Annotated in this window: 50 protein-coding genes and 2 pseudogenes (1 of these 52 only partly in view); 25 read left to right on the top strand and 27 right to left on the bottom strand. The window is 70.1% G+C overall.

Annotated elements, in window-relative coordinates; genetic code table 11:
* The 5 genes from ABZY13_RS00260 to ABZY13_RS00240 all read right to left on the bottom strand — a co-directional run.
* Positions 1 to 349, bottom strand: partial view of an ABC transporter permease gene (locus ABZY13_RS00260; protein WP_356626365.1) — the beginning only. 632 nt of this gene lie to the left of the window's left edge; the window shows 349 of its 981 coding nt (coding positions 1-349); its start codon is at positions 347 to 349; its stop codon lies off the left edge, out of view.
* Between the two features lie 96 nt (positions 350 to 445).
* Complete coding sequence (locus ABZY13_RS00255; RefSeq protein WP_356626363.1) at positions 446 to 2,254, bottom strand: ABC transporter substrate-binding protein; 1,809 nt, start codon at positions 2,252 to 2,254, stop codon at positions 446 to 448.
* Positions 2,255 to 2,367: 113 nt separating this feature from the next.
* A complete protein-coding gene (locus ABZY13_RS00250) occupies positions 2,368 to 3,405 on the bottom strand; it encodes an ABC transporter permease (RefSeq protein WP_356626361.1) in 1,038 nt (345 codons plus the stop codon).
* A gap of 465 nt (positions 3,406 to 3,870) precedes the next feature.
* Positions 3,871 to 5,787: a translational GTPase TypA gene (typA, locus tag ABZY13_RS00245; RefSeq protein ID WP_356626359.1), complete on the bottom strand. Its 1,917-nt coding sequence runs from the start codon at positions 5,785 to 5,787 to the stop codon at positions 3,871 to 3,873.
* Between the two features lie 133 nt (positions 5,788 to 5,920).
* Positions 5,921 to 8,218 carry an ABC transporter family substrate-binding protein gene (locus tag ABZY13_RS00240; protein WP_356626357.1) on the bottom strand — a complete coding sequence of 766 codons (2,298 nt, stop codon included), beginning with the start codon at positions 8,216 to 8,218 and terminating at the stop codon, positions 5,921 to 5,923.
* A 305-nt stretch (positions 8,219 to 8,523) separates the two neighbouring features.
* On the opposite strand from ABZY13_RS00240, the gene ABZY13_RS00235 reads away from it, so the two are divergent.
* The 5 genes from ABZY13_RS00235 to ABZY13_RS00215 are packed head-to-tail and all read left to right on the top strand — an operon-like array spanning position 8,524 to position 14,045.
* The gene (locus tag ABZY13_RS00235; protein ID WP_356626356.1) at positions 8,524 to 8,811 is read left to right on the top strand and encodes a hypothetical protein; all 288 of its coding nucleotides are present in this window, start codon (positions 8,524 to 8,526) and stop codon (positions 8,809 to 8,811) included.
* Between the two features lie 58 nt (positions 8,812 to 8,869).
* Entirely contained in the window at positions 8,870 to 9,706 is an 837-nt protein-coding gene (locus ABZY13_RS00230; protein ID WP_356626355.1) for a hypothetical protein, read from the top strand.
* A gap of 16 nt (positions 9,707 to 9,722) precedes the next feature.
* On the top strand, positions 9,723 to 11,690 hold the full coding sequence (locus ABZY13_RS00225; RefSeq protein WP_356626354.1) for a fumarate reductase/succinate dehydrogenase flavoprotein subunit: 1,968 nt from the start codon (positions 9,723 to 9,725) through the stop codon (positions 11,688 to 11,690).
* Entirely contained in the window at positions 11,687 to 12,457 is a 771-nt protein-coding gene (locus ABZY13_RS00220; RefSeq protein WP_356626352.1) for a succinate dehydrogenase/fumarate reductase iron-sulfur subunit, read from the top strand. Before ABZY13_RS00225 ends, ABZY13_RS00220 begins: the two co-directional genes overlap by 4 nt.
* Positions 12,458 to 12,500: 43 nt before the next feature.
* Positions 12,501 to 14,045 carry a hypothetical protein gene (locus ABZY13_RS00215; protein WP_356626350.1) on the top strand — a complete coding sequence of 515 codons (1,545 nt, stop codon included), beginning with the start codon at positions 12,501 to 12,503 and terminating at the stop codon, positions 14,043 to 14,045.
* Positions 14,046 to 14,081: 36 nt separating this feature from the next.
* Here the strand turns inward: ABZY13_RS00215 and ABZY13_RS00210 are convergent, their stop codons facing one another.
* The 8 genes from ABZY13_RS00210 to ABZY13_RS00175 all read right to left on the bottom strand — a co-directional run bounded on the left by ABZY13_RS00210 (position 14,082) and on the right by ABZY13_RS00175 (position 23,770).
* On the bottom strand, positions 14,082 to 16,727 hold the full coding sequence (locus ABZY13_RS00210; protein ID WP_356626349.1) for a SpoIIE family protein phosphatase: 2,646 nt from the start codon (positions 16,725 to 16,727) through the stop codon (positions 14,082 to 14,084).
* 382 nt (positions 16,728 to 17,109) lie between these two features.
* Positions 17,110 to 17,571 (bottom strand): ATP-binding protein, encoded by a 462-nt coding sequence (locus ABZY13_RS00205; RefSeq protein ID WP_356626348.1) that lies wholly within the window; start codon positions 17,569 to 17,571, stop codon positions 17,110 to 17,112.
* A 96-nt stretch (positions 17,572 to 17,667) separates the two neighbouring features.
* A complete protein-coding gene (locus ABZY13_RS00200) occupies positions 17,668 to 18,072 on the bottom strand; it encodes a (deoxy)nucleoside triphosphate pyrophosphohydrolase (protein ID WP_356626346.1) in 405 nt (134 codons plus the stop codon).
* A gap of 69 nt (positions 18,073 to 18,141) precedes the next feature.
* Positions 18,142 to 18,330, bottom strand: a complete 189-nt coding sequence (locus ABZY13_RS00195) for an SPOR domain-containing protein (RefSeq protein WP_356626344.1) — start codon at positions 18,328 to 18,330, stop codon at positions 18,142 to 18,144.
* Between the two features lie 321 nt (positions 18,331 to 18,651).
* Entirely contained in the window at positions 18,652 to 19,404 is a 753-nt protein-coding gene (locus tag ABZY13_RS00190; RefSeq protein ID WP_356626342.1) for a GntR family transcriptional regulator, read from the bottom strand.
* 168 nt (positions 19,405 to 19,572) lie between these two features.
* Positions 19,573 to 20,868: a DUF4190 domain-containing protein gene (locus tag ABZY13_RS00185; RefSeq protein WP_356626340.1), complete on the bottom strand. Its 1,296-nt coding sequence runs from the start codon at positions 20,866 to 20,868 to the stop codon at positions 19,573 to 19,575.
* A gap of 258 nt (positions 20,869 to 21,126) precedes the next feature.
* A complete protein-coding gene (locus tag ABZY13_RS00180) occupies positions 21,127 to 22,698 on the bottom strand; it encodes a S8 family serine peptidase (RefSeq protein WP_356626339.1) in 1,572 nt (523 codons plus the stop codon).
* Positions 22,699 to 22,939: 241 nt separating this feature from the next.
* Complete coding sequence (locus tag ABZY13_RS00175; protein ID WP_356626337.1) at positions 22,940 to 23,770, bottom strand: SDR family NAD(P)-dependent oxidoreductase; 831 nt, start codon at positions 23,768 to 23,770, stop codon at positions 22,940 to 22,942.
* 82 nt (positions 23,771 to 23,852) lie between these two features.
* Here ABZY13_RS00175 and ABZY13_RS00170 point away from each other — a divergent pair, with 82 nt between their 5' ends.
* Entirely contained in the window at positions 23,853 to 24,794 is a 942-nt protein-coding gene (locus tag ABZY13_RS00170) for a LysR family transcriptional regulator (protein ID WP_356626335.1), read from the top strand.
* Positions 24,795 to 24,804: 10 nt separating this feature from the next.
* On the opposite strand, the gene ABZY13_RS00165 is transcribed toward ABZY13_RS00170, so the two are convergent.
* A complete protein-coding gene (locus ABZY13_RS00165) occupies positions 24,805 to 25,725 on the bottom strand; it encodes a carbohydrate kinase family protein (protein ID WP_356626334.1) in 921 nt (306 codons plus the stop codon).
* Positions 25,726 to 25,952: 227 nt separating this feature from the next.
* Here ABZY13_RS00165 and ABZY13_RS00160 point away from each other — a divergent pair.
* Positions 25,953 to 26,065 (top strand): annotated as a pseudogene (locus ABZY13_RS00160) (Uma2 family endonuclease); the annotation flags it as partial.
* Positions 26,066 to 26,373: 308 nt separating this feature from the next.
* On the opposite strand, the gene ABZY13_RS00155 reads toward ABZY13_RS00160, so the two are convergent.
* Positions 26,374 to 27,102 (bottom strand): coenzyme F420-0:L-glutamate ligase, encoded by a 729-nt coding sequence (locus ABZY13_RS00155; RefSeq protein ID WP_356626333.1) that lies wholly within the window; start codon positions 27,100 to 27,102, stop codon positions 26,374 to 26,376.
* 382 nt (positions 27,103 to 27,484) lie between these two features.
* Here ABZY13_RS00155 and ABZY13_RS00150 point away from each other — a divergent pair, with 382 nt between their 5' ends.
* The 9 genes from ABZY13_RS00150 (at position 27,485) to ABZY13_RS00110 (ending at position 33,332) form a co-directional block, all read left to right on the top strand.
* Entirely contained in the window at positions 27,485 to 27,715 is a 231-nt protein-coding gene (locus ABZY13_RS00150; RefSeq protein ID WP_014674724.1) for a hypothetical protein, read from the top strand.
* A complete protein-coding gene (locus tag ABZY13_RS00145; RefSeq protein ID WP_356626331.1) occupies positions 27,693 to 28,205 on the top strand; it encodes a DUF6879 family protein in 513 nt (170 codons plus the stop codon). Before ABZY13_RS00150 ends, ABZY13_RS00145 begins: the two co-directional genes overlap by 23 nt.
* A 23-nt stretch (positions 28,206 to 28,228) precedes the next feature.
* A complete protein-coding gene (locus tag ABZY13_RS00140) occupies positions 28,229 to 29,074 on the top strand; it encodes a helix-turn-helix transcriptional regulator (RefSeq protein WP_356626329.1) in 846 nt (281 codons plus the stop codon).
* Between the two features lie 95 nt (positions 29,075 to 29,169).
* Positions 29,170 to 29,553 (top strand): hypothetical protein, encoded by a 384-nt coding sequence (locus ABZY13_RS00135; RefSeq protein ID WP_356626327.1) that lies wholly within the window; start codon positions 29,170 to 29,172, stop codon positions 29,551 to 29,553.
* Positions 29,550 to 29,996: an NUDIX hydrolase gene (locus ABZY13_RS00130; protein ID WP_356626326.1), complete on the top strand. Its 447-nt coding sequence runs from the start codon at positions 29,550 to 29,552 to the stop codon at positions 29,994 to 29,996. Before ABZY13_RS00135 ends, ABZY13_RS00130 begins: the two co-directional genes overlap by 4 nt.
* A 492-nt stretch (positions 29,997 to 30,488) precedes the next feature.
* Entirely contained in the window at positions 30,489 to 31,304 is an 816-nt protein-coding gene (gene dapF, locus ABZY13_RS00125) for a diaminopimelate epimerase (protein ID WP_356626324.1), read from the top strand.
* On the top strand, positions 31,301 to 32,392 hold the full coding sequence (locus ABZY13_RS00120) for an ATP-grasp domain-containing protein (protein WP_356626322.1): 1,092 nt from the start codon (positions 31,301 to 31,303) through the stop codon (positions 32,390 to 32,392). The genes dapF and ABZY13_RS00120 overlap by 4 nt, the downstream gene beginning before the upstream one ends.
* 36 nt (positions 32,393 to 32,428) lie before the next feature.
* Positions 32,429 to 32,965 carry a C39 family peptidase gene (locus ABZY13_RS00115; RefSeq protein WP_356626320.1) on the top strand — a complete coding sequence of 179 codons (537 nt, stop codon included), beginning with the start codon at positions 32,429 to 32,431 and terminating at the stop codon, positions 32,963 to 32,965.
* The gene (locus ABZY13_RS00110; RefSeq protein WP_356626319.1) at positions 32,952 to 33,332 is read left to right on the top strand and encodes a UDP-N-acetylmuramoylalanyl-D-glutamate--2,6-diaminopimelate ligase; all 381 of its coding nucleotides are present in this window, start codon (positions 32,952 to 32,954) and stop codon (positions 33,330 to 33,332) included. Before ABZY13_RS00115 ends, ABZY13_RS00110 begins: the two co-directional genes overlap by 14 nt.
* 128 nt (positions 33,333 to 33,460) lie before the next feature.
* Here the strand turns inward: ABZY13_RS00110 and ABZY13_RS00105 are convergent, their stop codons facing one another.
* Together ABZY13_RS00105 and ABZY13_RS00100 are read right to left on the bottom strand one after the other, a co-directional pair.
* Positions 33,461 to 34,675, bottom strand: coding sequence for a tyrosine-type recombinase/integrase (locus tag ABZY13_RS00105; protein WP_356626317.1), 1,215 nt, complete (start codon positions 34,673 to 34,675; stop codon positions 33,461 to 33,463).
* A 39-nt stretch (positions 34,676 to 34,714) separates the two neighbouring features.
* Positions 34,715 to 34,897 carry a helix-turn-helix domain-containing protein gene (locus ABZY13_RS00100; protein ID WP_356626316.1) on the bottom strand — a complete coding sequence of 61 codons (183 nt, stop codon included), beginning with the start codon at positions 34,895 to 34,897 and terminating at the stop codon, positions 34,715 to 34,717.
* Positions 34,898 to 37,374: 2,477 nt separating this feature from the next.
* On the opposite strand from ABZY13_RS00100, the gene ABZY13_RS00095 reads away from it, so the two are divergent.
* The 3 genes and pseudogenes from ABZY13_RS00095 to ABZY13_RS00085 all read left to right on the top strand — a co-directional run bounded on the left by ABZY13_RS00095 (position 37,375) and on the right by ABZY13_RS00085 (position 41,347).
* Entirely contained in the window at positions 37,375 to 38,001 is a 627-nt protein-coding gene (locus ABZY13_RS00095) for a hypothetical protein (protein WP_356626314.1), read from the top strand.
* A pseudogene (locus ABZY13_RS00090) lies at positions 37,998 to 39,719 on the top strand (relaxase/mobilization nuclease domain-containing protein). Before ABZY13_RS00095 ends, ABZY13_RS00090 begins: the two are co-directional and overlap by 4 nt.
* Before the next feature lie 557 nt (positions 39,720 to 40,276).
* Positions 40,277 to 41,347, top strand: coding sequence for an SAVED domain-containing protein (locus ABZY13_RS00085; protein WP_356626313.1), 1,071 nt, complete (start codon positions 40,277 to 40,279; stop codon positions 41,345 to 41,347).
* Here the strand turns inward: ABZY13_RS00085 and ABZY13_RS00080 are convergent.
* From ABZY13_RS00080 to ychF, 5 genes are all read right to left on the bottom strand, one after another.
* Positions 41,319 to 43,067, bottom strand: a complete 1,749-nt coding sequence (locus ABZY13_RS00080; RefSeq protein WP_356626311.1) for a ThiF family adenylyltransferase — start codon at positions 43,065 to 43,067, stop codon at positions 41,319 to 41,321. The genes ABZY13_RS00085 and ABZY13_RS00080 overlap by 29 nt on opposite strands.
* A complete protein-coding gene (locus ABZY13_RS00075; RefSeq protein WP_356626309.1) occupies positions 43,064 to 44,068 on the bottom strand; it encodes a cyclic GMP-AMP synthase DncV-like nucleotidyltransferase in 1,005 nt (334 codons plus the stop codon). The genes ABZY13_RS00080 and ABZY13_RS00075 overlap by 4 nt, the downstream gene beginning before the upstream one ends.
* 642 nt (positions 44,069 to 44,710) lie before the next feature.
* Positions 44,711 to 45,229, bottom strand: a complete 519-nt coding sequence (locus ABZY13_RS00070) for an ImmA/IrrE family metallo-endopeptidase (protein ID WP_356626308.1) — start codon at positions 45,227 to 45,229, stop codon at positions 44,711 to 44,713.
* Positions 45,216 to 45,533 carry a helix-turn-helix transcriptional regulator gene (locus ABZY13_RS00065; RefSeq protein ID WP_356626306.1) on the bottom strand — a complete coding sequence of 106 codons (318 nt, stop codon included), beginning with the start codon at positions 45,531 to 45,533 and terminating at the stop codon, positions 45,216 to 45,218. Before ABZY13_RS00065 ends, ABZY13_RS00070 begins: the two co-directional genes overlap by 14 nt.
* 421 nt (positions 45,534 to 45,954) lie before the next feature.
* On the bottom strand, positions 45,955 to 47,043 hold the full coding sequence (ychF, locus tag ABZY13_RS00060; protein WP_356626304.1) for a redox-regulated ATPase YchF: 1,089 nt from the start codon (positions 47,041 to 47,043) through the stop codon (positions 45,955 to 45,957).
* Between the two features lie 409 nt (positions 47,044 to 47,452).
* On the opposite strand from ychF, the gene ABZY13_RS00055 reads away from it, so the two are divergent.
* Positions 47,453 to 47,833, top strand: a complete 381-nt coding sequence (locus ABZY13_RS00055; protein ID WP_356626797.1) for a DUF6542 domain-containing protein — start codon at positions 47,453 to 47,455, stop codon at positions 47,831 to 47,833.
* A 17-nt stretch (positions 47,834 to 47,850) separates the two neighbouring features.
* Here the strand turns inward: ABZY13_RS00055 and ppgK are convergent, their stop codons facing one another.
* Positions 47,851 to 48,597, bottom strand: coding sequence for a polyphosphate--glucose phosphotransferase (gene ppgK / locus ABZY13_RS00050; RefSeq protein ID WP_356626302.1), 747 nt, complete (start codon positions 48,595 to 48,597; stop codon positions 47,851 to 47,853).
* Positions 48,598 to 48,671: 74 nt separating this feature from the next.
* Positions 48,672 to 49,688 (bottom strand): 4-hydroxy-3-methylbut-2-enyl diphosphate reductase, encoded by a 1,017-nt coding sequence (locus tag ABZY13_RS00045; protein WP_356626300.1) that lies wholly within the window; start codon positions 49,686 to 49,688, stop codon positions 48,672 to 48,674.
* Between the two features lie 67 nt (positions 49,689 to 49,755).
* Between ABZY13_RS00045 and xseA the strand changes: the two genes are divergently transcribed.
* The 3 genes from xseA to ABZY13_RS00030 all read left to right on the top strand — a co-directional run bounded on the left by xseA (position 49,756) and on the right by ABZY13_RS00030 (position 52,147).
* Positions 49,756 to 51,108 (top strand): exodeoxyribonuclease VII large subunit, encoded by a 1,353-nt coding sequence (gene xseA, locus ABZY13_RS00040; protein WP_356626298.1) that lies wholly within the window; start codon positions 49,756 to 49,758, stop codon positions 51,106 to 51,108.
* 58 nt (positions 51,109 to 51,166) lie between these two features.
* Positions 51,167 to 51,409, top strand: coding sequence for an exodeoxyribonuclease VII small subunit (locus ABZY13_RS00035; protein ID WP_356626297.1), 243 nt, complete (start codon positions 51,167 to 51,169; stop codon positions 51,407 to 51,409).
* Between the two features lie 147 nt (positions 51,410 to 51,556).
* A complete protein-coding gene (locus ABZY13_RS00030) occupies positions 51,557 to 52,147 on the top strand; it encodes a malonic semialdehyde reductase (RefSeq protein ID WP_356626296.1) in 591 nt (196 codons plus the stop codon).
* A gap of 132 nt (positions 52,148 to 52,279) precedes the next feature.
* Here ABZY13_RS00030 and ABZY13_RS00025 read toward each other — a convergent pair whose 3' ends face one another.
* Positions 52,280 to 52,816, bottom strand: coding sequence for a DUF4245 domain-containing protein (locus ABZY13_RS00025; RefSeq protein WP_356626295.1), 537 nt, complete (start codon positions 52,814 to 52,816; stop codon positions 52,280 to 52,282).
* Between the two features lie 127 nt (positions 52,817 to 52,943).
* Here ABZY13_RS00025 and glpX point away from each other — a divergent pair, with 127 nt between their 5' ends.
* A complete protein-coding gene (gene glpX / locus ABZY13_RS00020) occupies positions 52,944 to 53,975 on the top strand; it encodes a class II fructose-bisphosphatase (protein WP_356626294.1) in 1,032 nt (343 codons plus the stop codon).
* Between the two features lie 65 nt (positions 53,976 to 54,040).
* Here glpX and ABZY13_RS00015 read toward each other — a convergent pair whose 3' ends face one another.
* Together ABZY13_RS00015 and ABZY13_RS00010 are read right to left on the bottom strand one after the other, a co-directional pair.
* Complete coding sequence (locus tag ABZY13_RS00015) at positions 54,041 to 54,418, bottom strand: WhiB family transcriptional regulator (protein WP_356626293.1); 378 nt, start codon at positions 54,416 to 54,418, stop codon at positions 54,041 to 54,043.
* A gap of 149 nt (positions 54,419 to 54,567) precedes the next feature.
* Complete coding sequence (locus tag ABZY13_RS00010) at positions 54,568 to 55,263, bottom strand: DUF1707 domain-containing protein (RefSeq protein WP_356626292.1); 696 nt, start codon at positions 55,261 to 55,263, stop codon at positions 54,568 to 54,570.
* 146 nt (positions 55,264 to 55,409) lie between these two features.
* Here ABZY13_RS00010 and ABZY13_RS00005 point away from each other — a divergent pair, with 146 nt between their 5' ends.
* Entirely contained in the window at positions 55,410 to 57,086 is a 1,677-nt protein-coding gene (locus ABZY13_RS00005; RefSeq protein WP_356626290.1) for a fumarate hydratase, read from the top strand.
* The last annotated feature ends 253 nt before the right edge of the window (positions 57,087 to 57,339 follow it).

The following is a 57,339-nucleotide window of genomic DNA, read 5'->3' as shown; positions in this document are numbered from 1 at the left end:
CGCCGACGGCCAGCGAGACGGTGGTCGGGAGCCGGTCGACCAGGGTCGTCCACACGTTCTCGTTGGTGTGGTACGAGTAGCCGAAGCACGGGGCCGGGCAGGCCCCCTGGGCGAAGTCGTCCCGCCCCATGACCAGGCCCGACAGGAAGATCCAGAACTGTTCGGGAATCGACTTGTCGAGACCGAGCGTCCGGTGGATGTTCTCCAGCGCGTCCGGGGTGCAGGTCTTGCCGCACATCAGCAGCGCCGGATCGCGTGGCATGCCGAAGAAGAGAAGGAACGCGACCATGGTCAACAGGACCAGGATCACGACGGCGCCGAGAGACCGGCGGAGGATGAAGCGCAGCATCAGAAAGCAGCTTTCGGGCGTGGGAAGCCTGGCGGGCGAGGGGCGCCCCATCTCGACGATGGGGCGCCCTGGAAACCCCGCTGGGGGTCGGAGGTGTTACTTCACAAACAGCCTGCGCGGGTCGACGGCGCCGAGGACGTCGTCGTACACGAGGCCGCCGATCTTCGAACCGGCGATCTGGGTCTGCTTGTAGTACGCCGTCGGGATGTTGGAGATGACGTTCTCGACGATGTACTCGTTGACCTTGTTCCACTCCTCAGCGGCCTTGACCGGGTCCGTGATCTTGTTGATCCGGTCGATGTCCGCGTTGACCTTCGGGTCGTCGATGTGCGCGTAGTTCGACGAGCCGTCCTGGATCTGGCGGCCGTCGTACAGCGGCGGGATGACGGTCGAGGCGCTCGGCCAGTCCGCGCCCCACGCGGTGTGGTAGATGTCGTAGTTGTTGTCGACCTTGCTGATCTGGTCGTAGTACGTCTCGGCCGGGATCTCCTGGCGCTGGACGTCGAAGCCGGCCTTCTCCAGGCCCGCCGCCATGGCGGTGGAGTACTGCTGGCCCTCGGGGGTGTTGATGTAGCCGAAGGTGAGCTTCAGGCCTTCCTTGCCGGCTTCCTTGAGGAGCGCCTTGGCCTTCTCCGGGTCACCGGCCGGCTTCTTCTTCTTGCCGAACGGGTCGAAGTTGGCGTTGTAGCCGGAGACGGTCGGGCTGATCAGACCGCCGGCGACCTCCATGGCCTGGGCGCCGCCGTAGGCGCGGACGAAGGGCGTGATGGGCAGCGCGTGCGCGATGGCCTCACGGACCTTCTTGTCCTGCATCTCCTTCTGCGACAGGTTGATGTTCATCTGGCCGACGTAGGGCTGGTAGCCCGAGACCGTGCGGTCCTTCAGCGAGGCGTCGCTGAGCACCTTGGACAGGTTGCCCGCGTCGACCTGGTTGTTGAAGCTGATCGCGGTGGAGTTGGCGCCCGAGTCGGACAGCAGCGCCTTCGTGGAGTCCTCGTACTGCTTGTTGAAGACGAAGTTGAACTGGTCCACGTACTGGTGACGGATCGGGTCCGTCTTCGGGTCCCAGTTCTCGTTCTTGACCAGCGTCATGGACTTGCCGGACTTGAAGTCCTTGATCTTGTACGGGCCGGCCGTCATCGGGGCCTTGTCGTACTTCTCCTGGGTGTCCTTCTTCTCGGACACGATGGAGTATCCGGCCATCGCGAGCGCGTACGGCAGGTCGGCCTTCGGCTCCTTGAACTTGAAGACGATGGTCTTCTCGTCCGGCGTCTCCAGGATGCTGTCCGGCAGGTGCTTGCCCTTGTACGGACCGTCCTTGAGGAGCTTGCGGTACTCGACGCCCGGCGTGTTGGCCAGCCACTGCTGGATGTAGGTCGGACCGTTGGTGATGAACGGGGCGAAGAGACGCTCGAAGGTGTGGCGGACGTCGGCCGAGGTGATCGGCGTGCCGTCGGCCCACTTGACGCCGTCCTTGAGCGTGAACTTCCAGGTCTTGCCGCCGTCGGTGGTGGTGCCGCTGTCCGTGGCCAGGTCGCCGACGACCTCGTGCTTCGAGCCGTCGTCGCTGGTGGCCTTGTAGCCCGTCAGGCCACGGTGGATGATCGAGGACAGCGAGCCCTCGTCGGAGACGTAGATCTGGCCCGGGTCGAGGTGGGCGTAGCTGTCACGCTGCAGGACCGTCACGGTGCCGCCGCTCTTCGCACCGGGGACCTCGGGGGCCGGGCCGGTCGAGTCCTTGGCGTCACCGAACGCGATGCCCTCCTGCTGACGCTGGGCATTCTCCTTGTCCTGCTTGTTGCTGGTCCCTTCCTTGCTGCCGCCCTCGCTGCAGCCGGTGAGCACTAGTGCTCCGGCAGCGAGCAGGGATATGGCGGCGTACGTGTGGCGTCCACCCTTACCCATCACTCGGTTTCCCACCCATCTGTCTGTCTCACGTGCGATGAAATGAAGTGCCAGTCGGGCCGACGCGGGCGCCGTCCCATCCGGATTTGGGCGAGAGTGCCCATAGCTCCCGGTCAGCGAGCCGTCTTCGGGTCGAAGGCGTCACGGACCGAGTCCCCGAGCAGGTTGAACGCCACGATGAAGATGATCATGGAGATACCCGGGAAGAACATGTAGGTGATGTCGTTCTGCATCACGAGTTCGGTCGACGCCTTGGAGAACATCTGCCCCCAGTCGGGCGTCGGCTCGACGATGCCGACGCCGAGGAACGACAGTCCGGCCTCGGCGGTGACGAAGGCGGGGAGCATGTACGTCGACTGCACCAGGATCGGCGTGACCACGTTGGGGAGGATCTCCTTGCGGATGATCCGCCACGGGGACGCCCCGCTCACCTTGGCCGCCTCGATGAACTCGCGTCCGGCGAGGGACAGGGTAGCGCCGCGCAGGATGCGGCAGAGACTCATCCACCCCAGGAACCACATCACCGAGATCAGCGCCACCACCCGGACGTACACCGGGGTCTCGTCCTTGGGGTCCACGAACAGCGAGACCACGACCGGCATGCTCGCGATGAAGAACAGCTGCGACGGGAAGGCCAGCAGGAAGTCGACGACCCGGCTGATGGCGAAGTCGACCTTGCCCCCGAGGTAGCCGGCCATCACACCGAGGATGACGCCGGTGAGCACGGTGGCGACCGTCACGGCGAGGGAGATGCCGAGCGAGTTCCGGATGCCGTAGATCAGCTTGGTGAAGACGTCGTAGCCGTTGCCCGGCTCGAGACCGAACCAGAACTCACCGCTGATGCCGCCGTTGGGCATGATCGGGACGCCCGCGCTGTCGAACAGCTCGGGGCGCTCGTCCGCGTACACGGTGTACGGGTCCTTGCCGTACAGCTTCGAGATCACCGGCGCCAGCAGACCGATGAGGAAGAAGAACGCCACGATGCAGGCGGAGGTCACGCCCGCACGGTCACGCTTGAAGCGAATCCACATCAACTGCCCGGGGGAGCGGCCCTCAAGCTTCTTCTCACCCTCGACGGCGGAGGTCGCATCGAGCTCAGGGTCCAAGGCGACCGCGGAGCCGGAGCCCTCGGCCTTGACTGGACTGGTCATGTGTGTTCTTCCCCCGGGGGGTTGGAGAGTTGAGCGCAGCACAGATACCGGCAGGTTCTGTGGTTTGGGGGAACTTTCGCCAAGTGCATCAACGCGCGTCAAGGGCGGAAGGCAGAGGGATCTCCCTAGCGTCCATTTTTTGAGCAAAAATTGCAAAGATTGACACCTGCGCGCGCTTGACAGCTGAGATGGAAAATCGGCGAAACGGACATAACGGGAGGGATTTTTGTTTACATGTCCGAAACTTGATCGCCGAAGCACCGATATCCGAACAGGGCCTCACAGGCTTCTGAAAGGACCCTGAACAACCCGCCTGACCAACCCTCCGGACGCTCTCTGCGGACGGCCCCTGGACCACCTGTGAACGACGCGGCCCGGCCCTCCACCGCAGGGAAGGGCCGGGCCATCGTCTCACTGCCCGCCCAGAGGCCCTGAGAGGGCCCCTGAGCGTGCCGCGGGGGTGGGTCAGCCGTGCTTGGCGCGGCTCGCCGCACGGGCGCGCTCGCGGGCGTCCAGGTTCACCTTGCGGATGCGGACGGCCTCCGGGGTGACCTCGACGCACTCGTCGTCGCGGCAGAACTCCAGGGACTGCTCCAGCGACAGCTTGCGCGGCGGCACGATCGACTCCGCCACATCGGCCGTCGAGGACCGCATGTTGGTGAGCTTCTTCTCCTTGGTGATGTTGACGTCCATGTCGTCGGAGCGGGAGTTCTCGCCGACGATCATGCCCTCGTACACCTCGGTGCCGGGCTCCACGAAGAGCACGCCGCGCTCCTGGAGGTTGGTCATCGCGAAGGCGGTGACCGCTCCGGCGCGGTCGGCGACCAGCGAGCCGTTGTTGCGGGTCTGGAGGTTGCCGAACCACGGCTCGTGGCCCTCGTGGATCGAGTGGGCGATGCCGGTGCCGCGGGTCTGGGTGAGGAACTCCGTCCGGAATCCGATCAGACCGCGCGAGGGCACCACGAACTCCATGCGCACCCAGCCGGAGCCGTGGTTGGACATGTTGTCCATCCGGCCCTTGCGGACGCCCATCAGCTGGGTGACGGCGCCCATGTGCTCCTCGGGCACGTCGATCGTCATCCGCTCGACGGGCTCGTAGACCTTGCCGTCGACCTCCTTGGTGACGACCCGGGGCTTGCCGACGGTCAGCTCGTAGCCCTCCCGGCGCATGGTCTCGACCAGGATGGCCAGCGCCAGCTCGCCGCGGCCCTGCACCTCCCAGGCGTCGGGGCGCTCGGTGTCCAGGACGCGCAGCGAGACGTTGCCGATCAGCTCGCGGTCCAGGCGGTCCTTGACCTGGCGGGCGGTGACCTTGCGGTCCTTGACGGCCGCCTTCGCGTCGGCGCCCTTGCCGGTGCCGCCGCGGCCGACCAGCGGCGAGGTGTTGGTGCCGATGGTCATCGAGATCGCGGGCTCGTCCACCGTGATCAGCGGCAGCGGAACCGGGTTCTCCGGATCGGCCAGCGTCTCGCCGATCATGATCTCCGGGATGCCGGCGACCGCGCAGATGTCGCCCGGGCCCGCCTTCTCGGCCGGCTTGCGGGTGAGCGCCTCGGTCATCATCAGCTCGGAGATGCGCACGTTGGTGACGGACCCGTCACGCTTCATCCACGCGACCGTCTGCCCCTTCTTCAGCTCGCCCTGGTGGACGCGCAGCAGCGCGATGCGGCCGAGGAAGTTGTCGGCGTCCAGGTTGGTGACGTGCGCCTGGAGCGGGGCGTCCTCGTCGTAGGTCGGGGCCGGGATGTGCTGGAGGATCGCGGAGAAGAACGGCTCCAGGCTGTCGGAGTCGGAGGGGACCGTGCCGTCGGCCGGCTTGGTCAGCGACGCGATGCCGTCCCGGCCGCAGGCGTAGACGATCGGGAACTCGATCTGCTCCTCGTCCGCGTCCAGGTCCAGGAAGAGGTCGTAGGTCTCGTTGACGACCTCGTCGATCCGGGCGTCCGGCCGGTCCGTCTTGTTGATGCACAGGATGATCGGCAGGCGGGCCTGGAGCGCCTTGCGCAGCACGAAGCGGGTCTGCGGCAGCGGGCCCTCGGAGGCGTCGACCAGCAGCACCACGCCGTCCACCATCGACAGACCGCGCTCGACCTCGCCGCCGAAGTCGGCGTGGCCGGGGGTGTCGATGATGTTGATCGTGATCGGGTCCCCGCCGGCCTTCGGGTGGTACTTGACCGCCGTGTTCTTGGCGAGGATCGTGATGCCCTTCTCACGCTCCAGGTCGTTCGAGTCCATCATGCGGTCGTCGACGGAGTCGAGCTGGTGGGCGGCGAAGGCGCCGGCCTGCTTGAGCATGGCGTCGACGATGGTCGTCTTGCCGTGGTCGACGTGGGCGACGATGGCGACGTTGCGAATGTCGTGACGTGTAGTGGACACGGCCATAAAGCGGCGTTCTCCCGGAGTGTGAGGACGGCCCTGCTGCGTACGTCTGTGATACGCGGGCCCTGCCGGGCTTGACACGCCACGGCCTCACCCCATGGTACGTGGCCGCCGGAGCTCGGGCTTGCCGGGCCGATCAGCGAGACGGCCGCGGCCCCCCGGAGGGTCCCGCGGCGGGCCGCGCGGCCTTCCGCAGGAAGCCCATGTCCTCGTACACGGGGGTCTGGAAGCCGAAGGACCCGGTGTTGGCCAGGTTCTTGCGCACGGCCGTGAGCTGGGGGCGCTGGTAGAGCGGGATGGAGCCGGCCGCGGCCCAGATCCGGGCGTCGGCCTTGCGGATCAGGTCGCGCGACTTCTCGCGGTCCAGGGTGGCCGCGGCCCGGTCGAAGAGCTGGTCGACCTGGTCGGTGCCGACGCGGGTGTAGTTCTGCTCGACGGTCAGCGAGCCGTCGGCGGCCGGGACGGGCTTGGCGTAGATGGGGCGGGCGTCGGTCGCCGGGAAGGCGGAGGCGGGCCAGGAGTAGAGGGCCAGGTCGAACTCTCCGGAGGCGATGTGGTCCTTGAAGTAGCTCTCGCCGGGCACCTTGGTCCGCTCGACGCGGATGCCGAGGCGGCCGAGCATGCGGGTGATCCGGTCGGCGACCTCGTGCAGGACCTCGGAGCCCGGGCCGGTGGGGAGCACGAAGCGCAGGGTGAGCGGCTTGCCGTCCTTGGCCAGCGGCCCGGCCGCGGCGCCGGCCGGGGCGGGGGTGCCCTTGGGGGCGTAGGCGCCGGGGGCGCCGCCCTGCTTGTGCTGCTTGCCGTCCTGGGCGAGGTGGTCGCGGTCGGTGTCACGGTCCGCGGGGTGGTCGGCTTCGCGGTCGGTGTCGCGGTCCGCGTCCCGGTCGTCCTCGCGGCCGGGCGCCTTCCCCTCGCCGTCGGCCCGCGCCTTGCCGTCCTGGCCCACGATGTACGTGCCGTCCTCGCCGCCGGGGGACTCGGGCTCGGCGGACCCGGTCGCCCCTGACCCGCTCGCACCGGACCCGGCTCCGGCCGCCCCGTCCTCGGACGACGCCGCACCCTCGCCGTCGCCGCCCTCGCCCTCGTCCCCCGCGCCGGCCGCCTTCCCGCTCCTGCCCGGCTCGTCGAGGGGACCGCCCCGCACCCATCCGGCGTCCGCGAGCAGCGCGCGGGCCTCCTTGGGGTCCTCGTCGCCGAGGGCGCCGCTGTTGTCGGCGTAGGCGGGCTGGCCGGCCAGCGCGAGGTGGCTGCCGACGGGTTCCGCGGGCAGGCCGAGGGGCCGCAGCACCATCCGGGCCAGCTCTCGGCGGTCGAGGGCGCGGGCGACGGCCCGGCGCACCCGTTCGTCGGCGAGGGGACCCTCGGCGCCGTTGAGGGCGAGCTGGGTGAAGGCCGGCTCCAGGGACCTGCGGACCTCGAAGGCGGCCAGCGCCCGGTCGGGGCCCCGCTGCCCGGCGGGCCCCTGCTCGCCGTCGCCGGCCGCCGCACCCTCGGGTTCCGCGGACCGGCCGGACGGCGCGGAGGCGCTCGCCGACGGCCCGCCCGCCCCCTCGTCCGGCCCCGCCGCCGTGATCCTGCGGGCCCCGGCGGCGTCCACCTCCGCCACGTCGACCCGCCCCTCCGCCAGCGCCCCGACCCGCTGCGCGCGCGGTACGGCCCGCAGCACGATCGCGTCCAGCTTGGGCGCTGCGCCCCACCAGCGGGTGTTGCGGGCGAGGGTGACCTCGTCGTCCTCGCGGTCGACCTCGCGCACGGTGAACGGCCCGGCGGTGACCTTCAGCCGGCGGCGCGCCCCGTCGTTGAACGCGTCCGGCGTGCCCATCACGTCCTTCGGGTACAGCGGCGAGAACAGCGACTGCCAGTCGGCGTAGGGGCGGCTGAAAGTTACCTTGACCTCCAGGTCGTTCTTGCCCCGCTCGATCCGCTCGATCCGCTCGTACCCGGCGTTGCGGGCGGTCCAGTAGGCGCTGTCCCGGCCCGACAGGGCGCGCCACTGGGCGGCGAAGTCGGCCGCGCCGATCTCCCTGCCGTCGCTCCAGACCGCCTGCTGGTTGAGCCGGTAGAGCACGACCTGCCGTGGCTTGGTGTCGACGACCTTGGCCGATTCCAGATAGTCGGTGTTGATTTCCGGCCGGCCGTTCGCGTCGAGCCGGTACATCGACGGCAGCACCGCCTGGGCGATCCGCGTGGTCGTGGCGTCGGCGTCCGCCTGGAAGGTGTTCATCGTCTGCGGCACCGCGTCCACCGCCCAGCGCAGCGTCCCCCCGTCGGCGACGCGGGCCCGGGCGGCGGGGGCGATGTCCTGGTGGGCCGGCGGCCGGCCGGCCTCCTTCTCGGAGCTGCACCCGGCGAGAGCGGGGACCGCGAGCGCTCCCGCGGTCAGGAAGACGACCGAGCGCAGTACGGCGCGCGGTCCGACTCCGGCGTGGGACATCTCTGGGTACCTCCGGGAAGCCGCGGGCGTTACGATCACTTTTGGCGGTATATGGTGCTGATCAGATGAGATTCGTCCGTATGCGGCCACTGAAGAGGAAAGGGTTCAGCAGCGACCGGCGACACGGCGGCGCGAGGTGACAAGCCCACCCGTGCGGCGCAACACGCTCCCGGCAGTGCACCCGCACGACTCGGCCAATCGGTGCACCGCCCTTCCCAGCGATGGGTGTGACGCGCAACACTCTCAGGCGCATGAACGTCCCCGTCCGCATCCGGCCGACCGGCCGACGGAAGTGAGGTCACGTCATGTCCGTGCACGACGAACTGACATCCATCCAGCGCTGTCTCGACGATCTGGCCAGGTCGGTGGGCCGGCTGGAACAGCGGCTCGGCGCCGGCGCGCTCGACGTGCGCCGCGTCCGCACCGACTGCGACCACCTGCGCGAGAGCGTGGCGCTGCTACGCTCGGCGGCCGCGCAGAGCCCGGCCGGCCGGCCGGAGCTGGTCACGATCCCCGACACGCCGTACGACAACAGCCTGTGGGTCGACACGGACGACGAGGGACTCGGCGCCCGCGACCGGCGCGCCCCCTGACCCGAGCCGTCGCGCCGACCCGAACCGTCGCGCCCCCTGACCCGACCGGAGTCAAACGTTGGCCACTGGTACGGAACCCCCCACCACGGAGCCCCAGCCTTCCGGCGGCGGTGTGCGCGGCCCCGCGCGCGCCGCCATCGCCGCCCCGCACCTGCGGACCGACCGCTGGTGGCTGGCGCCCGCCGCCAACGCGGCCGGCCTGCTCGCCTTCATCGTCTACTCGACCTGGCGGGCCTTCGCGAACGCCGACTACTACGCCGCCCCGTACGTCTCGCCGTTCTACTCCCCCTGCCTGGCGGAGAACTGCGAGCCCATGCGGTCCGGACCCAACTGGGAGATCTTCGGCAGCTGGTGGGGCCTGTCCCCCGCGATCCTGATCCTGGTCTTCCCGCTCGGCTTCCGCCTGACCTGCTACTACTACCGCAAGGCCTACTACCGGGGCTTCTGGGCGTCCCCGCCGGCCTGCGCGGTCGCCGAGCCGCACCGGAAGTACACCGGCGAGACCCGCTTCCCGCTGATCCTGCAGAACCTGCACCGGTACTTCTTCTACGCCGCGCTCCCGGTCGCCGCCATCCTCACCTACGACACCGTCCTCGCCTTCCGCGACGAGCACTACGCGTGGGGACACATGGGCCTGGGCACCCTGGTCTTCCTCGTCAACATCGTGCTGATCTGGGCGTACACCCTCTCCTGCCACTCCTGCCGGCACATCGTCGGCGGCAAGCTCAAGCACTTCTCCAGGCATCCGGTGCGCTACCGGATGTGGCGGCTGGTGGGGTGGCTCAACGCCCGGCACATGCTGCTCGCCTGGACGTCGCTGGTGAGCGTCGCGCTCGCCGACCTGTACGTGTACCTCGTCGCGTCCGGCGCCTTCGACGATCCGCGCTTCTTCTGATGACTGGGGCCTTGTGATGTCCGTGGTGGACCGGCAGCAATGGGACGTCGTGGTGGTCGGGGCCGGCGGCGCCGGTCTGCGGGCGGCCGTCGAGGCGCGCGAGCGGGGCGCCCGTACGGCGGTGATCTGCAAGTCGCTGTTCGGCAAGGCGCACACCGTGATGGCCGAGGGCGGCATCGCGGCGGCGATGGCCAACGCCAACCCGAACGACAACTGGCAGGTGCACTTCCGCGACACGATGCGCGGCGGCAAGTTCCTCAACCAGTGGCGGATGGCCGAGCTGCACGCCCAGGAGGCCCCGGACCGGGTCTGGGAGCTGGAGACCTGGGGAGCGCTGTTCGACCGCACCGCGGACGGCCGGATCTCGCAGCGCAACTTCGGCGGCCACGAGTACCCGCGCCTCGCCCACGTCGGCGACCGCACCGGCCTGGAGCTGATCCGCACCCTCCAGCAGAAGGTCGTCTCGCTCCAGCAGGAGGACCACCGCGCGACCGGCGACTACGAGTCACGGCTGAAGGTCTTCCAGGAGTGCACGGTCACGCGGGTGCTCAAGGACGGCGACCGGGTCTGCGGGGTCTTCGGCTACGAGCGGGAGTCCGGCCGGTTCCAGGTGTGGGAGGCGCCCGCCGTGGTGATCGCGACGGGCGGCATCGGAAAGTCGTTCAAGGTCACCTCGAACTCGTGGGAGTACACCGGCGACGGCCACGCGCTGGCGCTGCTCGCGGGCGCGCCGCTGCTGAACATGGAGTTCGTGCAGTTCCACCCGACGGGGATGGTCTGGCCGCCGTCGGTCAAGGGCATCCTCGTCACCGAGTCGGTGCGCGGCGACGGCGGGGTGCTGCGCAACTCCGACGGCAAGCGCTTCATGTTCGACTACATCCCCGACGTCTTCCGGGAGAAGTACGCCGAGACCGAGGACGAGGCCGACCGCTGGTACGACGACCCCGAGGGCAACCGGCGGCCCCCCGAGCTGCTCCCCCGCGACGAGGTGGCCCGCGCGATCAACACCGAGGTCAAGGAGGGGCGCGGCTCCCCGCACGGCGGGGTGTTCCTGGACGTGTCGACGCGGATGCCGGCCGAGGTGATCAAGCGGCGGCTGCCGTCGATGTACCACCAGTTCAAGGAGCTGGCCGACGTCGACATCACCGCGGAGCCCATGGAGGTCGGGCCCACCTGCCACTACGTGATGGGCGGCATCGCCGTCGACTCCGACACGGCGGCGGCGCGCGGGGTGCCGGGGCTGTACGCGGCCGGCGAGGTGGCCGGCGGGATGCACGGCTCCAACCGGCTGGGCGGCAACTCGCTGTCCGACCTGCTGGTCTTCGGACGCCGGGCGGGGTGGCACGCCGCCGAGTACGCGGCGGGGCTCGGCGCGGGGCGGCCCGTGGTGGACGACGCCCAGGTCGAGGCGGCGGGGGCGGAGGCGCTGCGGCCGTTCTCGGCGGAGGGCGCCGCCGCGGGCGTGACGCCGGGCGCGTCGCCCGGCGGGGAGCCCGCAGGGCCGCCGGAGAACCCGTACACCCTGCACCAGGAGCTCCAGCAGACGATGAACGACCTGGTCGGCATCATCCGCCGGGAGGCGGAGATGAAACAGGCCCTGGAGAAGCTGGCGGAGCTGCGGGCGCGGGTCGGCCGGGCCGGGGTGGAGGGCCACCGTCAGTTCAACCCGGGCTGGCACCTCGCGCTGGACCTGCGGAACATGCTGCTGGTCAGCGAGTGCGTGGCCCGGGCGGCTCTGGAGCGCACCGAGTCGCGCGGCGGGCACACCCGCGAGGACCATCCGTCGATGGACCGCAAGTGGCGCCGGATCAATCTGCTGTGCCGGCTGACCGACCCGGCCGGCGGTCTCACGGCCGCCGACCCGGCCCGCGGCCGGATCGGACTCGTACGGGAGACCACCGAACCCGTCCGCCCGGACCTGCTCGCCCTCTTCGCGAAGGAGGAGCTGGTCAAGTACCTGGCCGAAGAGGAGCTGTACGAGTGAGCGGCTACGAGGCGCGTTTCCGGGTGTGGCGGGGCGACGCGGGCGGCGGCGGCCTGGAGGACTTCACGGTCGCCGTCAACGAGGGCGAGGTGGTCCTCGACATCATCCACCGTCTCCAGGCGACCCAGGCCCCCGATCTGGCGGTGCGCTGGAACTGCAAGGCCGGCAAGTGCGGTTCGTGCTCGGCGGAGATCAACGGGCGGCCCCGGCTGCTGTGCATGACCCGGATGTCGGTGTTCGCGCCCGATGAGACGGTCACCGTCACCCCGCTGCGGGCGTTCCCGGTGGTGCGGGACCTGGTCACGGACGTCGGCTTCAACTACGCCAAGGCCCGTGAGGTCCCGGCGTTCGTGCCGCCGGCCGGGGTGGCGCCGGGCGAGTACCGCATGATGCAGGAGGACGTGGACCGCTCGCAGGAGTTCCGCAAGTGCATCGAGTGCTTCCTGTGCCAGGACACCTGCCATGTGGTGCGCGACCACGAGGAGAACAAGCAGGCCTTCGCCGGTCCGCGGTTCCTGATGCGGATCGCCGAACTGGACATGCACCCGCTGGACGCGGCGGCGGACGCCGGCCTGGACCGCGAGGCCACCGCGCAGGACGAGCACGGGCTCGGCTACTGCAACATCACCAAGTGCTGCACCGAGGTCTGCCCCGAGGGCATCAAGATCACCGACAACGCGCTGATCCCGCTGAAGGAGCGCGCGGTGGACCGCAAGTACCGCCCCCTGGTGTGGCTGGGGTCGAAGATCGGGCGTCGCGGGACGTAACGCCCGGTCGCGGGAGCGCGTGCGCGCCCCTACGCTCCGAGATGTGACGCCCTCCTCGCCCTCCTCGAAGCGGGGCCGGTCCCGGCGCGCGCCCGCGCACATATCGGTGCGGATCGCGCACACGGCGCTCGGCGTGACGGCCGCGGTGGTGTGGCTGGTGTCGGTGATGACGGTGACGCCGGGCGGACCCGGCGTGCCGGACGCGCCGGCGCGGGCCGGCCGGCCGGCCGCCGCGCCGAGCCCCGTGGCCGCGGCCGCCCGCGAGGACGACGTCGAGGAGACGGCCACGGCCGACCTGGTGCTGCCGCTGGTCGCCGTGGGCGCGGCCGGCGCGGTGGCGGCGTACGCCTGTGCCCGGCGCACCCGGCGGGCCCGGTCCCGTACGACGCCGGGCGGGACGCCGGTACGGCTCACGGACGCGCCGTCGCCCGATCCCGGCCCCGAACGGCAGGCGCGGGCCCTTTTGGTGGAGGCGGACGACTGCGTGCGCACCTGCCGGGAGGAACTCCTCTTCGCCGAGGCCGTGGCCGGCCCGCAGGCCGTGGCGCCCTACGCGGCGGCGCTGCGGGCGGCGGAGTCGGAGCTGTCGGCCGCGTTCCGGATGCGGCAGCGGTACGACGAGGGGGTGCCTGCGGAGGAGACGGCCCGCCGGCACGCGCTCGCCGGGATCGTCGGCCGGTGCGCGGAGGCGGGGCGGCGGCTGGACGCGCAGGCCGCCGCGTTCGACGTGCTGCGCGGGCTGGAGCGCGGGCCCGGGCCCGCGCTGGAGGTGGCGGAGGCGCGGTTCCGTGAGCTGGCGGCGGTGCGCGCGCCGGCGGCGGAGTCGCTCCTCGCCGATCTGGGCAAGCGGTACGCGCCGGGCGCGGTCGCCCCGGTCGCCGGGCACCTCGACCGCGCCAAGGACCGGCTGGTGTTCGCCACGACCCGGCTGAACCTCGCCCGCCAGTGCGCCGACCGGGACGAGCCCGACCGCGCCGCCGCGCATCTGCGGGCCGCGGAGGGCGCGGTGGCGCAGGCGGGGGTGCTGGTGGCGGGCGTGGAACGGTTCGCCGAGGAGCTGGCGGAGGCGGAAGGGCTGGTGCCGGCGGCGCTCACCGGGGCGGAGACGGAGCTGGCGGCCGCGGGTGCGGCGCGGGCGGTGCGCGCCGACGCCGTGCCGGCCGCCGTACGCGCGGAGCTGACGGGGGGGCCGTACGACCCGCTGGACGCCCTGCGCCGGATCGTGCGGGCGGTGACGCCGCTCGCGTCGGGGCGCGCGGGGGTGCTGGGGGCCGCGGCGGAGCTGGCGGCGCGCAGCGCGGTGGGCGCGGCGGAGGACTACGCCACGACGCACCGGGGCGTGGTGGGGGCCGAGGCCCGCACCCGGCTGACGGCGGCGCACCGGCTGCTCCCGGACGACCCGCTCACGGCCGACGCCCTGGCCCACGAGGCCCGTACCCTCGCCGAGCGCGACGTCCGCGACCACGGTCACCTGGAGACCCCGCTGCTGGCCGGCGTCCTCCTCGCAGGCCCGGCCGACCCCGCGCCGGCGAGCTACGGCGGACCGCGCACGCGGGCCCGCCGGGGGACGACGTCAGGTCCGTCGTAGGCCCGGAGGCAACCGTGGGCGGCAGGGCAGGGGGCGTCAGAACAGGCTGAGGAGCGCCTCGGTCGGGTCCGCGAGGGGGGTGCCGCCGTCGGGGAGGGGCAGTTCGAACCAGACGGTCTTGCCGCGGTGGGTGCGGCGGGAGCCCCAGGCCGCGGAGAGCAGGCCGACGAGCTGGAGGCCGCGGCCCCCCTCGTCGGTGTCGCGGGCGCGGCGACGGCGGGGCTGGACCAGGCCGGCGTCCCAGACCTCGCAGACCAGGGTGCGGTCCAGCAGGAGGCGGAGCCGGATCTCGCCCTCGCCGTACCGCAGGGCGTTGGTGACCAGCTCGCTGACCAGCAGCTCCGTGGTGTCGACCAGGGGTTCCAGGTCCCAGCCGAGGAGCCGCCCGCGGGCCAGTTCGCGGGCCCGTCCGACGCTGCGCGGCTCGCGCGGCAGCGTCCAGTCGCCGACGGACTCGGCGGGCAGGCCCTGGACGCGGGCCATGAGCAGGGCGAGGTCGTCCTCGCCGTGGTGGGTGTCAAGGGTGTCGAGGACCTGGTCGCAGACGTCCTCCAGCGGCCGGGCGGGGTCCGTCAGCGCGCCCACGAAAGCCTGGAGCCCTTCGTCGAGGGGGTGGTCGCGGGACTCGACCAGGCCGTCGGTGTAGAGGGCGAGGAGGGAGCCCTCGGGCAGTTCGACCTCGACCTCCTCGAAGGGTTCCCCGCCGACGCCGAGCGGCAGCCCGGGCGGCACGTCGAGCATCAGTGCGGGCTCGCCGGGCTCGACCAGGACGGGGGGCAGATGGCCGGCGTTGGCGAAGGTGCAGCGCCGGGTGACGGAGTCGTAGACGGCGTACACGCACGTCGCGAGGTACACCTCGGACAGGTCGGCCTCGCGGGGCCTGCGGGCGGCGCGGGTGGCCTGCTGGACGCCTCCGCCGGGCCCGAACGCCTGGGAGGGACCGCCGGGGGTGCCGAGCCCGCGGGCGATCTCGTCCAGCTGGGAGAGCACTTCGGCCGGTTCGAGGTCCAGCTGGGCGAGCGTGCGTACGGCGGTGCGCAGTTCGCCCATCGCGACGGCCGCGCGCAGCCCGCGGCCCATGACGTCGCCGACCACCAGCGCGGTGCGGTGCCCGGGCAGTTCGATGACGTCGAACCAGTCGCCGCCCACCTCGCTGGGGCGGCCCGTGGAGGCGTTGCCGGGCAGATAGCGGCACGCGATGTCCAGTCCGGAGGCGACGGGGTCGCCCGGCGGCAGCAGGGAGCGCTGCAGTATCAGCGCGCGTTCGTGCTCGCGCCGGTAGAGACGGGCGTTGTCGATGCATACGGCGGCCCGCGCGGCGAGTTCGACCGCGAGGTCCCGGTCCCGGTCGCCGAACGGCTCGCTGCCCTTGGCCCGGGAGAACTGCGCGAGTCCCACGACGGTGTCGTGGGCGACCATCGGCACCGCGAGCGTGGACTGCAGCAGGCCGCCCTCCTCGGCCGGGATGTGCTGCGGCCGGGCGGTGCGCAGGGCGTCCGCGCAGGGCGAGGTGAACGGGTAGTGGTGGACCGCGCCGACCGCGACGGGCTTGTCCGCGCCCGGAAAGGGAGCGCCGGAGACGGCGCTGGCGAAGGCGACGCGGCGCAGTTCGGCGCTGCCGTCCGCGAGGCCGGGCGGGGTCTCGTCGCCGACCAGCAGCCCCTGGTAGAGGTCGACGGTGGCCAGGTCGCAGAAGCCGGGGACGACCACGTCGAGGAGTTCGCGGGCGGTGGTCTCCAGGTCGAGGGAGTTGCCGATGCGCGCGCCGGCCTCGTTGAGCAGGGCGAGGTTGCGCCGGGCGGCGGCGGCCTCACGGGCGGCGGCCCGGCGGGCGGTGACGTCGGTTCCCAGCCAGGCGATGCCGATGGGGCGGCCCGTTCCGCTGTGCACCCGGTAGAGGTTGATCGACCAGTGGCGGCGCTCCTCGGAGCCGGGCACGAAGCCCGTGACGTGCATGTCCGTGATGGAGTTGCCGGTCTCCAGGACGCGCCGCATGGTCGCCTCGACCCGATCGGCCTCGCCGCGCGGCAGATAGTCGTGGACCCCGCGTCCCCGGTGGTCGGCGGGCGTGCCGCCGAAGATGGACGCGAACCGCTGGTTGGCGCGCCGCACCTTCAGACTGGGGTCGATCAGCAGGAAGCCGAAGGGAGATTGGCCGAAAATCGCCTGGGAGGCGGCGAGGTCGGTCTCGATGCTGCGCAGCACCCGGACGTCGACGACGATGCACACGGCGGCCTTGCGCCCGTCCTCGGTGCGGGTCGGCATGACGTACACCTCGGCGAGCCCGTCCCGCCCGCGCCTGCCGCGCCCGTCGTCCACCGGGTCGGGCAGCCGGAAGGGGACCACGCCGGTCCACTCCCGTCCGTCCAGGATCTCGGCCATCTTGCGCTGGCCGCGCTCCCGCAGACAGGGGGTGACGAAGGCGTCGATGGGGTCCCTGCCGACGGCGTGCTCGGCGGGGATGCCGAAGATCTGCTCGGCCCGCAGGCTCCACTGCTCGACCAGCCCGTCGGGGCCGATGGAAAAGGACGCGACCTTGATGTAGTCGTAGATCGAGCCGGGTGGACTGCTCTGCCAGACGGCGTCACGGGGTGACGCCTCGCCGGAGACACCCGCGTCCTCCGTCCTCGCGCGGCCCGACGGGTCCTCGGACTCCGTGGCCTTCGCTGGTATCTCGCTCACGCGAACCGTCCCCTCCAGCTCACCGCGCCCGGCACCGGTCACCGAAAGGCGGCTGCCCGCAGTATCCAGCACTACGGGGCCGCACGACACGGTGTTCACGATCACAGCACGACCGAAAGCTTTTCGGCCCGTGCTGCGACGACACTCCCAGTCTTCTAACCAGGCGACACGCCCCCGAATCACCCACTCGGGCAACGGCCGACGGCGCACATGGGGCCAAGGGGGCGGAGCGAGCGCACCGCAAGCCGCGTTTCGGACGCTTTCAGACGGGTTTCCGTCGTGCCTCCCGGCAGCCCGGGTTCCGTCGTGGTTCCCGGCAGCCCGGGTTCCGTCGCGCTTCCCGGCAGCCCGGGTTCCGTCGCGCCTCCCGGCAGCCCGCGTCTCAGTCCGGCAGGGCCAGCTCGAACCACACGGTCTTGCCCGACTCCCCCGGCCGGGTCCCCCAGCGACGGGAGCTGGAGGCGACGAGCTGGAGGCCGCGCCCACTCTCGTCCTCGGGGCGGGCGGCGCGCTCGTGCGGCATGTCCGGGAGCGGGTCGGAGACCTCCACCAGCAGCACACCGGGCTCCCCGTCGGGGCGGACGAGACGGACGCCGATGGGTCCGGTGGCGTGCCGCAGGGCATTGGTCACCAGCTCGCTGACCAGCAGAGCGGCGATGTCGGCGACGCTGTCCAGCTCCCAGCCGTGCAGCCGGCGCCGGACCAGGGACCGGGCGGTGCGCACGGCTCCCGGATCCGCCGGAAACGTCCACTCGGCGCGGTCGTCCTCGGTCTCGATCACGCGGATCACTTCCCTGGCCGACAGGCCCGCCGCTGTCCTTTTCGTGGGCTTATATGACCCCATACCCGGCGAATGGCGGCGAGTACCGCCACCGCGGGGGCTGTGGGACGAACGGTGTACGCCCGCCCCGGAGCCCGGACGGCGAAGCCGTCGCAGGCGTCAGGGAGTTCCCAGGTGGGGCAGTGCCGCGCGGACCGCCGGGACGTCCTGGGGCAGCCAGGGAACGTCCCAGATCTCGGCCGGGGTCAGCCAGCGCAGCTCGTCGTGGTCCTGCAGCGGGGCGGGGTCCGCGGAGCCGGGGCGCAGCCGGGCGGTCCACACCTGGAGGGCGTACGGCGGCTTGAGCGGCCACTCCCCCGGGACCCGCCGGACGGTCTCGGCCTCCACGCCGAGTTCCTCGCGCAGCTCGCGCACCAGCGCGGCCTGCGGGGCCTCCCCCGGTTCGACCTTGCCGCCGGGCAGCTCCCACTGTCCGGCCAGCTCGGCCGGGGCACTGCGCCGGGCGGCGAGCAGCCGGCCGCCGTCGAGCAGGGCGGCTCCCACCACCACGATCCGTTCGCTCATGCGCCGGAGCTTAGGGGGTGGACCGGGCCGTGGGAGGCGGTGCCGCCCGTGGTGGACGGCCCTGCGGCCTCATTCCCCGTCGCCGACGCCCTGGCCGATGCGCTCGACCCAGTAGAGCTGCTTGTGCCCGCGGGCGTCGAGGCTGTCGGCGATCTTCTCGGCCTCGGCCCGGGTCGCGAATCTGCCCACGCGGTAGCGGTTGCCGTTGTCGTCCTGGCGTATGACGAGCCAGGGAAGAGCCACCGTGCTGTCGTTCATCGCGCCCCTCCGCTTCACGCCTCCGCCGTACGCACCCCGCCCACCGCGGAAACCTCTATCCGCATATGCCCGAGCCTACGCCCTACCTTCACGCAGCGAACACGGCTTTTCACCAAGAGGTACGCAACAAGCCATGGCCAAAGGGGCGCACAACGCGACGAGCGCCCTGCGTACGGGGTGCGCCGACATCCTCGACGACGTGTCAGAACCACCCGGGCCACCTGCGAAAACGTCCGGAATCCACCGGCGCGGGAGACGGCTCCCGGTGCGTGGGTGCCGGGAGCAACTGCCAGGGGGGCGTGCGCCTCCCGGCAGTGTGCGCTATTTCACGGGGAGGTGGTAGGCGACCCGGTACCGGTCCGCCGGAATTACCACGTCGGCCGTCTCGACCGCGCGCCCCGATGCGTAGAAGGTGCGCTGCACGACGAGCACGACATGACCGGGGACGCCGCCGAGCGCGAGCAGTTCCTCGGCGAGGCCGGGGCGGGCTCCGACCTCCTCGGTGACGTTGTCCACGACCACGTCGATGGCCGCCATGCGCTCGACCACGCCCATGCCTGCGAGCGGGCCCTCCTCGGGCAGCATGACGGGTGTGCGGCCGGTGACGGCGAGCGGCTCCCAGGAGGTGGACAGCATCATCGGCTCGCCGCCCTCCCGGTACAGGTACTTGGTGCACATCACGCGGTCGCCGGGCTCGATGCCGAGCCGCTCGGCGATCGCGCCGCTCGCCAGGGTCTGCTCGCTGCTGGACTCCCAGGTGCCGCGCACGGAGGCGTCCGCCTGCTCCTGCCGGAACGGCGTGGCCCCCGAGGCCGGGCGGAAGCCGGAGCGGGCGATGCTGCGCGGCACGGGCCGCTCGCGCACGTACGTGCCGGAGCCGGAGCGGCCCTCCACCAGGCCCTCGGCCATCAGCACCTTGCGGGCCTCCAGCGCGACCGTGTCCGAGACGCCGTACTCCTCGCGGATTCTGGCCTGCGAGGGGAGACGGGTGTGCGGGGGCAGCCGACCGTCGACGATCTTCTTGCGGAGATCACCTGCGACGCGCAGGTATGCCGGCTGCTCACCGAATGTCACGGGCCGCTCCCATCAGGTTGTACAGACAGCTACAGCGTGGCAACCCTCGGTTCCCGCGGGCAAGCAAAGGCCAGAGAATCACTCGAAGTGATGACTTCTGGTCGGGAGGGCTCTGCGCAGGCATTTCTCCCCATGCCGGTGGGCATCACACCCCTCGGGCGGCGCCGGTCAGACGTCCGCGCCGGTGTCGCCGCCCGCGTCGTAGTCGTACTCGGGCGGGCTGCTGTCGAGCCCCAGCGCCTCGCGCACGTCGATCGTGGTGGGGCCGTCGTAGAACTCGTAGGCCTTGTCGTAGTGGAGGTAGAACATGTCGGCCGAACCGGCCTTCGCCGCTTTCGCCCAGTCGTCGCGGGCGGTTTCCAGCTCCTTCACCAGCGCCGCCATCGGCCGCTCGGCGTCCGCCGGCCAGGCGCGTCCGTCGAGCACCGCGCTCTGTTCGGCGAGGGCGTCGCCGACCTCGCGCGCCCAGTCCTTGTTGGCGGCCAGATCGTCCTCCGGGTAGTCCTCGGGCTCCTTCTCCAGCACGGCGTCGACGGCCCGCACGGCCTGGAGATAGGCGACCTGGTCGGCGTCGAGGTTCGTCCGGTCGTTGCGCAGGGAGCCGGTGAGCCTGCCTCCCTGGTCCGTGTTGCCGAACAGGCAGGTGACCTCCCGGTCGCCGAGCCGCCAGCTCTGCCTCGTCGGGGTGAGGTAGTAGACGTCGACATGGCTCGGGAGTGCCCAGACATCCATGGCGTAGTCGGCGCGCAGGGCGTAGCAGCGGTCGTCGGCGAGAAGCGAGATCCGGTCGTCCCCGGGGAACTCGCCCTCGGGCAGGGCGATCGTGGCGAACACCTCGGCGTCGTGCTCGTCGGAGCACGGCACCACGTCGAGGTCGTAGGTCACGCCCTCCAGGGAGCCTGCCGTGTTGAAGCACTCGCCCCTGGCGACCGTGACGTCCTCCATGGCGCCCTCCTTGACGCCCTTCCAGAACTCGGAGGCGCCGCCGGTCGCCAGCATCAGCGCGAACAGCGCGAGACCGAGGGACGACAGGACGACGCCCGCGACCGCCAGGCCCTTGCCCCGCTCGCCCTTCCGGCCTATCTGCCGCAGGGCGACGGCGCCGAAGATCAGCCCGACGCCGGGCAGACAGCAGACGAGTCCCAGGACGAGGGAGGTGATGGCGAGCCCGTTGACGGGCGGCTGCTGGGGCGGCGGGTAGAGGCCCGGGGGGTACCAGGACTGCGCCTGCGAGGGACGGGGCGAGGGGGCGTGGGGTCCGGGACCGGCTCCGTATGCGCCGGGTGCGGCTCCGTACGCACCGGGTGCGGCTCCGTGAGGACCGGGTGCGGCTCCGTGAGGACCGGGTGCGGCTCCATACGGTCCTGGTCCGGGGCCGGTTCCGTAGGGGCTCGGCGGCGGAGCGGGGTACTGGCCGTGAGGGCCCTGGGGCTCGGGAGCCCCGGGGGGCGGGGGAATCGACACGGGTACCGGGCTCCTGGTTCGGGCGGCGACGCAGAACTGACGTACGACTTGGCGCATGGTAAGCGCGCCGCCGCCCCGGGATGAAACCGTGCGGCCGCCCGCCGACGAACGGGCCCCGGTCCGGGGGGCCGGGACCCGTCGGGACGTCGGCAGGGATGCCGTGGGCATCCCCAACGGCATCAGTCGTCCGATTGCCGCTTCAGGACTGCCGCTTCGGGCTGCCGGTCCGGCACTCGACCGAACCGGCGTCGGGCGACGTCAGAACTGGAGCGCCCAGGAGTCGATGCGCCCGGTGTCGAGGCTGGCGTTGTCGCTGACCCTCAGCTTCCAGGTGCCGTTCGCGGGCTCCGCGGACGCGTTGACGGAGTAGGTGGTGTGGATGTTGTCCGAACTGCCGCCGGTCGAATACCCCTTGAGGGTGTACGCCGAGCCGTCGGGGGCGATCAGCTGGACCTGGAGGTCGCCGATGTAGGTGTGCAGGATGTGCACCTCGACGGCCAGCGTGGCGGGGGCGTTGCCGGAGACGCCGGAGACGGTCACCGGCGACTCGACGGTGGAGTTGTCGCTGATGGCGTAGTCGCCGGTGTTCTCGAAGCGCGGACCGGGCGGGGTCGGGGTGCCGCCGCCGACGTACAGCAGCCGGTTCGGGGAGCCGGTGCCGGGGTTGGTGACGACGTTCGGGGTGGCGGCCGTCGTCAGCGCGCCGGAGACCTGGGCGGGCGTGGCCGTGGGGTTGTCGGCCAGGTAGAGGGCGGCGGCTCCGGCGACGTGCGGGCTGGCCATGGAGGTGCCGGAGATGGTGTTGGTCGCCGTGTCGCCGGTGTGCCAGGCGGAGGTGATGGAGGAGCCCGGCGCGAACAGGTCGAGCACGGAACCGTAGTTGGAGTAGCTGGCGCGGGCGTCGGAGGAGGTGGTGGCCCCGACCGTGATCGCCTCGGTGACGCGGGCGGGCGAGCGGGTGGAGGCGTTGACGTTCTCGTTGCCGGCCGCGACGGCGAAGGTGATGCCGGAGGCGACCGCGTTGCGCACGGCCGTGTCCAGGGCGGTGTCGGCTCCGCCGCCGAGGGACATGTTGGCGACGGCCGGTTTGACGGCGTTGCGGGCCACCCAGTCGATGCCGGCGACGACCTGGGCGGTGGTGCCGGAGCCGGAGTTGTTCAGCACCCGCACGCCGACGACCCGCGCCTTCTTGGCGACGCCGTACGCGGTGCCCGCGACCGTGCCGGCGACGTGGGTGCCGTGTCCGTGGCCGTCCTGGGCGGTGTTGTCGTTGTCGATGGCGTCGTAGCCGTAGGAGGCGCGCCCGCCGAAGTCGCCGTGGGTGATGCGCACGCCGGTGTCGATGACGTACGCGGTCACGCCCTGCCCGGCCGAGTCGGGGTAGGTGTAGCTGCTGTTCAGCGGGAGGGCCCGCTGGTCGATCCGGTCCAGGCCCCAGGAGGGCGGGCTGGGCTGGGTGGCGGCGAGGGTGAAGGTGCGGTTCTGCACGACGGAGGCGACGGCCGGGTCGGCGGCGAGACGTTTCGCCTCGGTCTCGGAGGCCTGGATCGCGTAGCCGTTCAGGGCCTTGGTGTACGTGCGCTCGATGTCCGCGCCGTACTTCTCGGCCACCGCGCGCCCGGCGGCGGAGCCCGAGCGGGCCCGGTCCGCCTTGAGGGTCACGAGGTAACTGCCGGCGACGGCGTTGGCCGCGCCCTCGTACTGGATGGGGCCTTCCGCTGCCGGGGCCGCGCCGGCGGGGAGGGCGGAGACGAGGCTCGCGGCGAGCGCCGCGGTGGTCGCGATACCGATCGCCGTCAGTCTTCGCCGGGCATGACGCATCACTGCCATCTGAGGGATCCTCCTCAATCGGTGGTGCGCTGGTGGGGCTGTGCACGGTGGTGCGTGCCGCGCGGGCGCGTCCGGCGGGTCCGGTGATTCCGGTGACACTGGTGATTCCGGTGGTACCCGTGACCGCCTTTGAGTCAGGTGCATGTCAATCCTGTGGGTGGGCGCACCCGCGCGTCAGCGAAAGATTGCGGCCTGCACGGCAATTGCACAAGGGTGCCCGCACGGATGCGCCCCGCCCGGCTCAGTCGTCGAAGCCCGTGGCGCGGGTGCGCTTCTCCCACGCCGTGACGTCGCCGCGCACCTGGTCGAGGTGGTCGAGGACCGCGCCGACGGAGTCGTCGCCGAGCGGCAGCCGCAGCGGGGTCCGCTCGGCCTCGAGGGCGGCCCGGATCAGCGCCGCCGCCTTGGCCGGGTCGCCGGCCTGCGTGCCGTCGCCTCCGGACACGTAGGCGCGGGTCTGCGTCACCTTCTCGTACACGCCGCTGTCGGCGCTGAAGCCGGCCCGGTTGCCCTCGAACAGCGAGGTGCGGAACGCCCCCGGCTCGACGATCAGCACCTTGATCCCGTACTCCGCCACCTCGTCCGCGAGCGCCTCGGACATGCCCTCCAGCGCGAACTTCGTGCCGCTGTACGCCGAGAAGCCCGCGAAGGACAGCTGCCCGCCCACGCTGCTCATCTGCACGATCGCCCCCGACCGGCGCTCGCGCATGTGCGGCAGCACCGCCCGCACCAGCGCGGCCGGACCGAAGACGTGCAGGTCGAACAGGGCCCGCAGCTCGTCCTCGGTGGTCTCCTCGAAGGCCCCGACGTGGGTGCGGCCCGCGTTGTTGACGAGGACGTCGATGCGCCCGTGCCGGGCCACCACGTCCCGCACGGCCGCATCGACGGCCTCGGTGTCGGTGACGTCCAGGCGCAGCGCCTCCAGCTGGCCGGGGTGGGCGGCCACCAGGTCGTCCAGGGCCTCGGTGCGCCGGGCGGCCCCGATCACCATGTCGTCGGCGGCGAGCGCCGCCTCGGTCAGCGCCCGCCCGAAACCGCTGGTCGCCCCCGTGATCAGCCAGACCTTGTTCATGACCCCTCCTCGGTATGTCCCGCAACGCCAACCACCCTCCCTCGAAAGCCGGTTGCCGGTCCAAGATCTGCGCTGATAACCGTTGGGCATGACGACGACGGACGTGCACGGCCGGGAGTTGCGCTACTTCGTGGCGGTGGCGGAGGAGCTGCACTTCACCCGTGCCGCCGAGCGGCTGTACGTGTCGCAGCCCGCGCTGAGCAAGCAGATCCGGGTCCTGGAGCGGCAGTTGGGCGCGGAGCTGTTCCGCCGGGACCGGCAGCAAGTGGCCTTGACGGAGGCGGGCGAGGCGCTGCTGCCGCACGCCCGGGAGATGCTGGCCGCGTGGTCGCGGGGCGCGGCGGCGGTCGAGGCGGCGCGGTCGGCCCGGGGCCGCACGCTGGTCGTGGGCATGAGCACCAGTCCGGGCCGGGGCGGTCTGCTGCCGGCGATCCGCTCCCGCTTCACCGCCGGGCGCCCGGAGGCGGTCGTACGGCTGCGGCAGGTGAACTGGCAGGACGCCACGGCGGGACTGGCGGACGGCGACACGGACGTGGCCTACGTCTGGCTGCCGCTGCCGGACGAGGACCGTTACGCGTGGACGCCGGTGGCTCAGGAGGCACGGCTGGTCGCCCTCCCGGAGCACCATCCGCTCGCGGCCCGCGAGGCCGTCGACTTCGCCGACCTCCTCGACGAACCCTTCCTCGCCCTGCCCCCGGCCGCGGGCCCGCTGCGCGACTTCTGGCTGGCGCTGGACGAACGCGGCGGACGCCCGCCCCGCGTCGGCGCGGAGATCGCCGGCACCGAGGAGACCTACGAGGCCCTGGTGGCGGGCCTCGGCATCTGTCTGGTCGCCGAGGGCAACGCCCCGCTGCTCACCCTGGGCGGGGTGGTGACCCGCCCGGTCCGGGGCGTGGGCCCGAGCCGTTACGTCCTGGCCTGGCGGCGGGAGGACGGCGACCGGCCGCTGGTGCGGGCGTACGCGCGGGCGTGCGCGGCGGTGGTGGAGGGGACGGGCGCCGCTGCCCGGACGGGGGCCGGCTGAGGGGAGTCCCTCAGCCGGCCGGCACGGCGCGCGCGATCGCCGCGCGCAGCCCTGGCAGGTCGATGAAGTCGGTGTGCGTGCCGGCGCTTGTGCAGGCGAACGCGCCGGAGACCGACCCGGCGAGTACGCACTCCTCCGGCGACCGGCCCTCCATCAGCGCGTGCAGGAAGCCGGTGACGAACGCGTCGCCCGCGCCGTTGCTGTCCACGACCGGCCGCTCCGGGCGCACCGCCGGGAAGTGCCGCGACGCCGTCTCGCCCCGTATCAGCAGACGGCAGCCGGCCGCGCCGTCCGTGGCCACCACGAGACGGGCGCGGCCCTCGTCGACGATCCGGTGCAGGACCTCCTCCAGCCGGCCGCGCAGGGCCGCCGCGCTGAGGAACACGTAGTCGGAGGAGAGCGCGTAGGTCAGGTGGTGGGGGTTGGCGCCGTCCCAGTCGTGCAGGTCCGTGGAGCTGGTGAGGCCCAGCCGGTGGACGTCCTCGTACAGGTCCCGGTTGACCCCGGTGATCGACAGATGGACGTGGCGCGCCCGCTCCAGGTGCGGCAGCCAGAACGCGCGGGGCAGCCGCAGGTCGGCAGGGTGCCGGGAGTCGTAGAAGGAGAACCGGCGGCCCTGCGCGTCGACCAGGTTGATGCCGCGCGGGGTGCCGTGCGGTGAGACCAGGTGACTGAAGTCGAGCCCCCGCTCGGCGTACGCGGCGAGCACCGCGCGGCCCTGTGGGTCGTCCCCGAGGTAGTCGATGAACTTGGTGGCGAGCCCGAGGGCGTGAAAGCCGAGCGCGACGCCGTTCCCGGTGCCGGCAACGTAGTCGTACACGGGCGGGACGTGCAGCGAGTCCCCGGACGGAACCTCCAGCTTCTCGACCCGCACGACGGTGTCCACACCGGCGCCGCCGACCACGAGGACGTCGTAGGAAGGCAGGGCCATGGGTGTGCTCCATCCGTCGCGGGGGCGGGCGCGTGGCCCGAAGTGCCGCGTCTACCCGAGGGATTGGTGACAACCCCGTCGATCATCGGCTCGGTGGTACCGCTGCGAGTCAAGCACCCTGGCGAGAACCCGAGCAAGCAGTTCCTGCAAATTTCAGTAGCTCTTGCACGAGCCCGCGCCCATTTCAGGTGGAGCTGCAGTTGCGCCATGCCGCTGCGCCCGACTGGATGCGCCCGCCGCGCCCGCAAGGCTGGTTCGCGGAGGACCTGGACCGCCGCCCTGAGGCGCCACGCCATACCGAGCTGATCGATGGAGCGCTCGTTTTATGATGTCGCCGCAGGCACTGACCCCTCGTCAGAGTATCCGGCTCCCATCCAGCACGGTGACGCCGAAGGGGTCGGACTCGACAGAGTCCAACCCCTTCTGACCTGCATGTTTGCCACGTCAGCGACGTGGTGTCGTTTCATCCGCTCACACGTTGAACCGAAACGTCTGGCCAAGCGCTGTGACCTGCGGGAACGTCTCTTTCGAGCCGGTCATCCCAGCACCATCCCAGCACGGGAGCGCTATCCCAGCATCATGCAGCTCTGGCGTCTCTCGCAGAGGGCTGGAGTACGGCGGGTCTGGCAAGCGGCATGATGACGAGCTTCACGGCTGGTGGTGGAGCGTCGCGGCCACGTCCTCGTCACTGGTCTCGTACGCGATGCCGCGCAGAACCGCGACCGGAGCGCCACGGCCGCGCTGGCCGAGGATGATGCCGGCTGCCGCGGCGATGAGGTCGGTGAAGGTCTCCTCCTGCCGTTTGCCGCCGTGCTCCGTCACCCGCAGGGGCGCCACGCCTGCCGCGCCGATGGAGATGACGGTGGCACCGCGCCGGTCGGCGCGGCCGTCGGAATCGGCGATGACCACGGCCACGGTGGCGCCGGAGTACGTATTCAGGGCGTCGCGCAGGGAGCGGGCGGAAGCGTCGGGATCTGCGGGCAGCAGCCAGGCGCCTTCGGTGCCGGCCCGGTCGATCCCGGCGGAGGTCAGCTGGTAGCCGAGCGTGTGGCGGGTGATGATCGGCCCCTTCTCGGTGGCCAGGAAGTGCTCAGTGGAGGAGTCGAGGATCAGTTGCACGATCTCGGCGGGCTTGCCCGTCCTGACGGACAGGGCGAGGGCCTCGGGGCCGGGGGTGATGCCGGCCAGGTCGACGTACCGCTTCTCCACCACGGACACGGCCTTGCTGGCGACGACGACGATGTCCCCGTCACGCAGTTCGGTGCCGGTGTGGCTGAGGACACCGGTGATGGTGCCGGCGAGATCGTCGCCCGGCTGGAGTTCGGGGAAGGGCTCCAGGGCGAAGGCGGAGAAACCTGAGGTCGGGGCGGAGGTCACCGGCGGGCTCCTGCGGCGGTGAGGACGGCGGTGTGCAGGCGGATGTGCGCAGTGGCGAGTATCTCGGCCCGCTTCCGGTGCGTGGCGTACTGTCCGGTGGTGAGCCAGTTGGTCACACGGCGGAGGTAGTGCGGTGGCCGGAGTGTTCCGCGAGACATTTCTCGGTTCCGTTCACAAGAGCCTCGTCGCCGATGGCTCGGCGGCGGTTGAATCCGGCCACTTCTGGAGTGCGGCGGCCGGTCCACTCCTCGTCACCCTGAGCGCCGCGGCGTTAAGGTCACCTCGCCGATCTCTGGCAAGTTCGGGCAAGTTCCTCGCCTCTCCGTGAAGGTGCGGGCAAGCTCTGGCACAGCATTCGTTACCGGCACCGGAGGTGGTCATCATGGCCCTGATCAAGCTCGGTAAGGACCCCGAGAGCCCCAGCGGGGGTTCCCCCACCGTCTACCTCGACGACGAGAAGGACACCTATCTCGTGCAGGGGTGGAAGGTGGAGGACATCGAGCGGCTGAGGCAGATGGACATCCCCGGCCACGAGACGGTGGTGGAGATCCCCCGGCGCATGGTGCAGTTCTTCCAGGAGGTGAAGCAGGGTGACGAGGACCCCGACGTTTGAGGAGCTGTTTCGTGACTGCCAGAGGACTGCCGTCCATCTGGAGATGCGCGACGCCTACATGAAGTCGGACCCGGCCTTCATCGACTGGAAGGCCGGTGAGACCTTCGACCCCGCCGAGCGCTGGGCCGACTGGCACGCGATCGTCACGGAGGCAACCGGGCGAGGCGTGGAGGTCCGACGTGCCCGTATCGTCTCGACGCCCGTCAGCGAGTACATCCGCTTCGAGTACGACGTAACGGACGGGCTGAACATCGCTGCCGGCGAATCCGTGCGCTGGCTGTCGCGGCGGACCGCCACCGACCTCGCCCTTCCGGGCAATGACTTCTGGCTGTTCGACTCCTCGCTCGTCCTCGTCAACCACTTCGACGGCGAGGGCGAGACGCTGGAGCTGGAGCTGACGGAAGACCCGGAGGTGGCGAAGCTCTGCGAGTCGGCCTTCGAGGCCGTGTGGAAGCGGGCGACGCCACACGCCGAGTTCGAGTTGGCCTGACGGCCTGATCCGCACCTCCGCACATGACATCGCCATCTTCGAGCGTCCAGGAAGCCCGCAAGGCGCTCGGGAAACGCCTGGCCGAGATCCGGGAAGGAGCCGGACTCACCAAGCGAGCGCTGGCCCAGGGACTGGGCTGGCACGAGTCGAAGGCTTCGCGCTTCGAGAGAGGCACCCGTGCACCCTCGGAGCGCGACCTTCGTGATTGGTGCAGGGCCTGTGGCGCGGAAGGCGAGGCGGAAGATCTCATCTCGACCGCCCGCGGCATCGAGGGCATGTATGTCCAGTGGCGCGACATGGAACGAGACGGTCTGGAGTTTGCACAGAAGTCCGTTCTTCCGCTCTGGGAACGCACCCAGCGATTCCGTATTTACTCGCCTTGGCTCATCCCTGGCCCTGTGCAGACGGCTTCCTATATCAACGCGCTGCTGACTTCCATTCGTGACCGCCGAGGACTCGTCGACGACGTGCCAGAGGCCGTCAAGGTGCGCGTGGAGAAACAGAAGATCGTTTACGGGCCTCACCAGTTCGCCATCCTTCTTGAGGAAAGTGCCCTGCGGTACCGCATCGGCGGCACCGACGTGATGGCGGGCCAGCTCGGCTATCTGCTGAGCGCTATGGCGCTGCCCTCGGTGAGCATCGGCATCATCCCCCAGAACGCCGACCGCTCGGGCCTCTGGCCCGTCGAGGGCTTCTTCCTGTACGACGACGACACGGTGAACGTCGAGCTGGTGTCAGCTCACCTCACGATCGTGGCAAAGCACGAACTTGCCATGTATGCCAGAACGTTCAGCGACCTGTACGAACTTGCCGTCCACGGCCCGGCTGCACGTGAACTCATCACGGCAGCCATCGAATCTCTCGGGTGAACGTCTGGCAAGTATGGGCACACTCCTGGAGCCCCGCCCTTCCTTCTTCCTAGCTTTATGGGCACGACGAAAGGCGTGCTCCGGAGGGGCCAGTGATGTTGATGGCAAGTACGGGCAAGGCAAGGAATTCGGCCGGGGAACCCGAGGCAGGCGTCGAGATCAGCGTCGCGGAGATTACCTCGCTGACCGACACCGCTCTCGGCTTTCGGCTGGGCACCACGACCCGTGAGCAGTTGGACTGCTACGTGCCCAGACTTGCCAGGGAGTTGCGTCGGCTCCTCAGCAAGGAATTGGGAGCCGACGAGGACCCCGACGTGCAGCAGCTCGTCCGCAAGGCGCGGGAGATGGTCGACCTCACGGCCCGCCCAACCGTCGACACCCCCACGTTCGGCACGTTCTCCTACCTCCGCGATCTCGCCAACCTGTCGCGCCGGCTCCTGTGGGTCTACGCCACCAAGAACGAACTGGGGGCACCGTGAGCGTCAGGGAAGACCAGATCATCCGGGAGCTGTCCCACTACATCCACGAACACCCCGACGAACAAGAGCCTTTGATGCCGGTCTACGACGCGGCGGTGGACCACTCGCGGCGCCAGGCTGGCACGCACGAGCAACGGTGCCCGCTCATGACGACAGGAGCCGTCGTCGTCGACGAACAGGCCCGCGTACTGTGCCTGCGGCACGAGGGCGGCTACGCGCTCGCCGAGGCCGAACCGGAGGAGCGGGACGCCACTCTGAGCGAGGCGGCCCTGCGCCTGCTGGCCGAGCAGGTCGGCATCAGGGACGTGTGGACACAGCTCGGCGCCGAGGGCCCGTTCCTGGTCGACGTGACCGGGCCGGGACACCACAGGTACGGACGCCGTCTTCGGTCGGCATCCGCTACCTCTTCCGGGCCCACTCCGGCGCCGTCCTCCCCTCCGTGATCGAAGCGGGCGCAGCGGCCTGACGGCCTCTCTCGGACATCAACATGCCGGCACTGCGCAGCCGCGTCGAGCGCCATCTGATCGTGACCGAATGAGCCCCCGTAACCAGCAACTCGCCTACATCGCACCCTTCGTCGCGATTGGAGGCGCACTCCTGCTTGGCATCTGGAGGAGCTGAATGCATCGAAACCGAAGCGCACAAACGGCCAGCTCAGTACGGCCCGGACCGCCCCCTCCGCCATTCGGGACCGTCGAAGAGTTTAAGCAGCCCTGGGACGTTCACATCGGCGACTTCGTCCTTCTCGGCCACCAGTACCTGTGCATCCGGGACATGAGGGCCGCCGGCACCTCCGCCCGCGTCCTGCACTTCGCCGGACGCCCCCCTCTCGTCATGCGCACTGGCCGGTCCGTCTACCGGCCGGTCACATACCGCTGATCTCGCACGCTCGGGCCTCGCACCCCTCTCCACCTCCCACCACGAGGAGCTTCGCCATGCCCATGCGCTTCCGGAAGATCCACGGAGCGGGCAACGACTTCATCCTGTTCACGAATCCCGAACCCAGAGACGACGCCACCTGGGCGAAGGAAGCGGAACGCCTGTGCGCCAGGCGAACCGGCGTGGGCGCTGACGGCCTGGTCGTCAGTCGCGTCACCGACGACCGCCCCTCCGTGCACGAAGTGCAGTGCTTCAACGCGGACGGCTCGATCGCCACCATGTGCGGCAATGCGCTGCGCTGCGCGGCGTGGGCGGCTCAGCACGACGACGGACTCAACGTGAAGAGGCGCCTCAGGCTGCGCATGGCGGGCGTCATGCACGAGGCCGTCGTCGATCCGGCGTCCGTCTGGGTCACGGCTCAGGTGAACTCCATCCAGCCCCGCGTCTTGCAGACGGTCATCAACGGTCAGCCGACGTGGTTCGACAGCGTGCACACCGGCACCGAGCACGTCGTCGCCGTCGTGAGTGACGTGGACGCCATCACCGCGGCAACCGTCGGCCGGGCGGTCCGATACCACGACAACGTCGCCCCACTCGGGACGAACGTCAACTTCGTCCAGCCCTTTGGCGGCAGGTCGCTCAAGATCCGCACCTACGAGCGCGGAGTCGAGGCCGAAACGCTCTCCTGCGGCAGCGGAGCCGTCGCGGCGGTCGTCGCCGCCACCATGCGCGGGCTCGTCCCCAAGGGCGAGGTCACTGTCCACAACCGGGCCGGTGAGCCTCTCACCGTCCGGCCGCACGAGCACCAGCCGAACCGGGCCGCATGGGTAGGCGGGCCGGTCACCTACACCTTCGAAGGGGTACTCGCATGACCGTCTTCCTCGACTCCAGCTCGACCCAGGCGGCACGCAAGGCCGCTGAGGAACTCCGTGAGTGGGGGCGCAGCCGGCGCGGCCTCGGCGTCGCCCTCATCTACGGACCCGTGTCCGCCGAGGACAGGCTCTACCACTCGAAGTGCCCCGTCGAGCAGCGGTCCGTGACCGCCCTGGGCGAGGCGCTCGACGAGATCGGGGCGCGATGGGAGGTGCTGGACCCCACGAAGCCCGGCTTCATCAAGGAACTGGTCGACTACGACGTGGCCCTCTCGAACCTCCACGGTCCGTACGGCGAGGACGGCCGTCTCCAGGGACTGCTCGACTACCTTCGCGTGCCCTACTGCGGCAGCGGGGTCCAGGCATCCGCGGTGGCCGCCGACAAGATCCTCTGCAAGCGGATCATGCTGTCCCTCGGTGTCCCCACACCCGGCTGGCGGGTCTGGTCCGGCGGCCCGGTGAACTGGGGCAGCCGAGCCGTCATGGTCAAGCCACCCTTCGGCGGCTCCAGCGTGGGCATGAGTCTCGTCCGCGACGCGGCCGACCTGCCGCGAGCCCTCGCGGAGGCTGCCGGCGAATCCGGCGACGAAGTACTCGTCGAGGATTACGTGATCGGCGCCCCCGTGACCGTGGGCATGCTGGAGCTTCCCGGCGGCTCGGTCGTCGTCTTCCCGCCACTGTCCACCGAGGCGACCGATGCCGAGTTCTACGACGCCGACACCAAGCTCGACGTGGACTCGAAGGGCGCCGTCACCGTCCGCGCCGCCGAGCTGGAGACCGTCGCGATGAACCGAATCGCCAGGGACGCCCGAACGCTGTGGGATGGGATCGGGCTGCGCGGTTCGGCACGCATCGACTTCATCGTCACCGAGGAGGGCGGCGCGTCTGTGCTGGAGGTCAACAGCACACCGGGCATGTCCCGTGACAGCAACTTCGCGGTCGGCGCGGCGATGATCGGGCTCACGCACACGGATGTCGTTCTGGCGATGCTCCACGAGGCCCTGACACGCCCGCCGTACGATATCCCCCTGCCCACTCCCGCGTTCTCCAGCACCACGCTGACGCGGGAGGCTGCCGTCTCTGCGTAGGAGCCTGCCGCTGTGCCGCGCGTCCACGAAGTCCCCATGTGCCGACAGCTCATCGACCCCGCCGAGTGGGACCTGCACGGCGGGTGGGCACTCGGAGACAGGCTCGAATGGTCCAACCGGGCGTGCGGCCTGGCATCCCTCAGGATGATCCTGCTCGCCTACGGGTGCGAGGCGCCCACGGTGACGGAACTCCTGAAACTCGCGGTGAAGCACGAAGTCCTGACCCCGCGTGGAGCACTCCACGCGGGGATCGCGAACCTGGCCACGGAGCTGGGAGTGCCCGCCGTGGCGGAACCCGTACCCGTCCAAGAGCTGCTCGGCCGCCTCGACGACGCCCCGCTCATCGTGTCTGTGACCGAGCAGTTCCCCGAGGACGGCCGTTCAGGCGGCCACCTCGTCATCCTTCGCGGCTACGAGCGCGGTCCCGACCCGCTGCTCCTTTTCCGAGACCCGTCAGCGTGGGGCCAGACGCACGATCGCGTCCCGCTCAGCCGCCTGTCCCATTCCTACACCGGACGCGCGATCACCTTCGCGCCCCTGACCTCGACGGAGACTGCCGATGACCGAGGCTGACGGGGAAACGACTCAGACCGCAGGCGGTCGGAGGATCGCCGTACTCGGAGAAATGCTGGAGCTGGGCGACGAGGCGGTGGAGGCTCATCTCGAGGTCGGCCGCTTCGCGGCTGAGAGCGGAGTCGATCTCGTCGTAGCAGTCGGCGGAGACCTCGCCAAGCAGCTCGCCCTCGCGGCGGGCGCAGCGGGCGTACCTGAGGTGGCGATGGTGGGCGACAACAAGACCGCCGCTGCCTACCTTCACACCGTCATCAGGCCGGGCGACACCGTTCTCGTCAAGGCTTCGCGCGGCGGACAACTCTGGCAGATCGCCCAGTCTCTCTCTGGTCAGACCGTCACGAACCTGTCCGGTCAGCCTGCGGACTGAGGTCGCCCTCAGCCGGGTCCTCGCTCTGGGCGTCGACCACCAACAACACGTCCTCGTCAGTCACCGCGCGAGCACTGAGTTTCGGCGGCGAGAGGGCGGGGCGGGCTGGGCCCGGCAAGGGCGATCACTCAGGCTGCGGACGCGAAGGCGGATTGCATGATGTCGCGGCATCGGTCCCATGACTCCGGGACCAGATGCCCGTAGATGTCGACCGTGGTCTTGATCGACTTGTGGCCGAGCCAGCGCGAGACCTCGTGGATCGGGATGCCGGCCGCCAGCGCGGTCGAGGCGAAGAAGTGCCGCAACGAGTGAGGGTGGTACTTCGGTTTGCCCTCGGCGTCCACCAGCCCGGCCGCCATGCACGCCTTCCTGAAGTGGTACGTGTAGGTGTTGGCGGTGGGCATGATGCCCTTCCCGCGCTCGCGGGGCGCGAAGAACACTTCGACCTGCCGTGTCTTCCCCGTTGCGGTCTGGAAGGCGAGCGGGATCGGCTTCCACAGTTCCTCGTGGGCGGCGATCTCGGCACACAAGAAGTCTGCGGCGGGCACGTCGCGGTACTCGCCCTCCTCACGGTGCTTGAGGGGGACGAGGCGCGTCTTGCAGTCCTCGCGGTGCGCCTTCGAGCTGATCTGCCAACGGATGCGGATCACGTCGTTCCGCAGGCAGCCGACGTGGAAGGCCAGGGCCTCGCTGACTCGAAGACCGGCCCCGGCCTGGAGCCAGACGGTCAGCTTGTACTGCGGAGACATGTGCGCGTGCAAGAGTCGGACCTCGGCCAGAGTGGGAATCTCGTCCTCGTCCACCGCGTGGCTTCCGGGGGCGTTCTTCACTTCCTTGGTCGGGTCCTCCCGGATCCGCTTCTCTTCCTTCGCGGACCAGAAGATGTGCTTCACCATCTTCATCCGGTCATAGACCGTGCTGGCCGCCAGTTCCTTGGCGATGGCCGCCTTGAAGTGCTCGATGTCCCTCTTCGTGACCCCTGCGATCGTCTTGCGACCGAGCCTCGGTATGAGGTGGTTGTCGATGAAGCCCTTGTAATTCGCGTACGTGGACTCCCCGACGATTCGGCGGGCGAGCCAGTCCTCGGCATAGGTGCGAACCGTGATCTTGCCCGCGTTGGGGTCGATATAGAGACCCTCGTCCTTGTCGGCCTCGACCCGCGCGGCGAAGGCGTCGGCTCCGTTCGGCCCGGTCTTCTTGTCGAAGGTCTTCTCCCGCTGACGCGCGGTCCTGCCACCGGGCTCGCGATAACGCACTGTCCACGAGTGGCCGCAACGGGGCTTCGTGCACGGATAGGTGGAGACCTTGGGGTCGGACTTGCATCGCTGGAAAACGGTAGCCAAATATAGCCTTTCGCTTTCTAGGGCACGGCCAAGCGACCCTTACCCGTAGTTGTCTTCGAGGTAGGCGATGATATCGCGCTCACGGAATCTCAGGAGACGGCCGACTTTCTGAGCCTTGAGTCCCCACGTCCGGTACTTGTTCTTGACGGTGATCTCACTGACCTTGAGCCACGCCGCCACCTCTTCCGGGGTCAGCAGGCGATTACTCCCTCCAGCGGTCAACTCGCCACCTGCCCGCTCGCCCCGGCAAAACCTCGGAACTCAAAGAGCATTTGCATCACCCTCCACGGCTGGGGTGCCGTTACGGTTCAGCGTCGGGCACCACGGTCATCTGTGCAGCAGAGGGCGTGCCTTTCTCCACATGCGAGTTGACGGCGCGACCCACTGCGTTCGCCACAACTCCGCCGCCGAGGGCGACCGAGCGCGAACTCATCAATGGTCGCGACGATCGCCGGTTTGGCTAACCGGCGATCATGGTCTATGTTGCGCGCCGCGTCGGCCGGAACCGAACGTCACGGGCCGGCCGCAGCCCTCGAGCCAGCCGAAATGAGCACAGCGCTGGGATCGCCTTCACTGACAGGCCGGTGGCCCACAGTCAGAAGGGCAGCCTGGTGGAGACGACGCCGTAGCGGCCACCACCAGGAGGAGGGCCAAGCCTTCAGGGGCCAAGGGCAGAGCGGGCAAACGGAATGAAGGGAGCGGGATCGAGTAGCGGAATCAGACGGACGAGCCTCTCAAGACCACGACAGCAGAGCTGCCTCAGGGTGCGGAACCCCGCACCTTGTCGCACCCCTGGCCCCGGCGCAGTAACTGCACCATCTGGCTTGGTGTTTGCCGGGGTGTTGTACGTTGACATGATCCCGGCCGAGGGTCCAGTCTTTCGGGGTTCTTTCTTGTCTGCCGTGGGCGAATGCCAGAAGAGACGCACCCTGCCCCACGCGCCACCTTCCGACAAGCACCTGACGACCGCTCTGGGTGATTGCGACAACGCTTGTCCGGTGGCCCGAATCGGCACACCTCAGCGTCGACTGCGGGGCGCCCCCGCATCACTCTCTGCAACTAGTACAGAGTTTGAGAGCCAACTCTGGATCTTGACGCGGTTCCGTGCGTATGCTCGTTGCCCCGGGCGTCGAGTTCCTAAACGGCATGGCCCGCCCCGGTAGGGCGACGCCCGCCAGCCACCACCACACTGATCCCATTCCACCGGCCACGTCAGCGTGGCAACGCTGCAAAGGGGTTGTTACATGCCTCCCACTCTGCATGAACCACTGCCGTCCACAAGGTGCGGTCGATCCTTGCGTCCGAGGGGACGATGAGTGTCGACGCCCGGGAAGCCGAGAAGGCGACTTGCGACGGTACGAAATCTGACCCTGCGAAGGTGCGGAATCCGACCCCTTCCGTCGGAATCCGACCGGTGCGGAATCCGACCCCTCGTAACGGAATCCGACCCCTCGACGTGCCGGAATCCGACACCAGCACGGTACGGAATCCGACCCCCAGAACCGTAGAGAACCTAAGTTGAACCGTAAAGGCAGTAGTGTGGTGCCGCCGTCACTCGGCTACCGACTGGCAGGTCGACCCAGCCAGCCACATCTCGGTCCACCAGCACGGTCACCTCGACCGCCGCGGCGAGGACGGTCTGCGCATCGCCGACGCGAAGTGGCGTGCGCACCGTGCCGGGCACGTGCCCCGGCCGGCTCTTCCGAGTCCCGGTTGATCACCTGCGGTCACGAGGGATGGACCCGGAACGGGAGGCAAGCTGCGGGAGACGGGGACCGACCCGGTCACGTCCTCGACAGGGGACACGGCTGATCGCCTCACTGCCGTGTGGTGGGGACCGGGAGGGCAGCGGGACCATGGCGAGCCCAAGATCGGTCCCCGCGGTCCCGTCGACCTGATCGGGGACCGGCGACCACGTAAGCGAGGGTCTGGTCCGCGGGACCAGACCACGGCGCGCAGGAAGTCGTGGGGACCGAGAGCAGCGATATGGGGACCGAGGGGCACCAAGTCGGGGAGACCCCACCCGGGGACCGGGGACCAACCAGTCGGGGACCGACCGCGGGACCCACCCCCATCCGGGGACCGCCGAACATGGGGACCGGGGACCAACCAGTCGGAGACCGACCACGGGGACCGGGGACCGGGGACCGGGGACCGGGGACCGGGGACCGGGGACCGGGGACCGACCCCATCCCGGGGCCATCGACCACGGGGACCGGGGACCAACCACCACCGAGACGGGGCCGCCCTCGAACGCCGAGTCCAGAGGGCACGGGGAAGCAAGCGGCTGGTCCCGACCCGAGGCCCAACGGCACAGCGTCCGCCCTACGAGCCGGCACAGTCCGTGGACCAATTCGTCCGGTTGATCCGATGTGAGGGCCTGCCAGGCGGTCGGGACGGCCACTGAGCCTCGCTCTGCAGAAACTGCGGAACGACGACGTCACCGAGACAAGACGTGCCCGCCGACAAGAAATGCAACGAGTTCGACACTGTCCGTGCGGAGTACACGTGGGAGGTCAGCTGGCATCTTCCGCTCCGAGGGCGGCCCGCAGGCGACATCCAGCGTGAAACACGCCGCATCGACCAGCCAGTGGCTCGTCCAGCCCGACGGGCCCATCTCGGCCCGCGCGAGTTCGACCGACGCGGTCGAACTGCCGCGGCTACCCAGCCCATGACCGCTTCACGAGGCCCGAATCCCGATGACGAACCTGAAGTACAACGGCAACACCCCGACGCGTTCTCCCAACCCCACCTCGGTCTCGGACCCAGCAAGTTGGGGCGGAAGCGTAGCTTCCGCCGAACCCGCCCCCGAGAGGGCGGAAGGGGACCGGCACCAGGGGGCGCAGGTCCTGGTGGCTTCGACCGGGGGCGGATCGAAGCCGGGGCAGGACGAAAAGCCGACCGAGCGCCAGAGCCGCCGTGACCGTGTTGTCCGTGCCCGTCAGCGTCCGCGTCAGCCGCCCGAGAAGAAGCGCCTGCATCAGCCCAACACCCGTTTCAACCAGGAAGAGTTCGAATTGATCAAGTCCGCCGCCGCCCGGTGCAACCTGTCCGTCGCCGGGTTCCTCGCCCGCTCTGCGCTCGCCGCCGCCCGTGATCTCGACCGCACCAGCGCCCAGATCGCCGACGAACGCGAAGTGATCACCCTCCTGTTCGACAGCCGGCGCAAACTCGGCTGGGCCAGCAGCAACCTCAACCAGGCGGTCAAGATCCTCAACTCCGGCGCCGAAGCCCCGCAACTCCAGGCGACCATCGCCGCCGTCCACCGGGCGGCCGAGACCGTCCACGCAGCCGCCGCACAGCTCATCGAGCAGCGCACGTCGTGATCCCCAGCGTCAACGAGTCCCGGACGATCGGCCTGCTGACCTACCTTTACGGGCCCGGCAGGCACGAGGAGCACACCGACCCGCACCTCGTGGCCTCGTTCGACGGCATGTCCCCCGGCCCCGGCCGCGACTCGGCCGCCACCCTCAAGGACCTCCAGCAGCTCCTCGACCAGCCTGTCATGGCCCTCCCCCAGCATGCCCGTCCCGCCAAGCACGTCTGGCACACCTCCGTGCGCGCGGCTGCGGACGACCGGACCCTCACCGATGAGGAGTGGGGTGAGATCGCCCGCCGGATCATGGCCGCCACCGGTATCGATCCCGGTGGCGGCCGGCCCGGCTGCCGCTGGGCCGCCGTCCGCCACGCCGACGACCATATCCACATCGTCGCCACCCTGGTGTGCGAGGACGGCAGCCGCCCCGACGACTTCCGCTCCGGCAAGCGCGCCCAGGCCGAGTGCCGCCTGATCGAGAAGGAGCTGGGCCTGCACCAGGTCGCGCCCGGCGACGGAACCGCCGCCCAGCGGCCCACCAGCGCCGAGCGGCACAAGGCCGAGCGCCAGGGCCGTGAACGCACCGCCCGCGAGAAACTGCGCGAGACGGTACGGCGCGCGGTGGCCGGCGCGGCGGGCGAGGAGGAGTTCTTCGACCGGCTGGCCGCCGCCGGCCTACTGATTCGCAAGCGCACCGCGCCCTCGGGTGACCTGCTCGGCTACTAGGTCGCCCTGCCCGACGATCGCAACAAGGACGGCGAGCCGGTGTTCTACCCCGGCGCGCGCCTGGCCCCGGACCTCTCCCTGCCCCGGATCCGCGAACGCTTCACCGCCACCCTCGATGACAACCAGGGCGCCACGCCTGCCGAGCCGCCCTCGCATACAGGGCCGGGCAGCCCGTCCGCCGCCCGCCGGAGCACCGCCTTTGCGGCCTGGCAGGCGCTGCTCGTCATCGAGCAGGAGAAGGACGCGGTCACCGCCGCGTACATCGCCTCGACGGGCGAGGTCCTGGACGCGCTCGCCAAGACCTCCGCCGCGCACACCCGCGCGGAGCTACGCGAGGCCGCCACCGCCTTCGAACGGGCCTCCCGCTCCCATGTACGGACCGAGCGCGGCCACGACCGCGCGCTGCGGCAGGCCGCCCGCGACCTCGTCCAGGGCGGTCCCGCGCTCGGCCGCGGGGAGGACGGAGCGACCACCGCCATGGCGATCGACATGCTGTTCTTCCTCGTCACCGCCGCCCTCCACCGGCACGCGAAGAAGGGCCACGCCCAGCAGGCCGCCGCCCGCCAGGCCGCCGAGCACCTGCGCGCCACCTACCAGGCCGCCGCCGCCCAGCCGCTGGGCGCCCTCTACCAGCGCGGCCGGCGCCTGGGCCGCCCGCTCCTACAGCGGCAGACCACCGTGCTGCGCAAGGCCGTCCCGGAGCTGGCGGAACAGGTCCTGGCCGAGCCCGGCTGGTACGCACTCGCCGCGACCCTCGCCGACGCCGAAGCCGCCGACCATGATCCCGCCGCGCTCCTCGCCGACGCGGCGGGGCGCAGGGAACTCGATACCGCCGAGTCCGTCAGCGACGTGCTGGTGTGGCGTCTGCGCCGCAGCGCCGACCTGCCCGCCGACACCAGCAACACGGTGGTCACCGATCGCAGTTTCGAGCGCGCAGCGAGCCCAACAAGGCTGCAGGCCAGGGCCAGACTGGGCCCCCAAAGCGGCCGGCTCTCAACGTAGGCACTTGTAAATCTCGTCCGACTCGGCCGTGATCGCTCGTTCCGGCCTCGGGCGCTGCAGCAGACAGCCACAGGGGTTCGAGCCGCACCGTGCATGCCCCCAAGGATGGATCGCCGTGTGACGGCGATTCGGCTCTTGATGCTCTTGGTCAAGCCCATCGGGATGTTGAACTTCGAGATGAGCCTGGAAGGGACGCCGCGCGCCATGGTGAAGCCGGACTTCGCTGCAAACACCACAGAGGCGAGGTCGCACTCGGCGGGTCGAGCGCTCCGTGTCAAGCTGCTCTGCGCCGCAGGCGGTTGTGGCCTAGTGTCGTCCCCATCAACTCGAGAAAGGCATGGGCAGCAGGGGTGGCTGGAGGCAGACCTGCAGGCAAACGGGGTGCTGTGTCTACGCAAACCCGCCTGGAGGTGTGGGTACGCAGCGGGGGGCGGTGCGCGCTATGCAACACGTACCTGCTTGAGGGGGCCACGTCGGCACGTACGCTGCATTTGGGTGAGCTGGCGCATATCGTCGGGCGGAATACACACGAGCGCTCACCACGAGGCCGACATTTGTTGGACCAGAGCCTTCGGGACGAGGCAGATAATTTGATGCTGTTGTGTGCTCAACAGCACGACGAAATCGACGCCGAGGCCGCGTTGGACGTGTTCACCGTCGAGCGGCTGCGTCGCTTGAAGCAGGAGCACGAGGATCGCATTCGCCACGTGACCGGACTTGGTCAAGACCGAGCCACCACGGTAGTGCGAATGCTGGGACCGGTGCATGGGCAAGCCGTGGAGCTGTCACGGCAGGCAGCTGCAGACGCCGTGGTGGCGCGTTACCGCTTCCCACTGTTCCTGGAGTCCTATTCCCGCCACGGTGTGGAGATCGACCTACAGCATATACCTGGCGAGTCCTATGTTCAGGGCGTGGGTTCCATGCAGGCTGCTTCTGCGACCCGTGACTATTATCGGCAAGCTGTCCGGGTCATTGATGACGTCATCAACCACCAGCTACGGCCGGGTATAAAACGTGGATCTATTCAGCATGTAAGCGTGTTCGGGTTCGCGCGTCTGCCGCTGCTGGTGTACTTAGGTGCCCGACTGGACGACACGGTGCCAACCGATGTCTACCAGCGGCACCGACGCGATCAGTCCTGGGTATGGCCAGCCGAAAGTGTCTCGGGAACAGAATTTGCGGTTCGGCAGGTTCAAGCTCAGTGCGTGAGGGACGAAGCTGTAGTAATAGTGAACGTCTCAGGTGCGATATCCCAACACGAGGTCCCTGCCGATCTCGTATCGCTGCGCCGTTATGTGATCAGCCCGGCAACCGCGGACACCTGCCCGGATATTTTGCACCAGTACGGGTCTTTGCGACTGTTCGAGGAGACGTGGCGAGGCTTTCTGGCTCGCATGGAGGTCGAGGCTAAAGATCTACGGCGACTGCACGTCCTGCCTGCCGTGCCGCTGTCTGCGGCGGTGGTGCTGGGGCAAGCTCACCATCCACAGGTTCATCCGCAGTTGGTGATCTACGAGCGGTTGGCAGGGAGCTATGTCCCCACACTTGAGGTTGGGTCGGCCACTAGGCGGCTTGTACCCGGCCGGCGCCTTGGACAGCCTATTGATCCAACGTCGTGTGGGCGATGAAGCGATGCGCGGGTGTGATTCCTGTGTGGGGCTGGGCGCATAGGTGCGTTCCTGAGACAGGGTGACGCATCTGGGCGCCCAGGAAATTGACCAGGCTGGCCGTCGTTGCCATGAGATCGGCGGCGGAACCGTGGAAGGTGGGGACCGAGCACCCGCGAGTGGGGCGCAGCTCATCGCCTGGAGCTGGTTCCGTCCACAGTGGGTGGTAAGGCTCAAGGCTCGTGTCGGCTAGGACGTACTTTCCGGTGGCGTGGTCGATTGCGGACAGGCTCGCGCGGGTCCCGGGGGCGGCGATGGTGAGAATCCCCAGGCTAGCTGTGAGGCTATCCGTTGCCATCTGGGCGAGTACCGCTTTGCGGTCGGGTCGCTGGGCAAGAAGGTCGAGGAAGCGTCCGACGGTGATGCTGACGGTCGCGTCGAGGATGAGGTCGGCGTGGCCCGCGGCGTCCAGGAGAGTGGGGGCTGGTGGCGGGTCGGTGATGTCGATGGTGATGTCATCCCTGATGTCGCGGAGACGGGTGGCCAAGGCTTCGGCCTTGGTCATGCCGAGGTGCTCCTCGGTGTAGTTCTGCCGGACAAGGAGCCCGCCGGTGATGCGGCCCGGATCGCAAAGGGTCAGCCGTGAAGCTCCGGCTCGGGTCGCTAGCTCGGCTGCCCATGAGCCGATGCCGCCGCATCCCCAGATGTGTATGTGAGCGTCAGCGAAGGAGTGGACAGGGCGCTGCGTGTCGCGGCGGGTGGTGACCTCCGGACGTTCGTCGGACAGGTAACACCATTCGATGCGGGCTTGGCGCAGTTCGCCGGGCAGGCTACCTAGGCGGCTAGGGGCGCTGCGGCGCGTGAGGTAGCGCAGCGCGTCGCTGACCTGGGGCTGCAGGCGGCCGGCGAGGAGGAATGGGGCTGCCGTCGGCGTGGTGGGATGTCGGACGGCCAGGACGAAGTGCTGGGCGGTGCCTTCGGGGGCACGCAGAGCGCTGGCAGCGAGTGCGGTCAACAGCGCCGCTGGTGAGACGTCGGCTGGCTTTGGGACGTGGGTGGCGACGGAATGAGTGACAGTCATGAGTTCGGCCAGTGTGCTGCCCGCCCCTAAAGGCAGCGTGCTGACAGGAAGAATCGGGGTTCGATAGCTGTGGGTGTCTGCAGGGCTGCTGATCAGGTCGAGCCGGTTGGCAGTGCGCTGGGTGAGCCAGAACGTGGTAGGCCGGTGGGGGACGGGTTCTCGCACGACGACGGTGGGAGTGCCTGGTGTGTGGTGCAGGACGCCACCGACGGGGTGGTAGAGAGCGGTAGCAGGGTCGAACTTGCCGACTGCCGCGTCCGTGAGCCACTGCCACAGGCGATTCATGACGGGGACGATTCCGGCGGTGGGGTCCCATTCACGAGCTGGGTCGAGGTAGAGACACAGCCGGTTGCCTTGCAGAACATGAGGGGTGCCGGCAAACCGGGTGTGGGTGGTTTGCACTGAGGGCGGTATCGCGGGGTCTGCGGAGAGCCCGAGGATGAAGTCCTCAATCTCCCTCAGAACCAAGCCTCCCGGGGCGGGCTGCATGCCGTCAGTGCGGATGCTGATGGAAACCGCGACCAAGCCGTCGGCACCTGTGTGAGGGCGGCCTGAGACGCGCAGGTCCGAGTGGTCCGCATCTGCGAGTGCTGTGAGCTGCCCCAAGAGCTCGCGCTGCCACGAATTGGGGCGGGCTGCGGTCGGTTTGCGCTTGCTCATCCGGCGCGCCCGGTGCGCGAGGTGGTGGTGATGAGCAGGGGAGTCGGGAACTTTTGGGCCGTCGGGGTAATCGAGGCACTATCACGCGGCAGGTCAGGGAAGGCGTCCCCGAACAAGTCCCGCCACAGTCGGACGCTCCGGTCGTAGTCCGGCTCATCGTATGCCTCGCGGATCTGGCGAGCATGGGTGTGAATGCGGGCACGGAAGTAGCTGTACGTCGTCTGGTCCCATCGGTGGTCGAAGGTGACGCCTGATCCGGAAGGGTCGGGGATCGAGGGCTTGTGGGGACGGTCCTGCAGCCATGCGTCGAGATCTTCGATGATGGTGAGGAGGGTGGTGGGGACGTTGCCATAGCAGCCAGGGTGCGTGACCGCCCTGGTCTCGTGGACTCGCTGGCCGAGCAGGGTGGTGAGGATGATGGAGCGAGTGCCAGTGAAGGACTTCCGGTGGTTGCGCAGGTATTTCATCAGGCGGATGACCTTGCGCAGGTTGTTGTTAGCGATACCGTCCTTCTCTTGCATCCAGGCGGTAAAGCCGGACGGGTTGGTCTGTTCCCACTTGTTGTCGTCGCGGTTGACGATCACTTCACGGCCGTCCCGCAAGTGGAGGTAGGGGACGATGTCTACATGCATAGAATTGGCGTAACTGAGTTGTACGCAACGGCACTTGCGGGTGTGCGGCATGTCTCCGTAGACACTGTGGCGGTGGAGCGCGGCGTAGACCTTGTCGATGTACGTCTTCGGGTTGTCGGCCCACTCGACGACTTCGGAGAGGTGAAGCATGAAGTCGGCGTCGAACTCGCTGTCGCCGACAGGATTGATGATGGTGCGCTGCGCCCAAGACCCCTGCGGCTTCTTACCTAGGACCAGCGGGCCGATTTCTCGGTCGTCCTTAAGCGCGTTGTAGATGGCTTCGACACGGTCAGCTAGAAGGTCGAGCTTGGCCTGGCTAAGGTTCACGGTGTCCTGGAGGAAGGCGTTGAAGCTCTTGATGTGCTGCACGGCGAGGGTTCCTTTCTGCGCGAGTTACACGCTTGGGGACTGCTGTGAAGACGTGACGGGGTCGGGTGTATTGGGGGCATGCCGGCGGCGGGCGCAACGGCATGAGCATGGAGAGGCCCGCGAGACGGATGGGCACACGTGGGTATCGGTTTGGTGTGCGTGCGCGAGGGTCCTGGCATGAACTCGCGGGAAAACCGGCCATGGCACAAGGCAGAGGGTCGGCCGATGCGGGGCATCGCGGATGGCCGTCCGCGTCGGCTGGCCATCGGAAATGGTCGGTGCAGTCCGGTCGACAGTACGGGCCATCACGGCCAGGCACGTCCCGCAGTACCGCCCGAGGGTGGACCGTCCCCGTCAGCCTCACGCCGAGCAGGGGCCACCTCGTGAGCAGAGAGGCCGATCCCTCTCTGTCGTAACTACTACACCACATAGAGCGACACTCACGCAAGACACATTTTGAATGTCAATTTGGCTGACCTCTACTCAGCCTGCTCTGGGACGAGGCCAGTCCGGCTGCACTATCACCGGCCTCGGCGAAGCCGAGACACAAAGACGTGAGCGTTTCGGACGCGAGGGAATGGGACATCGGGAGCCGAGCGAGCTGCCCGCAGGGGCTCGGGCTGACCGCTCGGGCGGGCGCTGTCAGCGAGCGGGGCCGGAGACGATGCCGAGGTTCATCAGGCGGTATGTCATGGCCATCTCGCTCAACTGAAATCGCCTGGCCAGGACCCGCACAAGGTCCTCCGTCGTCCGAAAGCTGATGCGCTGCGTCGCCTGGCGAACCATCTCCTCCGGTGCCAGCAGCGCCGCAGCGAATCGGTTAGCGTCGACTTCCTCGCGGTCAGTGGCCATGCTCGACATCGCGTTGCGATAGTTCACGCGCGCGTCGATGTCCAGGATCAGCGGACGCCCTTCATGCAGGCGCAGGTGCCCCAGTTCGTGCGCCACCGTGAAGCGCTGCCGCTCGAACGAGTGCGCCTCGTTGACGCCGATGATGCAGCTTCCGTCTTTGCGTAGAAGCATGCCTGAGACGTCGTCGTCCATCCCCTGCGGGACGACCAGGACGTTGAGTCGTTCGGCCAGTTCGAACGGGTTGACCGGCGGTGTGACGATCCGAAACTCTCGCAGCAGCGCACGAGCCGCCAGGTCAGCCTTCGCCACGAGCGTCCCTCCTCGCCGATGCCTGTGCCCACACTGCGGCGACATCGGCAGCGTGACGCGCGGCAAGGCCGGCTGCCTCATCAAGCTGGAGCCGCGGAAGAAGATCCGAGGGTTCCACGTTCACCGCTTCAGCGATCAAAGCTAGTCGGTAGAGGGGCGGGGTCTGGGTCCCGGACTCGATGTTCGTGATCGAACCGCGCGACAACCCCGCTCGTCGGCCTACGTACTCCTGCGTCACCCCGGCACGCGTCCGCGCTTCACGAATCAGCCGGGCAACGGCCGCGTTGAATTCCCGCTCTTCCACATCGCCCCCAAGCGCCGCCAGTCTCCCTGACAACCTACTTCCCTGCCCTTCGCTCGACCAGGTTCTCGCGGGCGCGCCACACGCGACGCTGACTGCAGCGGACGCAACTCAGAGTGTGGTCTTACACATCTCCCTCCAGTCGCCCCCAGAGTGTTCGGCCTGGGCTCTCCCGGGCAGGGCTGGCTGTCAGGCGCCGAAGCGCGCCTTGTTGCGTTAGCCGACGCGATGTGGCCGCATCTCACCGGCATCCCAGCACGATCCCAGCACGGTAGGGATGAGCAGGGGTGATGCCAGGTGACGACGGGTCAGGTTTCCCAGCACCATCCCAGCACGGGAAAAAACCAGGGGCCCGACCCCAAAGAGCCGAACCCCATCTGACCTGCATGTTTGCCAGGTCAGCGATGTAGTGGTAAGTCACCCACTACACATTGAAGCGGAACTCCACCACATCCCCGTCCTGCATCACGTACTCCTTGCCCTCCATCCGCGCCTTCCCCCTCGCGCGGGCCTCGGCCACCGAGCCGGCCTCGACCAGGTCGGCGAAGGAGATGACCTCGGCCTTGATGAAGCCCTTCTGGAAGTCGGTGTGGATGACTCCGGCGGCCTCGGGAGCGGTCGCGCCCTTCTTGATGGTCCAGGCCCGGGACTCCTTGGGGCCGGCCGTCAGGTAGGTCTGGAGGCCCAGGGTGTCGAAGCCGACGCGGGCCAGGGTGGCGAGGCCGGGCTCCTCGGCGCCGACGGACTCGAGGAGTTCCATCGCGTCCTCCTCGTCCAGCTCGGCGAGGTCCGCCTCCAGCTTGGCGTTGAGGAAGATCGCCTCGGCGGGGGCGACCAGGGCGCGCTGCTCGTCCTTGAAGGCGTCGTCGGTCAGTTCGTCCTCGTCGACGTTGAAGACGTAGAGGAAGGGCTTCGTGGTGAGCAGGTGCAGGTCGTGGAGGAGTTCCGCGCGCTCGCTGCCCTGGACCAGGCCGTGCGTGAAGAGGGTGTCGCCCTTCTCCAGGATCTCCTTCGCCTCCTCGACGGCCTTGACCTTCGGGGCGATGTCCTTCTTGATCCGGGACTCCTTCTGGAGGCGCGGCAGGACCTTCTCGATCGTCTGGAGGTCGGCGAGGATCAGCTCGGTGTTGATCGTCTCGATGTCGTCCTTGGGCGAGACCTTGCCGTCGACGTGGACGACGTTCTCGTCCTTGAAGGCGCGGATGACCTGGCAGATCGCGTCGGACTCACGGATGTTCGCCAGGAACTTGTTGCCCAGGCCCTCGCCCTCGGAGGCGCCGCGCACGATGCCCGCGATGTCCACGAAGTCGACGGTCGCCGGGAGGATCCGCTGCGAGCCGAAGATCTCGGCCAGCTTGGCCAGGCGGGCGTCGGGGACGCCGACCACGCCGACGTTCGGCTCGATCGTGGCGAACGGGTAGTTGGCCGCCAGCACGTCGTTCTTGGTCAGGGCGTTGAACAGGGTCGACTTGCCGACATTCGGCAGACCGACGATTCCGATCGTGAGCGACACGTTGCGACTTCCCGTACGTGAGAGGGCGGGTCCTGGAGGCGGCCCGTGGGCCGGCCGGGGCCAGGGAGGTGGCTGGCCGATCCACCAGTCTACGGGGTGACGCGCGCCCGACCGGCGCTGTGTCGAACGCTTGCACAAGGCCGGTTTCCCGGCGTGTCCGATGGCCCATTCGGCACATAAGCCGACCTAAGTTGGTCGGGTGGAGCAACCCAGGACGCGTCCCCCTCGGCAAGGACCACCGCGCCGCGCCTCCCCGCCGCTGCCCCCGCAACCGGCCAGGGGCGGGCCCGGCGGGACCGGTCCGGGGGCCCGCGGCCCGGCGCCCGGCGGCGGCAGGACCGTCCCCCGGGCCCGTCCGCCGGCCCCCGCCCCCGGCCGGACGCCGCCCCGGCGCTTCCCCAACCCGCGCCTGACCGGCCTTGGCTGCGCCCTCTTCTGCGCCGCGCTGATGCTCCTGCTCGGCGTCCTCGACCGGCTGCTGCTCGGGGCGTCGCTCACCGTGTACGGGGTGCTGTTCCTGCCGGTGTGCCTGCTCGCCGCCGTGTGGGTGCGGCGCAGCGATCTGGTGACGGTGCCGGTGGTCGTGCCGATCGCCTTCACGCTCGGGCTCGCGTCCCTCGGCGGGCGCGGCGACGGGTTCGGCGACCGGGCCGCCGGCCTGTTCACCGCGCTCGCCACCGAGGCGGGCTGGCTCTACGGGGGGACCCTGATCGCCGGGGTGGTCGTCACCGCGCGGAAGGTGCGGATGATGCGCCGCCGGGTGGCCGCCCGACGGCGGACGGCCGGATGAACGAGGCGGCCGGCCGGCTAACCCGCCTGCTGCGCCCGCATCGCCGCCCCCACGATCCCCGCGTTGTTCTGCAGCTGCGCCGGGACGATCTCGGCCTTGATGCCGTCGATGTACGGGAGGAACTTGTGGGCCTTGCGGCTGACGCCGCCGCCGATGATGAAAAGTTCGGGCGAGAACAGCATCTCCACGTGCGCGAGGTACGCCCGCACCCGCTGGGCCCAGTCCTCCCACGACAGGTCGTGGTCCTCGCGGGCCTTGCTGGACGCCCGCTTCTCCGCGTCGTGGCCGTCCAGCTCCAGGTGGCCCAGCTCGGAGTTGGGCACGAGGACGCCGTCGGTGAACAGGGCGCTGCCGATACCGGTGCCGAAGGTGAGCAGGACGACCGTGCCCTTGCGGCCCCGGCCCGCGCCGAAGGCCATCTCGGCGACGCCGGCCGCGTCCGCGTCGTTGACCACCGTCACCGGGACCCCGCCGAGGCGCTCGCCGAGCAGGGCGCGGGCGTCGGTGTCGATCCAGCCCTTGTCGACGTTGGCCGCCGTGCGGATCGTCGCGCCGCCCGTGACGACGCCGGGGAAGGTGACCCCGACCGGTCCGGTCCAGCCGAAGTGCTCCACGACCTCCCTGACCCCGTCGGCCACCGAGTCGGGCGTGGCCGGGTGCGGGGTCAGCACCTTGTACCGCTCCTCAGTCAGGTCGCCCTTGTCGAGATCGACGGGAGCGCCCTTGATCCCGGATCCACCGATGTCCACGCCGAAGATCTGCATGGCACCACGTTACGACGGCCCACCCACGGTCACGAAGGCGGTCATGGACACGATGTCCGAGGCCGCCCCGGCGGTCAGGCCCCCGGCGTGCCCGAACCGCCGCGCTCGGCCACCAGGGCCGCCGCCTCGTCGCGCAGGTCGCGGCGCAGCTCCTTGGGCAACGAGAAGGTGATGGACTCCTCGGCGGCCTTGACGATCTCCACGTCCTCGAAGCCGCGCGCGGACAGCCACTCCAGGACCTCCTCGACCAGCACCTCCGGCACCGACGCGCCCGAGGTGACGCCGACCGTGGTCACGCCCTCCAGCCAGGCCTCGTCGATCTCGGCGGCGAAGTCGACCAGGTACGCCTCGCGGGCGCCGGCGAGCTTGGCGACCTCGACGAGCCGCTTGGAGTTGGAGGAGTTGCGCGAGCCGACGACGATGACCAGGTCGGCCTCGGCGCCCATCTGCTTCACGGCGAGCTGGCGGTTCTGCGTGGCGTAGCAGATGTCGTCGCTGGGCGGCGAGATCAGCTGCGGGAACTTCTCCTTGAGGGCGTCGACGGTCTCCATGGTCTCGTCGACGGAGAGGGTGGTCTGGGAGAGCCAGACGACCTTGGACGGGTCGCGGACCTCGACCTTGGCGACGTCCCCGGGACCGTCGACCAGCTGGATGTGGTCGGGGGCCTCGCCGGAGGTGCCGATGACCTCCTCGTGGCCCTCGTGGCCGATGAGCAGGATGTCGTAGTCCTCGTTCGCGAAGCGGACGGCTTCCTTGTGGACCTTGGTGACGAGCGGGCAGGTGGCGTCGATGGTGGCGAGCCTGCCCTGCCGGGCCTCCTCGTGCACGGTCGGGGCGACGCCGTGCGCGGAGAACATCACGATGTTGCCCGGGGGCACCTCCTCCGTCCGCTCGACGAAGATCGCGCCCTTCTTCTCCAGGGTCTGCACGACGTACTTGTTGTGCACGATCTCGTGCCGGACGTAGATGGGGGCCCCGTACTGCTCCAGGGCCTTCTCGACGGCGATCACGGCGCGGTCCACGCCCGCGCAGTAGCCACGGGGGGCGGCGAGCAGGACACGGCGGCCAGTCGAAGCAGTCATGACACCCATCGTAGAGGCCCCGCACGGGGCGCGGATCACGCCCGTGTTGTCGGTGGCCGCCGTTACGCTCGGGCGCATGGCTGTGAACACGTCCCCGGATTCCCCCCTGCCCGTCGGCGAGGTGTCGCGGCTGATCGGCGGGTGGATCGAGCGGCTCGGCGCGGTGTGGGTGGAGGGTCAGATCACCCAGCTGTCGCGGCGGCCGGGCGCCGGGGTCGTGTTCCTGACGCTGCGCGACCCGTCGTACGACATCTCGGTGAGCGTCACCTGCTACCGGCAGGTGTTCGACGCCGTCGCCGACGTGGTGAGCGAGGGCGCGCGGGTGGTGGTGCTGGCGAAGCCCGAGTGGTACGCGCCGCGGGGGCAGCTGTCGCTGCGGGCCGCGGAGATCAAGCCGGTGGGTGTGGGCGAGCTGCTGGCGCGGCTGGAGCGGCTGAAGAAGACGCTGGCCGGCGAGGGGTTGTTCGCGGCGGAGCGCAAGCGTCCGCTGCCGTTCCTGCCGCAGCTGATCGGCCTGGTGTGCGGGCGGGCGTCGGCCGCCGAGCGGGACGTGCTGGAGAACGCCCGGCACCGCTGGCCCGCCGTCCGCTTCGAGGTGCGCAACGTCGCGGTGCAGGGCGTGCACGCGGTGCCGCAGGTGGTGGGGGCGGTGCAGGAGCTGGACGCGATGGAGGAGGTGGACGTCATCGTCGTCGCGCGCGGCGGGGGCAGCGTGGAGGATCTGCTGCCGTTCTCCGACGAGCAGCTCGTCCGCGCGGTCGCCGCCTGCCGGACGCCGGTGGTGTCGGCCATCGGGCACGAACCGGACACCCCGCTGCTGGACTACGTGGCGGATCTGCGGGCCTCCACGCCCACGGACGCGGCGAAGAAGGTCGTACCGGACGTGGGCGAGGAGTTCGAGCGGGTGCGGCTGCTGCGCGACCGGGCGCGGCGGTGTGTGGAGGCGTTCCTGGAGCGCGAGGAGCGCGGGCTGGCGCACGCGCTGGCGCGGCCCTCGATAGAGGATCCGCACCGGATGATCGACGAGCGGGCCGAGCAGGTGGCCGCGCTGGCGGACCGCGCCCGGCGGTGCCTGGGGCACCGGCTGGACCGCGCGGAGTCGGAGCTGACGCACACGCACGCGCGTGTGGTGGCGCTGTCCCCGGCGGCGACGCTGCGCCGGGGGTACGCGGTGCTGCAGCGGGTGGACGGCCACGTGGTGCGCGCCCCTCGGGAGGTGGCGGCCGGTGAGCCGCTGCGCGCGCGGGTGGCCGAGGGCGAGTTCCCGGTCCGGGTCGCCACGGACGCGCACGGCGATGCCCGGGCGCACGGCGAGGCGCAGGCGGACGCCGGCGCACGAGGGCACGGCGCCGCACGGACCGACGCCGGCGCGCACGCGGGCGCCGACGCACGGAACGACGCCGGCGCGCAGGTCGGCACGGACGCGTAGGCACAGGTCGGCACGGGCCCCACAGGTACAGGTCGGCACGGACGCATAGGTTGGGTGGATGAGCGGCAAGGTGGACGAGGCGCTGGGCTACGAGCAGGCGCGGGACGAGCTGATCGAGGTCGTGCGGCGGCTGGAGGCGGGCGGCACGACGCTGGAGGAGTCCCTCGCCCTGTGGGAGCGCGGCGAGGAGCTGGCGAAGGTGTGCCGGCGCTGGCTGGAGGGCGCGCGGGCGCGACTGGACGCGGCGCTGGCGGAGGAGGCCGCGGCGGAGGGCGCCGGTGGCGAGGGGCACGAGGAGTAGCCGGGCAGGAGCGGAGCGGGCCGGCGGCTGTGAAGCGGATCACCCCGCCCCACTTTTGGTTGAATGTTGAACTTCACCGTCGTACTGTCGTGCCGTCAGCCGGTCCGGCCCTCCCGGGCCCGACGCACGACCCGAGGTAGGTTCCCCATGTCGCTCGTTCTCGACCCCGCCGCCCAGGACCTGCTGTTCCGCGAGGCCCGCACCGCGAACGCCTTCACCGACGAGCCCGTCACCGACGAGCAGGTCCGGGCGATCTACGACCTGGTCAAGTACGGGCCCACCGCGTTCAACCAGACGCCGCTGCGCGTCACCCTGGTCCGCTCCCCCGAGGCCCGCGAGCGCCTGGTGGGGCTGATGGCCGAGGGCAACCGGGCCAAGACCGCCGCCGCCCCGCTGGTCGCGATCCTGTCCGCGGACAACGAGTTCCACGAGGAGCTGCCGCAGCTGCTCCCGCACTTCCCGCAGGCCAAGGATGTCTTCTTCAGCGAGCGCGCGGTGCGCGAGAGCGCCGCGCTGCTGAACGCCGCGCTCCAGGCCGCCTACTTCATCGTCGGCGTCCGTGCCGCCGGACTGGCCGCGGGTCCGATGACCGGCGTGGACCTCGAAGGCGTCCGCAAGGAGTTCCTGGACGACGACCACGCGCCGCTGATGGTGGTCAACATCGGCCGCCCCGGCCCGGACGCCTGGCGCCCGCGCGCCCCGCGCCTGGCCTACGACGAGGTCGTCACCACCGTCTGAGACGCCACCGCATCAGCGCCACCGTTCGGGACGCCACCGTCCGGGACGCCGCCCCGCAGCGGGCGTGGCACGGGCCCCCGGTTCGACCGAACCGGGGGCCCGTGCGTCTTCGCGCCGTTCCTCGGCGCGCGCCTACGCCATCCTCAGCGCGCGCACCATCTGCTTCAGCTGCTCGAACGTCCCCGTGCCGGCCACCACGGTGGTCGCGCCCTTCTCGGAGTCGGCCGGGTCCAGCACGAGCGCGTCGTAGCGCCCGTCGGCGTACCGGATCCAGGTCCGGCCGCCGATCTCCTCGGTGACCTTCGTCTCCTTGGCGCCCTGCGTCGCCTCGGCGAGGAACTCGGCCCGCTTGCCGGTGGCGGCCTGCTCGATCTGGACGTACTCGCCGTCCGGAGCGCGGTAGCCGAGATGCCAGGCGTCGTTCTCGGCGCCGTCGAACCGCACCGAGGTCGCCTTCCAGGTCTGCGGCAGCCCTTCCGGGGCCGCCACCGGGTAGGCGGCGGCGCGGCGCGCCGTCACCAGTTCGATCTTGTAGTCGACCCGCGGGAGATCGGGCTCGCCCTCGTCGTGCGGGGTGAAGAGGTACATGACCCCGCCCGCGAGCAGGGTGACGCCCATGGAGAGCACCATGCTGCGGACCATCTTCGTCTTGCCGTTGCTGCCTGCCACGCCCTCCATGGTGGCAGGTGCCCCGGCCGCTCATCCGTGGGGGCCCCTGCTCACTTTGTCGACCTGGCTATAGAGTCGACGCCAACACCCTCATCCGGCCGTCGTCGTATCAGAAAGGTGCGCTCCGATGACCGAGCATCATCTGCCGTCCGAACTCGATGTCCCCTCCGAGGCCCCCGACCGCAACCTCGCCCTCGAACTGGTCCGCGTGACCGAGGCGGCGGCGATGGCCGCGGGCCGCTGGGTGGGGCGCGGTGACAAGAACGGCGCCGACGGTGCCGCGGTGCGCGCCATGCGGACCCTCGTCTCCACCGTCTCCATGAACGGCGTCGTCGTCATCGGGGAAGGCGAGAAGGACGAGGCGCCGATGCTCTTCAACGGGGAGCGGGTCGGCGACGGCACCGGGCCCGAGTGCGACATCGCCGTGGACCCGATCGACGGCACCACGCTCAGCGCCAAGGGCATGCCCAACGCGATCGCGGTGCTGGCGGCGGCCGAGCGCGGGTCGATGTTCGACCCGTCCGCCGTCTTCTACATGGACAAGCTGGTCACCGGCCCCGACGCGGCCGACTTCGTGGACATCGACGCCCCGGTGTCGGTGAACATCCGCCGGGTCGCCAAGGCCAAGCGGGCCACGCCCGAGGACGTCACCGTCGTCATCCTGGACCGGCCCCGGCACGCGGGCGTCATCGAGGAGATCCGGGAGACGGGCGCGCGCATCAAGCTGATCTCGGACGGCGACGTCGCGGGCTCGATCCTGGCGCTGCGCGAGGGCACCGGCGTCGACCTCCTGCTCGGCATCGGCGGCACCCCCGAGGGCATCATCTCGGCCTGCGCGGTGAAGTGCCTGGGCGGCACCATCCAGGGCAAGCTGTGGCCCAAGGACGACGAGGAGCGGCAGCGGGCGGTCGACGCCGGGCACGACCTGGACCGGCTGCTGACCACCGAGGACCTGGTGACCGGAGAGAACGTCTTCTTCGTCGCGACCGGCATCACGGACGGCGAGCTGCTGCGGGGCGTGCGCTACCGCTCGGAGACGGCGACGACCGACTCCATCGTGATGCGCTCCAAGTCGGGCACGGTCCGCCGTATCGACTCCGAGCACCGTCTCAGCAAGCTCCGGGCGTACAGCGCGATCGACTTCGACCGCGCCAAGTAGGACCGCCGCGAGGGAAGGGGCGCCCCGGTGCGGAGGCGGCGCCCCTTTCGCGTGCCGTCGGGCGGTCAGCCCGCGGCGGCTATGCGGTCGGCCGCCCTGGCCGCCTTCTTCAGCTCCAGCTCGCGGCGGCGCCGCCGGGCCAGGACCACGCGGCGCTCGGCGGCGGTGAGGCCGCCCCAGACGCCGTACGGCTCCGGCTGGAGCAGGGCGTGCTCGCGGCACTCGACCATGACCGGGCAGCGGGCGCAGACCCGCTTCGCCGCCTCTTCGCGGGACAGCCGCGCGGCGGTGGGCTCCTTGGAGGGGGCGAAGAACAGGCCGGCCTCGTCGCGCCGGCACACCGCCTCCGTGTGCCAGGGGGCGTCTTGGTCCCTGTCGCGCGCCGGCACCCGCTGAGACGGAACGGCAGCTACCTGCAAGGACGAATGCGGCGGTTGCGGCACGGTCTACTCCTGACGACGGCTTCGCGAGCGAGAGACGATGCAGCAAGGTCTACCCGCTGTACGCGCGCCTATGCGGGGAGTCCCCGGACCGAAGCGGCCGATCGCCGCGGACGGCGAAGAGGGTCCTGCGGCGGACGCCGGGACCGCCGTCAGTGCCCGAGGTGTTTGCGACGGGCGCCGCGCACCCGGTCCCTGATGTCCGCGACGAGCCTGCCCCGCCGTGGCCGCGCCTCGATGCTGCCGAGGACCGCCCAGCCGTCCACGTAGACGACGGGCGCGTCGGGGTCGCCCGAGTCGAGCGTGTCCACCTCGAAGCTGCCGAGCACGCCGCCTCCGGTGCCGCGCAGCGAGACGTTCTCCGGGACCGTGATCTCGACGCTGCCGAACACCGAGTACGCCTTGACCAGCACCTGCTGGTACTCGAAGAGGGCCTCGCTGAGGTCTATCTCCACGCTGCCGAAGACCGAGTAGGCGTGGATACGGCGGCCCGCGCGCCAGCGGCCCCTGCGGACGGCGCCGCTGAACACCGCGACGACGCTGTCGTCCGCGTGGACCGGGAAGGCGCCGCCGCCCGCCGGACGCGCCGGCGCCGCACCGGACGCGGCGGCCGGGCGCTCCCGGTGCGCACCCGGCAGGTCCCGCACGAGCGTCTCCAGCTCGTCGACCTTCTTGGCGCGGTAGACGCCCTCGACGCGCTCGGCGTGCTCCTCCGGGGTCAGCCGCCCCTCGGCGAGGGCGTCGCCCAGGATGTCGGCGACCCGGTCGCGCTCGGCGTCGGAGGCGCGCAGCCCGGCATCGGCGGGGCGCGGTGCGGCGTCCTTCTGAACGTCCTTCTCAAGGTCCACGGCAGCAGCCTACCCACACACGATAGATCGCGACACCCCCGCCGCCCGCCGAACTGAGCCTTACCTCACAAGTTCGCCCCGTCCGCCAGGTCCTAGGCTGGTGGACGCTGCCAACGGAGGCCAGCGCCGTCTGTCGTGAGTGAGGAATGGGCGAGATGCCTGAGTTCGCGTACACCGATCTGCTCCCCATGGGAGAGGACACCACCCCCTACCGGCTGGTGACCTCCGAGGGTGTCTCCACCTTCGAGGCCGACGGTCGGACGTTCCTCAAGGTCGAGCCGGAGGCGCTGCGCAAGCTCGCCGAGGAGGCCATCCACGACATCCAGCACTATCTGCGCCCGGCCCACCTCGCCCAGCTGCGCCGCATCATCGACGACCCCGAGGCGTCGAACAACGACAAGTTCGTGGCCCTGGACCTGCTGAAGAACGCGAACATCGCGGCGGCGGGCGTGCTGCCCATGTGCCAGGACACCGGCACCGCGATCGTGATGGGCAAGCGCGGCCAGAACGTGCTCACCGCCGGCGAGGACGAGAAGGCCCTGTCCCGGGGCATCTACGACGCCTACACCAGGCTCAACCTGCGCTACTCCCAGATGGCCCCGCTGACCATGTGGGAGGAGAAGAACACCGGCTCCAACCTGCCGGCGCAGATCGAGCTGTACGCCACCGACGGCGGCGCGTACAAGTTCCTGTTCATGGCCAAGGGCGGCGGCTCGGCCAACAAGTCGTTCCTCTACCAGGAGACCAAGGCGGTCCTGAACGAGGCCTCCATGATGAAGTTCCTGGAGGAGAAGATCCGCTCGCTGGGCACGGCCGCCTGCCCGCCGTACCACCTGGCGATCGTCGTCGGCGGCACCAGCGCCGAGTACGCGCTGAAGACCGCCAAGTACGCCTCCGCGCACTACCTGGACGAGATCCCCGCCGAGGGCTCGCCGCTCGGCCACGGCTTCCGGGACAAGGAGCTGGAGGAGAAGGTCTTCGAGCTGACGCAGAAGATCGGCATCGGCGCGCAGTTCGGCGGCAAGTACTTCTGCCACGACGTGCGCGTGGTCCGCCTGCCCCGGCACGGCGCCTCCTGCCCCGTCGCCATCGCCGTCTCCTGCTCCGCCGACCGCCAGGCCGTCGCCAAGATCACCGCCGAGGGCGTGTTCCTGGAGCAGCTGGAGACCGACCCGGCGCGCTTCCTGCCGGAGACCACGGACGAGCACCTGGAGTCCGAGGGCGACGTCGTGAAGATCGACCTGAACCAGCCGATGGACGACATCCTCGCCGAGCTGACCAAGTACCCGGTCAAGACCCGGCTGTCGCTGTCCGGCCCGCTGGTCGTGGCCCGCGACATCGCGCACGCCAAGATCAAGGAGCGGCTGGACGCGGGCGAGGAGATGCCGCAGTACCTCAAGGACCACCCGGTCTACTACGCCGGCCCCGCCAAGACCCCCGAGGGCTACGCCTCCGGCTCCTTCGGCCCGACCACGGCCGGCCGCATGGACTCCTACGTCGAGCAGTTCCAGGCGGCGGGCGGCTCCAAGGTGATGCTCGCCAAGGGCAACCGCAGCAAGCAGGTCACCGACGCGTGCGCCGCGCACGGCGGCTTCTACCTCGGCTCCATCGGCGGCCCCGCCGCCCGCCTCGCCCAGGACTGCATCAAGAAGGTCGAGGTCGTCGAGTACGAGGAACTCGGCATGGAGGCCGTCTGGAAGATCGAGGTCGAGGACTTCCCGGCGTTCATCGTCGTGGACGACAAGGGCAACGACTTCTTCCAGAACCCGGCTCCCGAGCCGACGTTCACGCACATTCCGGTGCGGGGGCCCGGCCTGGCCTGACGTGCGCGCCGCCGACCGGTGACGCCGCCTCGTGCGCGACGGGCGGGCGGCGAAGGGCACTTGCCGCGCGGGGCAGGCCCGGGCCGGGAGCACGGCGCACGGGGAACGCGCACGGAGAAACAGGCGGCGCGGGCTGCACCCCCACGGCGTCCGACCGGCCCCGACCGGTCGCGGTCGGACGGCCGGTCGCGGCCGGTGCTGTGCGCCCTCCGTCATGGCGGGGGCGGGCCGCGCCCCCCAGAAGCGGGAGCGC

This window comes from Streptomyces sp. NPDC006610 (assembly GCF_040611575.1).
Lineage (GTDB): Bacteria > Actinomycetota > Actinomycetes > Streptomycetales > Streptomycetaceae > Streptomyces.
This window is presented reverse-complemented; position numbering and strand designations above follow the sequence as displayed.

Excerpts from the sequence above, each read along its gene's own strand:
- ABZY13_RS00255 (WP_356626363.1), bottom strand. The coding sequence starts at position 2,254 with ATGGGTAAGGGTGGACGCCACACGTACGCCGCCATATCCCTGCTCGCT.
- ABZY13_RS00250 (WP_356626361.1), bottom strand. The coding sequence starts at position 3,405 with ATGACCAGTCCAGTCAAGGCCGAGGGCTCCGGCTCCGCGGTCGCCTTG.
- typA (WP_356626359.1), bottom strand. The coding sequence starts at position 5,787 with ATGGCCGTGTCCACTACACGTCACGACATTCGCAACGTCGCCATCGTC.
- ABZY13_RS00240 (WP_356626357.1), bottom strand. The coding sequence starts at position 8,218 with ATGTCCCACGCCGGAGTCGGACCGCGCGCCGTACTGCGCTCGGTCGTC.
- ABZY13_RS00235 (WP_356626356.1), top strand. The coding sequence starts at position 8,524 with ATGTCCGTGCACGACGAACTGACATCCATCCAGCGCTGTCTCGACGAT.
- ABZY13_RS00225 (WP_356626354.1), top strand. The coding sequence starts at position 9,723 with ATGTCCGTGGTGGACCGGCAGCAATGGGACGTCGTGGTGGTCGGGGCC.
- ABZY13_RS00205 (WP_356626348.1), bottom strand. The coding sequence starts at position 17,571 with ATGGGGTCATATAAGCCCACGAAAAGGACAGCGGCGGGCCTGTCGGCC.
- ABZY13_RS00200 (WP_356626346.1), bottom strand. The coding sequence starts at position 18,072 with ATGAGCGAACGGATCGTGGTGGTGGGAGCCGCCCTGCTCGACGGCGGC.
- ABZY13_RS00195 (WP_356626344.1), bottom strand. The coding sequence starts at position 18,330 with ATGAACGACAGCACGGTGGCTCTTCCCTGGCTCGTCATACGCCAGGAC.
- ABZY13_RS00180 (WP_356626339.1), bottom strand. The coding sequence starts at position 22,698 with ATGGCAGTGATGCGTCATGCCCGGCGAAGACTGACGGCGATCGGTATC.
- ABZY13_RS00175 (WP_356626337.1), bottom strand. The coding sequence starts at position 23,770 with ATGAACAAGGTCTGGCTGATCACGGGGGCGACCAGCGGTTTCGGGCGG.
- ABZY13_RS00165 (WP_356626334.1), bottom strand. The coding sequence starts at position 25,725 with ATGGCCCTGCCTTCCTACGACGTCCTCGTGGTCGGCGGCGCCGGTGTG.
- ABZY13_RS00150 (WP_014674724.1), top strand. The coding sequence starts at position 27,485 with ATGGCCCTGATCAAGCTCGGTAAGGACCCCGAGAGCCCCAGCGGGGGT.
- ABZY13_RS00140 (WP_356626329.1), top strand. The coding sequence starts at position 28,229 with ATGACATCGCCATCTTCGAGCGTCCAGGAAGCCCGCAAGGCGCTCGGG.
- ABZY13_RS00135 (WP_356626327.1), top strand. The coding sequence starts at position 29,170 with ATGTTGATGGCAAGTACGGGCAAGGCAAGGAATTCGGCCGGGGAACCC.
- dapF (WP_356626324.1), top strand. The coding sequence starts at position 30,489 with ATGCCCATGCGCTTCCGGAAGATCCACGGAGCGGGCAACGACTTCATC.
- ABZY13_RS00120 (WP_356626322.1), top strand. The coding sequence starts at position 31,301 with ATGACCGTCTTCCTCGACTCCAGCTCGACCCAGGCGGCACGCAAGGCC.
- ABZY13_RS00115 (WP_356626320.1), top strand. The coding sequence starts at position 32,429 with ATGTGCCGACAGCTCATCGACCCCGCCGAGTGGGACCTGCACGGCGGG.
- ABZY13_RS00110 (WP_356626319.1), top strand. The coding sequence starts at position 32,952 with ATGACCGAGGCTGACGGGGAAACGACTCAGACCGCAGGCGGTCGGAGG.
- ABZY13_RS00095 (WP_356626314.1), top strand. The coding sequence starts at position 37,375 with ATGACGAACCTGAAGTACAACGGCAACACCCCGACGCGTTCTCCCAAC.
- ABZY13_RS00080 (WP_356626311.1), bottom strand. The coding sequence starts at position 43,067 with ATGAGCAAGCGCAAACCGACCGCAGCCCGCCCCAATTCGTGGCAGCGC.
- ppgK (WP_356626302.1), bottom strand. The coding sequence starts at position 48,597 with ATGCAGATCTTCGGCGTGGACATCGGTGGATCCGGGATCAAGGGCGCT.
- ABZY13_RS00045 (WP_356626300.1), bottom strand. The coding sequence starts at position 49,688 with ATGGGTGTCATGACTGCTTCGACTGGCCGCCGTGTCCTGCTCGCCGCC.
- xseA (WP_356626298.1), top strand. The coding sequence starts at position 49,756 with ATGGCTGTGAACACGTCCCCGGATTCCCCCCTGCCCGTCGGCGAGGTG.
- ABZY13_RS00035 (WP_356626297.1), top strand. The coding sequence starts at position 51,167 with ATGAGCGGCAAGGTGGACGAGGCGCTGGGCTACGAGCAGGCGCGGGAC.
- ABZY13_RS00030 (WP_356626296.1), top strand. The coding sequence starts at position 51,557 with ATGTCGCTCGTTCTCGACCCCGCCGCCCAGGACCTGCTGTTCCGCGAG.
- glpX (WP_356626294.1), top strand. The coding sequence starts at position 52,944 with ATGACCGAGCATCATCTGCCGTCCGAACTCGATGTCCCCTCCGAGGCC.
- ABZY13_RS00005 (WP_356626290.1), top strand. The coding sequence starts at position 55,410 with ATGGGCGAGATGCCTGAGTTCGCGTACACCGATCTGCTCCCCATGGGA.